We start from the raw sequence: 56239 nt of genomic DNA, 5'->3' as shown, positions 1-56239 counted from the left end.
CCGAGTCGAGCACGCCATCGCAGACATTGCAGTAATTTTTCACTGGCCCCCAGAGGTGATGTACGCCATGGGGGTCGCAGAGCTGATGGAATGGCGCGAGCGCGCCTACGAACGTAGCGGATCCGACGAATGAGCACACCCCGTAACCTCAGGCTGGAAGTCGTGCTGCAGGCCGTCGACCGCATGACGCGTCCATTCCGCGCCATCATGGGCAGCAGCTCTGACCTGGCCAAGGCCGTGAAGGCCACCCGCGACCAGCTCAAAGACCTGAACCGCGCACAGGCCAACATCGACAGCTTCCGCAAGCTGTCCAAGGATGCCGCGATCACCGAGAACCAGCTCGGCGCCACGCAGGCGCGCGTGAAGGCACTCGCGCAGGAGATCGCCGCGGCCGACAAGCCCACGGCCGCAATGTCCCGGGCCTTCCAGGCGGCAGTGCGGGAGGCGCAGGCGCTCAAGCAGCGCGGCGGCGAGCTGCAGCAGAACCTTGCCGCCGTGCGTGGTCGGCTCGATGCGGCCGGCATCAGCACGACAAGCCTCGGCCAGGCGCAGCGCGACCTCCGCAACCGCATCGACACCACCTCGCAGGCGCTGGCGCAGCAGCAGGCGCAGCTCCGGGCGGTGGGAGAGCGCCATCGGCTATTGGCTGCGGCACAGTCCCAATACCAGAAGGGCATGGCCACCCGCAATGCCATGCTTAATGCCGGTGCGTCGACTGCGGCGGCCGGCGGCATTGTGCTGACGCCCATCGCCAAGGCCGTCAAGGACTACGTCACGTTCGAAGACGCCATGCTCGGCATTGCCAGGCAGGTGGACGGTGCCCGGGATCCCAGCGGGAATCTGACGGACATCTACTACGACATGGCGCGGCAGATCCGCCAGCTTGGCAAGGAGCTGCCGATCCCCACGGCGCAGATTGCGGAGATGGTGACGGCCGGCGCGCGCATGGAGGTGCCCCGTAACGAGCTGATCGAGTACACCCGCACCGTGGCGATGATGGCCACCGCCTTCGATGCTGTGCCGGACGAGATCGCCGAGAGCATGGGCAAGGTCGCCAAGAACTTCCGGATCCCGACCAACGCCATCATGGGGCTGGCTGACACGATCAACTATCTGGACGATAACGCGATCAGCAAGGGCAATGACATCATCAATGTCCTGAACCGCATCTCTGGCGTCGTGTCGGGAGTGGCCATGCCGGCGAAGGATGCCGCCGCGCTCGCCTCCACGCTGCTGACGCTGGGCGAGCGTACCGAGACGGCCGGCACCGCCATCAACGCCATCGTCCAGAAGTTCGCCGCTGCCGAGAAGGGCACCAAGAAGTTCCACGCCGCCGTGTCGGAAATCGGGCTGACCACCACCGAGATCCAGAAGGGCATGGCGACGAACGCCACCGGCACGCTGTTCAAGGTGATCGAGGCCGTGCGCAAGCTGCCCGCAGACAAGCGCATCGGCGTCATGGTCGAGCTGGTGGGAATGGAGCACTCGGACACGCTGGCCAAACTGGTCGACAAGCCGGAAGAATTTGACCGCCAGCTGAAGCTGGCCAACGGCTCGAAGGCTGAAGGCTCGATGTCCCGCGAGTTCGCCGCAAGGCAGGACACCATCTCCGCGCGCTGGCAGCGCCTGCAGAACCATATCTTCAACACCAGCAGCGCGGGCGGCGAAGTCCTGCGGTCAACGCTTGTCAGCCTGATGGACACCGTGGGCCGCCTGGTGGACCGTTTCAATGCGTTTGCAGAGGCACACCCGCAGCTGGTGGGCTGGCTCATCAAAGGCGCTGCTGCGGTCGGCGTGCTGCTGACGGTGATGGGCGGCCTGACGCTGGCACTGGCTGCCGCATTTGGTCCCATGGTGATTGCGCGCTACGGCATGGCGATGCTGGGCATCCAGCTCGGTGGTGGCGTGGGCATCGTTGCACGGCTGGCCGGGGCTTTCAACTTCCTGATGTCGGTCTTCAGCTTCGTGGGTCGCGTGTTCCTGCTGAATCCCATCGGGCTGGCTGTGACGGCCATTGGTGTGGCGGCGTTCCTGCTCATCAAGTACTGGGATCCGATCCGCAACTTCTTCACCGGCCTGTGGGCGCAGGTGACTACAGCGTTTCAGGGCGGCCTGGGCAGCATCCTGTCGCTGATCGCCAACTGGTCGCCGATGGGTGCGTTCTACGCCATGATTGCGCCGGTGCTGCGCTGGTTCGGCTTCGACTTGCCGGAGAAATTCAGCGAGTTCGGCGCGAACTTGCTGCAGGGGCTGGTGAACGGCATCACGAGCCGCGTGGGCGCCGTGCGCGAGGCCATCGTGTCCGTGGGGGATAGCGTGGTGGGCTGGTTCAAGGAGAAGCTCGGGATCCACTCGCCAAGCCGGGTCTTTGCCGATCTGGGCGGCTACACCATGAGCGGGCTGGAACAGGGTCTCGCGCAGAATCAACGCGGCCCGCTCGATGTAGTGTCCAAGGTGGCAAGCTCCATGGCGGGGATCGGTGCCGGGATTGCCATTGGCACCGGATCGGCTGCAGCCGGCATCAGCATCGACAACCGTCCGCCCATCTCGGCCGCATCGCGTACGGGCGCTGCCGCAATGCCTGTGGCGTCCACGCCAGTCGTCATCAACATTCACCCGCCCGCCGGCGCAGACGAGCAATTGATCGCCCGCCTGGTGGCCGAGAAGATCGAGCGGCTGCAGGCGCAGAAGAGCGCGCGCTCCCGGTCGCGCCTCACCGACAAGGATTGACCCATGATGATGGCCCTCGGCCTGTTCGTCTTCGCACTGGAGACGGCGCCCTATCAGGAATTCCAGCAACAGATCGGCTGGCGCCACCCGTCGAACAACCGGGTGGGCCGCCGTCCCTCGCGTCAGTTCACCGGCCCCGACGACGAGACCATCACGCTGTCGGGCGTGCTGCTGCCCGAGATCAGCGGAGGCGACAACACCATCGAGGTGCTGCGCGTGATGGGCGACCTTGGCCTGTCATATGTGCTGATCGAGGGTTCGGGGCACTACTACGGCATGTTCGAAATCGACTCGCTGGCGGTGACGCGCACCCTTTTCTTCAAGGATGGCAAAGCACGCCGCATCGAGTTCTCGCTAAAGCTGACGCGCGTGGATAGCAAGCTCGAACAGATCATCGGCGAGGCCGTCATGAACCTTGCCAGCAGCGTCGCTTCCAGCATTCTCTGAACGCCATGGAACTGTCTACCGTATTGGAGTCCATCGTCAGCAAGGCCGCGGTGCCGGTGTATCGTCTGCGGCAAGGCCCGAAGGACATCACCAACCGCTTCGCGGGCCGGCTCATTTCCCTGACGCTCACCGACAATCGCGGGTTCGAAGCCGACCAGCTCGATATCGAACTGGACGACGCAGATGGGATGCTTGCGCTGCCTGACAAGGGCACCACGCTCTCGCTTGGGATCGGCTGGCAGGATACGGGCGTGGTCGACAAGGGTCAGTACAAGGTGGACGAGCTGGAGCACTCCGGGCCGCCCGACCGGCTAACCATCCGTGCGCGCAGCGTTGACCTGGCCGGCGGCATGTCCACGCGTAAGGAGCGCTCGTTTCGTGGCCAGACCATCGGCGCCATCGTCGGCGGCATCGCGGCCAAGAATGCGCTGACGCACGTGGTGTCGCCCTCGCTGCTTGGGCTGGTGATCGACCACATCGACCAGACAGGCGAATCCGATGCCAACTTCCTGACTCGCCTGGCCAAGGACCACGATGCTATCGCCACGGTGAAGGCCGGCAGGCTGCTGTTCATCAAGACGGGTGGCGCACAGAGCGCTACCGGGATCAAGCTGCCTACGGTTGAAGTCACGCGGGCGAGTGGCGACACCCACAGCTTTCTGATCGCCGACCGGGAGAATTACAACGGCGTGAAGGCGTACTACCAGGACGCACGCCGGGCTGTGAAGGGCGAAGTGGTGATCGATGCGTCCAATGCTGTGAAGGTGGTGACCAAGCCGGCGCCGACAAAGAAGCCCAAGAAGGGGCAGAAGAAGACCGTGGCCGATGTGATGGCCAACCCCAACCCGGATAACGTGAAGGTGCTGCGTCACACCTATGCGTCGAAGACAAATGCCGAGCGTGCTGCGCGCGCCGAATGGCAGCGCATCCAGCGTGGCGTTGCATCGTTCCGCATGACCCTCGCACGCGGCCGGCCGGAGTTGTTTCCCGAACTGCCCGCCGTGGTGCGTGGCTGGAAGCCGCAGATTGACAGCACCCACTGGATCATCGCCCGCGTCACGCACAACCTGTCGGACCACGGCTACACCACGACGCTCGAGTTTGAGATCAAGCCTCCGGAGCTTACGGACAACGGATAGCGGATCGCAGCATACTGCCGGTTTTGGGGCTGATTCAGGCACCAGAAGCCACTAGGTAGCTAGCCGAGTCGCTGCCCTTCCTCGTTGGCGAGCACCCTGGCGACCCGTTCGCGCAGCGGGGCGCTCCAATCTTGCCCGTAGCGCCGTTCAACCTCGTCACAGACGGCGACGGCATCGTCGCCGCGACCAAGCTGACCGAGCGTTATCCCTTTGTTGGCGAGCGCTCTGGCGACTTGTTCGCGCAGCGCGGCGCTTGCATCTTGGCCATAGCGCTGGTCGACCTCATCATAGACGACGATAGCATCGTCGCTGTGACCAAGCTGACCGAGCGTTATGCCCTTGTTGGCGAGCGCTCTGGCGACCTGTTCGCGCAGCGCGGAGTTTGCATCTTGGCCATAGCGCCGGTCGATCTCATCATAGATCGCAATTTCATCCTCGCTACGCCCTAGCTGTCCGAGCATGATCCCCTTATTCGTTAGCGCTTTGCCGACCTGTTCGCGCAGCGCGGTACTAGCATCCTGTCCGTAGCGCCGATCGACTTCGTCACAGACGGCTATAGCAGCCTCGTCGCGACCTAGTTGGCCGAGCGAGAATCCCTTGTAGACGAGCGCCGTGGCGACTTGTTCGCGCAACGCGGTACTAGCATCTTGACCATAGCGCTGGTCGACCTCATCACAGACGGCAATGGCATCCTCGCGGCGACCAAGCTGGCCGAGCGTGACCCCCTTGTAGACGAGCGCCTTTGCGACCTGTTCGCGCAGGTCTGCACTGGTATCCTGTCCGTAGCGTCTGTCGACCTCGTCATAGATCGCGATTTCATCCTCGCTGCGGCCAAGCTGGCCGAGCGTGATCCCCTTATTCGTGAGCGCCTTTCCAACCTCTTCACGCAGCGCGGTACTCCCATCCTGTCCGTAGCGTCGCTCGACCTCGTCATAGACCGCGATTTCATCGTCGCTGCGACCAAGCACGCCTAACCGGAACCCCTTGTTGACGAGCGCTCTGGCGACCTGTTCGCGCAGTCCGCCGGTCGCATCTTCACCAAAGCGCTGGTCTATCTGGTCATAGACGGCAATGGCATCCTCGCTGCGATCAAGGGCTCCGAGCGCGACTCCCTTGTTGACGAGCGCCTTGGCGACCTGTTCGCGCAACTCGGTACTTGCATCCTGTCCGTAGCGTCGATCGATCTCGTCATATACTGCGATTTCATCCTCGGTGCGATCAAGCTGGCCAAGAGCGACCCCCTTGTTAAGGAGTGCCCGAGCGACCCGCGCGCGCAGCGCTGCACTCGCGTCATGACCGTAGCGTTGGTCGACCTCGTCATAGGCCGCGATTTCATCTTCGCTGCGACCAAGCACGCCTAACCGGAAGCCCTTGTTGACGAGCGCCCTGGCAACCTGTTCGCGCTGCGCGGCGCTCGGATCCAGGCCATAGCGCCGGTCGATCTCGTCATAGACGGCAATGGCATCCTCACTACGACCAAGCTGGCCGAGCGAAACCCCCTTGTTAAGGAGCGCCCTTGAGACCCGTTTGCGCAGTGCCGCACTGGTATCATGACCGTAGCGCTGGTCGATCTCGTCATAGACGGCGATTTCATCTTCGCGGCGACCCAGTTCTCCGAGAGCATTTGCTCGAGCGAACATGAACAGGGCACGTTTTTCAGGAGCGAGCCCTACCGCATCTGCATGCACTAGAGCCTTGTCGAAACTTAGCAGCGCGGAATCCAAGCGGTTGGCGACGTATTCATTTAGACCTCTTGCGAAATGGTCGTCGGGCGTAAATTCCGTTTCGGGCTTTGCTTCAAGTGCCTGGCTGGTTTCTTGAACAACGTGAAGTGCTGCCGGGTCGGACAAAGCTTGCGAAGCTTGAGCTGCATCTTCTGATCTTGACAGGATTTCCTGGGCAGCCTGATCTAGAGCCTGACGGGTTTTCTCTGCATGAGCGGTTACTTCTGCTTTTCGCTGATCAATCTCTAAGGTTGCATCATGTGCGTGCTGTTGGAGCTGCGAGAGCTGCGAGCCCAGCGAGTTTGCTTCCGTTTGCAAGTCCCGAATTTGCTGTTGCAGTCGCTCGCCGTGTTCTTTAAGCCATTGCTGAGCAGCTTCTTGAGCTTCGCTTATGGCGCGATTTTTTGCGCCCATGTAAGCAGCGAAACCAGCAAGGAACGTAATGATCGTGATGCCAAGGCCGACCAATGTGGACAAATTTGAAATTTCCCCCATATAGTTGGCTTGCTGTGCTGTCGAAATGCCCAGATCGTTGATGCGCTTGTCCTGAGCGTCAAGCCGAGCTTCTGTCACCGCCTTGAGTGTGCCAACTTCCTTGTCTAGCGCATGAATTTGTTCACTCGCTTGTTGAATCTCGTCCTGATTTGTTGACGGAGCGGAAATAGCACTTTGAGAAAAAAGGACAAAACACAAGGATATGCAAAACAGAAAGTTGCGCATGATCGTTCTTCTTACACCGATTTTCATCCAGGCGGCTGGACTATTCTTTACGTTTAGCTGCAGATGATAAACGCGTTGCTGTGCGAGGGGCCTACTACTCTGGGAGGGCGGCCGCCACAGTGTGTGGTGGACTGCCTCATGACTGTTTCGGCGGAAAGCACGCCCCGCGTAGCTGGGGCGCTATCCTTGCCGGCTAGTGCCCAATCCACCCAGATTGCGCGCTGGAACCCAGTAGGGGTAGGCATGGGCTCGGAGATCGTAGATGCATTCATACACGTCATGGGTGCCCATACTTGATACGGCGCCTACCGAGAAATCCTTGCCTTCCCACCGACAGTGCAAGGCTGGCGCGTCGGATAGCGCGCTGGTGGCAACCGCCATGGCGATAGCGGCAACACCGGCCGCAGCGGGCACGAGCCAGCGGCGCGTACTTGTCAGCCATCGCTGGACGTCACCTTTTGCACCGCCGTAGTCCTCAAGAAGAATGCGATACACCGCGTCGGGCTTGATGCCTTCCGCTGTCGCCACAGCCTGCACCCTGCGGGCAAAGCAGACGCGCTCGTGCATCGACATCCGCTGCTCCGCTACGTGCGTATTCAGTGTCACGTTGTTGACTTGGTGAAACGTTTGCGGCGCGGTGAAGGTGGCGCTGCCACCGATGACCTGACCGACTTCCCCGTCGAACTTGAAACGCGTTTCCATGCCCTTTGTGAGACGGTCGCGCAGGATCGGTTATGTTGCGTGCCTCTACGCCACCGTCATTCTCTGGTTATTGCGATAGAGGGCGTTATTCAACGGCAGGGAAGCCCGGCTGTAAGTGCCACGTGAGGGGTATTGTGGCTAGCCTATAGCCGCTTATTCGGGCTTCGTTCCACGCTTTGACTTGGCGCTGACGTTGAACGTCACCGGTTTGTTTTGGTGGTAGTCGCCTTCGACGTTCTTCACTTGGCCCACCTTTGCATTGAAGACCATACGAGCACGCGTCGGCGTGGCTTCGGTTTCTGGAGAGCGCATGCCTCCGATCAGTCCCAAAACGCCTGCTCTACCTTGGTCGCTAAGCGCTCGATACCCTGCTATGACCACTTGCTCTTCGGCCGTAAGAGCCGCCGCGCTGCGCGCGCCAGTCACGATGTACGTGATATCGGCGCCAAGCTTTGCAATCGCCGCTAAGTAAGCCGCATCCGGCTGGCGCGCATCGCTTTCATAGTTGCTCTGCGCGTTCTTCTGGACCCCCCCGTGTACCGCGAAGTCCGTCTGGTTGTAGCCGAGCCGCTTGCGCTCGTCCTTAAGGCGCTGACCAATGGAATCCATTCGAGTGCTTTTTTGGTTGACATTCCCTCGTTCGAGGGAAATAATTGCACTTGTGCATCACTAACTCGCACAAGTATATCTGCCATGCCACGAGCCAAAGTCCCTGTTTCCCGCGTCCCTAACGGCGCCGATTCGAAGAACCGAGTCACGGTCTCGCTGATGCCAGAGGAACTGGAACGCCTGAGAAAACGCGCAAAGCAGCAAAACCGGACTGGTTCAGCCTTGTGCCGCCTCTACATCGTGGCCGGCATGGATGCAGAAGACGCCCGCTCTCCGAGCGCGTCGTGATCGTTCCCCTTTCAGTCGAGGACAGCATGTATCCCGATCCGAAACGAGTGCGCGACAACCGCGTGGTGCTCCGCTTCAACGACTACGAGTTCGACCTGATCACCGCTCTGGCCAACTACCAGGGCGAGCAGCCCGCCACCCTGCTGCGTCAGATCATCTTCCGCGAAGCCGAAGAGGTTCTGGCGCTGGGTTCGAATGTAGAGGCGCGTAGCGCCTGAACAAAGTTACTTTTGAGCTGCCAAGAAGATGCCGGACATCGAAATCCAACTGACCGAGCAAATAGAGGCAGTGCTGGAAGACGTGCGCCAGCAGCAAGGTTTGGCAACGATAGAACAGGCCGCTGAATGGCTGGCCAAGGCCCGGATCCGGCGCACCGCAGAGCGCATGACGGGCAAACGCCGTGCTTTTAACTTGGTTGTACCTCCGGGGAAATCGCTGTGAAACTGACCTGCCCACATTGCGAATCGCGCATGAAGATCCGCACCAGCCGCGTGGTGTCGCTGCTTTCGAAAGAAAGCTACTGGCAATGCCCCAACGTTGACTGCGCCTATACCTGCAAGGCCATCACGTCTGTCATCACGACCATCGCGCCGAGCATGAAGCCGAACCCCCAGGCATATCTGCCGGTCGCCCGCCAGCGTGCTGCCGTCACTGACGACAGGCAGCTGGACCTGCTGAAGACCTGATCTAGGGTCTCTCTCCCCTACCCCTACTGATTGACACCGACGCGCCCCGTTTGCGGGGCGTGCGGGATTCCTTTTGCCTGAAGATTCATGAACCCATCCCGTAGCGACAACACGGATGCAATCCTGCGCGAGGCGGCCAGCCGTTTGCTCCGTGACTACCACTTCAAAGAGAAGCGCGGCGGCGAGAAGCTGGAGAACGGTGTCTGCCCATCTTGCGGCAAGAAAACGCTGTGGGCCTATGGCGAGGCCCCGTGGGTGGTGCGCTGCAACCGCCTGAACCACTGCGGCGCCGAACTGCACATCAAGGATCTGTACCCGGATCTTTTTGAGAGCTGGTCAGATCGGTTCCAGCCTACACCGGAAGATCCGAAGGCGTCAGTGAATGCCTACATGCGGGACGCCCGAGGCTTCGACCTCGCCCTGGTGCGCGACTGGTACACGCAGGAGAGCTACTACAGCCACGAGCTCAAAATCGGCAGCGCCACCGTGCGCTTCCAGCTCGCACCCGGCGTCTATTGGGAACGCATCATCGACCAGGCGCACCGCTTCGGCGACCGCAAGGCCACCTTTCACGGCAGCTACGGTGGGATGTGGTGGCAGCCGCCCGGCAGCACGTTCACCGACGTCCAGGAGCTGTGGATTGTTGAAGGCATCTTCGACAACATCGCCCTCCTGCATCACGGCATCGCCGCTGCATCGGCCATGTCCTGCAACAACTATCCGGGCCTCGCGCTGCGCGGACTGGCTGAGCAATGCGCCGCCTACGGCAAGGAACGGCCAAAGCTGGTGTGGGCGCTCGATGGCGACAAGGCCGGCATCCGTTACGGCAAGCAATGGCTCAAGCGTAGCCGCGAGGAAGGCTGGGAAGCCTCCATTGCCGTACCGAAACAGGTCGGCGCCAAGAAGCGCGACTGGAACGACCTGCACCAGCTCGGCAAGCTGACTGACCACGACCTGGGCGAATACCGCTACCTCGGCGACCTGATCGCGGCGCCGACGCCGGCCGAGAAGGCACGCCTGATCTATGGACGCACCAGCATGAGCCAGTTCGCTTTCGACTTCGACAGCAAGCTGTACTGGTTCAAGGTAGATCTGGACGCGCTGACAAAGGAAATGGACGCGGTGCGGCATGCGCACCCCGACATGGACGAAGGCGATATCCGCGACGAAGCCATGCTCAAGGCGGGCACCATCACCAACATCGCGACCTGCCTGCCCAGCGTCCTGTACTACCAGGCGAACGCCGCGACCGACGAAGCCTGGTATTACTTCCGGGTCGCCTTCCCGCACGATTCCGAGCCGGCGAAGAACACCTTCACCAGTTCGCAGATCGCCTCGGCCGGCGAGTTCAAGAAGCGCCTGCTTGCGGTCGCGCCGGGTGCGTTCTACACCGGCTCCAACGGTCAGCTCGATGCGTATCTGAAGGAACAGATGCATCGCATCAAGAGCGTGCAGACCATTGATTACGTGGGCTACTCGAAGGAACACGGGTGCTACGTCTATGCCGATGTCGCGGTCAAAGATGGCAAGCTCTATTCGCTCAATGATGAAGACTTCTTCGATGTCGGCCGCCTGTCCATCAAGACCATCGGTGGATCGGCCGGCCTGTCCATCAACACGGACCAGAAGCGCCTGACCTACGACTGGGTAGAGCTGCTGTGGCGCGCGTTCGGCGCCAAGGCCATCGTGGCGCTCGCGTTCTGGCTGGGCAGCCTGTTCGCCGAACAGATCCGCGAAGGCGAAGGCATCAAGCAGAAGAGCTTTCCGTTTCTCGAAGTGGTGGGTGAACCGGGTGCGGGCAAATCCACGCTGATCGAGTTCCTGTGGAAGCTGTGCGGCCGTCGCGACTATGAAGGCTTCGATCCGTCCAAGTCGTCGCTCGCGGCGCGTGCGCGGAACTTCGCGCAGGTGTCGAACCTGCCGGTCGTGCTAATCGAGGGCGACCGTGGCGAAGACGGCGCCAAGGTGAAGGGCTTCGACTGGAACGAGCTGAAGACGGCCTATAACGGCCGCAGCACGCGGGCACGCGGCGTCAAGAATGCCGGCAACGAAACGTACGAGCCGCCCTTTCGTGGCAGCGTGGTCATCAGCCAGAACGCCGAAGTCAATGCGAGCGAGGCGGTGCTGCAGCGGATCGTCCACCTGTACTTCGACCGCTCTGGCCAGAGTCCTGACACCTTCGCCGCTGCACGGGCGCTGGAACAGACGGCCGTCGAAGACGTGTCGGGCTTCCTGCTGTCAGCGATCCTCAAAGAGAAGGACGTCCTGAGGTTGTTCGCGGAGCGCATGCCGCTCTACCAGGAGAAGTTGGCCGCCCATCCAGAGGTGAAGCACCAGCGCTTGGTAAAAAACCACGCGCAAATCATGGCGCTGGTTGACTGCCTGCCGGCCGTGATGCCGCTGCCTCTCGCGTATCGCGACGCCGCCCAGGCGCAGCTCGTGCGCATGGCAGTGGAGCGTCAGCAGGCCATCGGCGCCGATCACCCGCTCGTGCAGGAGTTTTGGGAGCTGTACGACCACATCGAGTCCGCCGAGGACGATCACGCGGTGCTCAACCACGCTCGCGGCGGTGGCGTCATCGCCATCAGCCTGCGCCATTTTGAACAGGTGGCCAATGACCGCCGCCTGAACCTTCCCCCGCTGACCGAACTGAAGCGCGTGCTCAAGACCTCGCGGGCACGCAAGTTCCTCGATCTTCGGGTGGTCAACAGCGCCATCAATGCGCGATTCAACACCGAGCATACCCATGCCCCAAAGCGCCCTGACACCGTCAAGTGCTGGGTGTTCGAGGACCGCTCGGGCAACACAGGAGCGTGAGCATGTCAAGTAAGCCCGTCGTCACCGATGCGCAGTTGCGGCACACACATCGTGCTTTGCGAATCTCCACTCCGTTTGACGACATGTCGGACATGTTGCGCGCCGCAGTGGCGGCAGCTGCCCGCGCCATGGCGGCGCGCGAGGAGGCACACCCGCATGGCCCTCACACTGACCTGAAGCGTCGAGCTGCCGGCGACTTCGAAGACTGACACAAGGAGCACATCATGCCCGCAAGCAAACACCGGAAGAATCGTCGCGTGCATCGTCCGCGCGAGAAATGCCTGCCTTCCTGCTTCCGCTTCAGTCGCAAGGCCGAAACGGATCTTCAGCTCTTGCCCCATAGCGAGCTGAGCAAGATCCTGGACGGCACGGCCACGGAATCCGCCTGGCACACCCTCGCCTTTCGCATCAACGTCGGTCAGGCCATTGCCACCCTGTACTACGTAGATAACGGGGAGCTGCGCGACGCGATGGACGCCGCTGTGATGGCCGTCGCGGAAGTGGGCAAGCGGTTCCGCGCGCGTGGCCGCATGGGCGTCACCGGCGACGAGTTCCGTGCCATTGGCCAAGGCCTGAATCTGACCGACGAGATGCAGAAAGCCTGCACGCGCCGCCAGCTGCTGGTCGCCACGCTGCAGGTGCATGACACCGCCACCGCCGGCGGCCCGGTCCAGACCGGCGATATCGCCTACATCGAGCAGAAAGCATGACCAACCACTCCCTTCCCGTTTCGTCCTACGCCGAACGCGTGGCGCAGATCATCTGTAACGGCCTCTACCCCGAGGCAGCCGCCAAGGGAACTACCCTTGCCGACTTCCCGGCAACCACACGCCAGAATCTGCTGACCATTGCCGAGGCCATTCTTGTCGAGGGGCCGCGCGTTGATCACCCTGCGCTGGAGTACGCCTGGTGGGTGTCCAGCTCGCCCGTGTTGGACGACCTAGCGCCAGCGCAGCTGATGGCCGGCCAGCCGCTAGATACGATGTCGGGTGCGCCCATAGAAGTCGGGGCGCACCAGGCCGCGCATCTCGAAAAGCCATGGCGCGCACGGTTGTCGATGCTGATCTATGCGCTGCAGTGGGCCGACCCCAGTAAGGGGATGGCATGACCCGGCGCCAGTACAACGGCCGCGTGACGGCACCGCATGTCCCCCTCGGCGATGCAGCGCTCGCTGCCGCCTTCTGGCGCGACAAGGAATGGAAGACGTGGGCCGTAGACATCACGGCCGGGCCGACAAAGACGCCGACTTACTGCGCGACCTGGTATGCCCGCGCACGTACTGCGGACGCCGCGATTGCCTGCGTGCGACGCAATCTGATCAGCCGCCCGCCCCGAGGCGCGCGATTCACTGCCCGCCTCGCCGGGCCGCGCGAACTGGGTTGCATCCCGACCTCGCAAACACCGACCACGGAGACCGCATGATGGAGGGACACGTACAACGGATCGCACTGGGCTGGACGACGGCATTGGCGGCGGCGTGTTCTCTGGTTGCCGCGTGGCTATCGGCGGCCGGCGCCTGGAATCGGGGCGGCTCGCTCGCCGAGCGTGCGCTGATCGCTGCGGTTGCCGTGCTACTGACGCTGGCGGTCCACCAGCTGCCTGCGGTGCTATCGACTGGCAAGCGGTTACCTGTCGCAAGCTGGGCGCTCTGGTGCGCGTGCCTGGTATCCGTGGTGTGGGGCCATCTCGCGTTCTTCGCGGCGGCCAATGGTCACGCTGGCGATGCGCGCGCACAGCGCCAATCCGAAGCCACTGCGACGTGGTTGACGGAGGTGCGGGCGACGGCGCGGCCCCTCGCGGTGGTCACTGCGGAACGCGCCACGGTGCGCGGCGGTATCGCGCGGCTGCAGGCCACGGCTCCCAACTGCCGCAATTGCCCACTCGCGGCGGCACGGCTCACCGCGCTGCAGCAGCGGGCCGAGGCGCTCGACGTGGAAGAACAAGAGGCGCGCCGGGCCATCCAACAGGACGAGCGCGCCCGTGCCACCGCACAGCGCCACGCATCGGACGTCGACCGGGCGCGACTCGATCCCGCCGCGCGTCTGCTCGCCGCAGCCATCGGGGCGCATGCCGATACCGTGCTGCTGGCCACGCAACTTGTCGCGGCGATCTGCCTGGAACTGGTGGGCTGTGCGCTGTGGCTGCGGGTCGCGTCACGGCGTACCGCCGGTACCGAGCGGGCGTTACCGTGTCCCGCTCCACAGGCGCCTGCCGTGACTGCGGCGCCAGAGAGCGGTAACGAAGCCAGTAGCGACACCAGTCACGCGGAAGACGACCAGGTCGCGGCGGCAGTGCGGCGCGGCGACCTCAAACCGACCGTCGCGGCGATTCGCCAGTTCGTTGGGTGCTCACAGTCCCGCGCCATGACCATTCGCCGCCGGTTACTGGCGGGCGGAATCGCGCCGGACGCGCCGAGAGGTGCCGCATGACTCGCCATTGGTTAGCGGATCAGCTCCCAGCTGTCTCTTGCGTCGCCTATGCAGAGCCCTTCGCCGCAGTCGTTGCAGAGGAACATCCAAGGGAGATCCGCGATGGTGTCTCCGTCTAGGTCCGCCAGCGCCTGTTCGGCTCGATGGTCGCGCCGAAGTGCCACATGGGGGGCAGAGATGGCGGGCTTCCCTGAGAGGGAAAGGCAGGCGGCGCAATGCATGGCAACTCCGAAAACGGACCGCCGGACAGGCGGTTTCGGTAGTGAGGCGGAAAAGGCAAAACCAGAAAGCAAGTTGAGGGCCATCAGTGAAGACGCTTAGCCTGGAACAGGCCGCGGCATGGCTGTTCACCACGCCGGACACGGTCTCGGAATGCATCAGGCGCCATGGCCTGCCGGCCGCCAAGGTCGGCAGAGCCTGGGTGTTGGTCGATGTCGATGTGATAGATTGGATTAGGAAAAAGTACGGGGAACAGGCGGTATGCACCTCTTCAAAAGAACAAAAAACGGTCCCTGGTGGGTCGACCTCGGTATCGACGGTACGCGAGTTAGACGCTCTACTGGCACCAAAGACCGCCGGCAGGCGGAGGAATTTGCCGCCAAGGTTGCGAGTGATTACTGGCGGCAAAAGAAGCTCGGCGAGCGCCCGGCGGTGAGCTGGGAGACGGCCGTGGTGCACTGGCTCAAGCAGAACCAGCACCTCCGGTCGCTGGAGACCGTGAAGCAGCGCCTGCGCTGGCTGACCGGCAAGCTCGCGGGCGTGTCGGTGCGCGACATTGACCGCGACCGGGTCAATGCCCTGATCGAGGGCAAGCTGGAGGAAGGCGTGGTCGGCGCGACCGTGAACCGGCACATGGCCGCTTTGTCGGTCATCCTCAACCATTGCCGGCAGGAAGGTTGGGTGGATGTCGTCCCGCCGATCCGCAAGCTGCCGGAAGGCGGCAGCCGCCTGACCTGGCTGACCCGGCCGCAGGCGCATCGCCTGCTCGATGAGCTGCCGGGCCATCTGCGTCAGATGGCGCGCTTCGCGTTGGCCACCGGGCTGCGGGAGTCAAACGTCCGTTTGCTGGAGTGGGCGCAGGTCGATACCGCGCGGGCGCTCGCCTGGATCCACGCCGATCAGGCGAAGGCCAAGCGGGTCATTTCGGTACCGTTGAACGGGGATGCGCTGGAGGTGCTGGCCGAGCAGCGCGGCGAGCATCGGGATTACGTGTTCACGTATCAGGGGGCGCCGGTGGGCCGGATCTACAACCACGCCTGGCAGAAGGCGTGCCGGCGCGCCGGGCTGGATGGGTTGCGGTTCCATGATCTGCGGCACACGTGGGCCAGCTGGCATGTGCAGGCCGGGACCCCTTTGCCGGTGCTCCAGCAGCTCGGCGGCTGGGCCAGCTACCAGATGGTGCTGCGGTACGCCCACCTCGGCCGGGACCATATCGCGGCCTATGCGGACAACCTTGGCACGTTACGGCACAAACACGGCACAGTGCCACAAAAGAAAACGGACGCCGAAGCGTCCGTTCCCTTGTCAAATCTGGTGGCCTGGGACGGAATCGAACCGCCGACACAAGGATTTTCAATCCTCTGCTCTACCGACTGAGCTACCGGGCCAAAGAAGCGAAACTATAACCGTGGGATTGGCCCTCGTCAAGCGATTTCTGCGCCACGGCTTACTGTTCGGTCGGTTCGGGCTTGTTGCGGCCCAGCTCCACACCCAGCTGCTTGAGCTTGCGATACAGGTGGGTGCGCTCCAGGCCGGTCTTTTCCGCCACGCGGGTCATGCTGCCGTGTTCACGTACCAGGTGATACTCAAAATACGCGCGTTCGAACAGGTCGCGCGCCTCGCGTAGCGGCATGTCGAACGAGAACTGCATTTCGCCCTCGGGCACGCCACGCGACGGGTTGCCGTTGGCGGCCACCTCGGCAGGTGCCTCGGCCGGCGCGACGGTCGCGGCGGCCGCCTCCGGCATGCCGGAAGCCGTCAGCGGTGCGGGGGCCGCAGGCGCGGTGCGTGGGCGCTCGATGCCGCGGGCCAGGCCGGCTTCCACGGCAGACAGCAGCTTCTGCAGCGCGATGGGCTTCTCAAGGAAATTCAGCGCGCCGATCTTGGTGGCTTCCACCGCGGTATCGATCGTGGCGTGCCCCGACATCATGATGACCGGCATCGTCAGATAGCCCTGCGCCGACCACTCCTTGAGCAGCGTTACGCCATCGGTATCCGGCATCCAGATATCGAGCAGCACCAGGTCAGGCGTGGCGTTCGCACGGAATTCACGCGCCTTCTGGGCGTTTTCCGCAAGCTCGACCACATGCCCTTCGTCACTGAGAATCTCCGAGAGCAGCTCCCGGATTCCCATTTCGTCATCGACTACGAGGATGGTTGCCATACTTCCCCTCTTAACCCCACCGCAGCGCAACCGGAGGCGCCGGCGCGCAAGATTTAAGCCAGTTTAACGAACAGGATCGAGATCTGCGCTCCGGCGATCTCGGTACCGTTCATGCGATTGCGCAACTCAATGCGCGCGCCATGTTCGTCAATGATCTTTTTCACCATCGCAAGCCCGAGACCCGTACCCTTGGCTTTGGTGGTCACATACGGTTCGAACGCACGACTCAGGATGCGTGGTGCGAATCCAGGACCATTGTCCGTAATGGACAACTTGACGGCTTGCCGGTCTTCGCCGGCGGAATCTTTGTATTCTACAGTCTCGGTGTGCAGAGTGATATGGGGCGCCGCCCTACCGGCCGCCACGTTGTCCGCAGCCGCATCCTGCGCATTCTGTAACAGGTTGTGGATCACCTGCCGCAACTGTGTCGGATCGCCCTTTATTTCAGGCAGATCCGGGCCCAGCGCAGCATGAATCACCGGGTGTTCATGCACAGCGGGATCGTCGATGCCGTACAGATGCAGGACTTCCGCGGCCAGGGCATTCAGCGACAGCGACTGCATCACCGCGGGCGGCGTGCGCGCATAGTCGCGGAAATCGTCCACCATGCGTTTCATCGCCGCCACCTGGTTAACGATCGTCGTGGCCCCGCGCTTTAGCACTTCGGCATCGGCCTGTTCGAGCTTGGGCGACAGCTTCATCTGCAGGCGCTCCGCCGACAGCTGGATCGGCGTCAGCGGATTCTTGATTTCGTGCGCCAGCCGGCGTGCCACCTCGCCCCATGCCACCGAACGCTGGGCCGAGATCACATCGGAGATATCGTCGAACACCACCACGTAACCGGGCTCGTCGCGGCTGCCGCCCGGCAGGTGTGCACCGCGCACCAGCAAGGTGAGCGGCTGTTCTTCGTCGCCCTGCGGCAGTTCGATCTGCTTTTGCCAGTGCTGCGAGCCGCCCAGCACCTCGCGCGTGGTCTGCTCGGAGAATGCCTGGCGCACGATGTCGGCAAAGTTGCCCATGCCCGGAATCTGTTCCACGGGCTGGCCCAGCACGCCCGAGAACGGCTGGCGGAAGATGCGTTCGGCACCGGGGTTGGCCGTGATCAGCGTGAAGCGGCGGTCGAACACCAGCACGCCGGCGGTCAGATTCTGCAGCACGCTTTCCAGGTAGGCCTTCGACTGTTCCAGCGCCACGCGGTTGTCTTCCACGGCGATGCGCGCTTCGGACAGCTGGCGCGTCATCTGGTTGAACTGCTGCGTCAGCTGGCCCAGTTCGTCGCGGCTCTTCAACTCGCGTTTGGGCGACAGGTCGCCCTCGGCCACTTCCTTCGTGCCCTGAAGCAGCATCAGCAGCGGCCGGGCCAGCTGCCCGCCCAGCAGCAGTGCCAGCATCACGGCGATGAACACGGCCAGGAACAGCGTCAGCGTCAGCGTGCCGATGTACATCTTGCGCAGGCCCGTGCGTCCGAGCGCCTTTTCCTGATACTCCTGGTAGGCGCGCTGGACTTCGTCGGCATTGCGCGCCAGCACCGCCGGCACAGGGTGCAGCACCTGCAGGTAGCGTTCCTCGCGGACCGTGTCGCCGACCAGGCCGAAGCCCGTGGCGGGGGCATCCTCGGGGCGGCGTTCGATGGAAAGCCCCGAGCCGGCCCAGCGGCTGCCCGGCGGCGCCAGCCGCGTGTGAGCCCGTGCCGCCGCGGCCGCGGCCGCCGCACTGGCGCTGATGCTGACCGAAGCCTGCGCCGCTTCATCGGGCGTGGTCGCGGCCGGCGCGGGCCCCAGCGGAATGATGACGCGGATCCGGTACAGGTGGCTGCTGTCGAGATTGACCGGCGCCTTGTCGCTGCCGGTGGGGTCCGAGCCGCCTTCCACGGCCGCGTATCCGCCCGCCATGCGCGCCTGTTCGGCCAGCACGCCCGATGGAATGTCGGGTACGAGCGTGGCGTAGCTGCTCGACGCCGTGGCCAGCACGCGGCCGCTGCCGGTGAAGATCGCGGCTTCCTGGATGCCGTACTGCTCGCGCAGCCGGTTCAGTTGCAGCGACGACGCCATGCTCGACGCGCCGGTGAGCTGGTCGGCCATCAGGCGCGCCTTGCCTTGCAGGTCGGCCAGCTGGCTGTCGATGGTGGAGCGGCCCAGGTTCAGCCCCGCCTCCAGCGCGTTTTCCACGCGCACGTCGAACCACGATTCGATGCTGCGCGATACGAACTGCAGCGACACCAGGTAGATCAGCACGCCCGGCAGCACGCCCACCACGCCGAAGAACACGGCCAGCTTGCTCATCAGCCGCGTACCGAACTTGCCGCGCCGGTAGCGTACCCACAGCGTGAACGCGAGCGCGCCAACCGTCAGAACCAGCAACGCCCCGACGACGAGGTTGATCTTGAACAGCAGCGTGAAGTAGCGGTCGAAGAATTCGGTATTTGCCGACGCGCCGGCCAGCAGGCCGACCAGCACCAGCGCCAGAAAGACGATGATGCCCACCACCACGCGGTATAGCACGCGGCGGAAGCGGCTATCCCACGGATTGCCGTTCATGGCTGGCTGGCCGGCTGGACCAGTTGGCTCGGCGACAGCACGTTCGACACGGTTTGCGCGAACGGGGCGCGCAGTTCGGCGGAGGCTGCCGACGCCGCGGACGGCGCGGACCCCGGCATGGCCGGTGGCGCGGGCGGTGCCACCGGCGGTGGCGGAGGCGGTGGCGGCGGTGCGTCCAGGTTGGTCGGCACCGTGTAGTTGAAGCGTTTCCACTCCGATGACAGGTTCCACTCGCGCGTGTTCACGGCGTTGATCTGGAACGGCTTGGGCAGTTGCGACAGATCCAGCCGCATGCGCGTCTCGGCGTGATACGTCTCGCCGGCCTTCACGTCGCGGCGTTCGAAGACGCGCCAGCCGCGCACCTGCTGGATGAACTGCAGCGCGCCCTTCAGGCGGTTGAACGGCAGTTGCAGCCCGCCGGTCGATACGCGGTATTGCCGCGTCAGCGGTTGATACGACAGGCGCACCGAACGCGACGTGTTGACCGGCTTTTCATCGAACCAGTACCAGCGCGCCCGCGACAGCTGGAAGTCGACCACGAAATAGAGCGAGATGCCCTTGTGCAGGGCGTCCTCGAGTGCGGGCGGGAGATCGAAGTCGAAAGAGGCGCCAAGCTCGAAGCCGCCGTCCTGATAGTCGATGCGTGCCTCGGTGGTTTCAATCAGCTGTGCGCCAGCATGGGGCATGTACACCAGCAGCGCCAGCAGCAGCAAAGCGGTGGCGTACCACGTGCGCAGGATGCCGGCCAGCGGTGCTGCCGGCCATTCGCGCACCGCGCGGCCGGGGGCACGTAGGACGAGCAGGCGCTGCAGGTTCGGCATTGGTGGAAATATCAGGCGCGTTTCTGGAAGCGGGCGTAGTAGAAGCCATCGTGATCCGATGGCAGGCTTGCCTTGCCGGCGGTCCCGCTGCCGGTCGTTTCAGGCGCCTTGATGCCGGGCAGCAGCTGCCCCGGCGCCTGCAATCGTATCGCATCTGGAAGCTGCGCACCAAACCAGAGCGCCTGCTCCTCGCCTTCCGTTGGGAAAATAGAACAGGTCACGTAGACCAGGATGCCGCCCGGTTTCAGCAGTGGCCACAGTTGCGAAACGATGCGGCGCTGCTCGGTCATCAGTTTGGCCACGTCGGACTCGCGCCGCAGCCAGCGGATATCGGGGTGCCGCCGCACGATGCCCGACGCCGAGCATGGCACATCGGCCAGGATGCGATCGAACGGCTGGCCATCCCACCAGTCCTTCGGGCGGCTCGCGTCGCCCACGATCACTTCGGCGCGTTGTCCCAGGCGGGCCAGGTTGTCGTGGATGCGCGCGGCGCGTTCCGCGTCGCTTTCCACCGCCGTCACGTGGATGTCGGCAAGCTCCAGCAGATGGCCGGTCTTGCCGCCAGGCGCCGCGCAGGCGTCCAGTACGCGCATGCCGTCGGACACTTCGCACAGCGGCGCGGCCAGTTGCGCACCGGCGTCCTGCACGGAGACGTCGCCCTGGGCAAAGCCGGGGATCTGCGATACCGGAAAGGCCCGCGCCAGGCGCACGGCCTGCTCGCCGACGGCGGTGCCGGCCAGGCCGGCATTGGCCAGCGCCTGGAGATACGCCTGCACCGAAATGCGCTGCGGATTGATGCGCAAGGTCATCGGCGGGCGTTCGTTGACGCTTTGGGCCAGGGCCATCCACTGGTCGGGGTAGGCCCGGCGCAGTTGCGCGAGCCACCACGAGGGCAGGTTCCAGCGGGCTTCCTCGTCCTGCATGATCTTCGGCATCAGCGCGCGGCGCTCGCGCAGGAAGCGGCGCAGGACGGCATTCACCAGCCCGCGCGCATGCGCGGTCTTGGGCTCCGAGGCCGCCGCGCTGACCGCCTGGTCCACCACGGTGAAGTCGGAATAGCCGCCACGCCCCACCTTGCTGCCATCGCCTTCCTCGCCTTCGATCAGTAGGGCCAGCGCCACGGCCAGCAGGGAATCGACCAGCGCCCCGGGCGGACGCGTCACCAGTTGCGTGACCAGCGCGCGCGTGGTGCCGAACAGGCGCACGGAGCGATACGCCAGATCCTGGATGGCGCCGCGCGTGGCGGCGTCGCGCACGCGGTCCAGCCGCAAGTGGGTGGCAACATCTTCGATGGCCTGCGGCAGGGCCGCGCCTTCGTGCACGCCGCGAACAGCCGCGGCAGCACCGAGCATCTGGAAGGCAAGGGAATCGTGAGGCAGGCGCATACGGAAAATCAGACAGGCAACGTAGGAAAAGGAGTGACGCAACGGGCGTCGGGCCGGGCGGATACAAGAATGCCCGCCGGTCCCGGGGGGAACACAGCGGGCAGTTTACCCGTTGTCGCGGACTGGCCGGTCAAACCGGCCAAATCCCGCCGCCGGCGCCGGCATCAGGCCGGATAGCTGCCGGTCTGCGCCATGTGCATCAGGCGAGAGATGCGCTCCTCGGTGGCCGGGTGCGTCGAGAACAGGTTGGCGATGCCGCCGCCGGACAGCGGGTTCATGATCATCATCTGCGCCGTGGCCGGATGTTCCTCGGCCGCCTGGAACGGGATGCCCTGTGCATAGCGATGGATCTTGTCCAGCGCACTGGCCAGCGCCTGCGGGTCGCCGCTGATCTCGGCACCGCCCCGGTCCGCTTCGAACTCGCGCGCCCGCGAGATCGCCATCTGGATCAGCGATGCGGCCAGCGGGGCCAGGATGGCCACGGCAATCGCGGCAATCGGGTTGGTACGGTTGCCGTTCTCGTCGCGGCCGCCGAAGAACATCGCCATGTTGGCCAGGGCCGAGATGGCACCGGCCATGGTGGCGGCGATGGTCGACGTCAGGATGTCGCGGTGCTTCACGTGCGCCAGTTCGTGCGCCATCACGCCGCGCAATTCGCGGTCGGACAGCACGCGCAGGATGCCGGTGGTGGCGGCCACGGCCGCGTGTTCGGGATTGCGGCCCGTGGCAAAGGCGTTGGGCGCGTCCTCGTTGATCAGGTACACGCGCGGCATGGGCAGTCCCGCGCGCTGGGACAGCTCCTGCACCATGTTGTAGAACTGCGGCGCGGTGCTGGCATCCACTTCCTGCGCGTTGTACATGCGCAGGACCATCTTGTCCGAGAACCAGTAGGAAAAGAAGTTCATGCCCAGCGCGATCAGCAGCGCGAACATCATGCCGCTCCGGCCGCCGATCATGCCGCCGATGACGATGAACAGCGCCGTGATGGCGGCCATCAGCATGAAGGTCTTGACCCAGTTGAACATGGTTTGGTCTCCAGAGAGATCGATTGGGGCGCGTACCCGCCCCTGCGGGACGCGATGTTCGTTAGATAGGGCCAGGACCGCAGGAATTCAATGCGGATGACAGGGTTTTACGATGCAAAGCGGCGCAGGCGCAACTTATGCCGCGCCGCGCACCAGGCAGCGCGTGCCCGGTGGCAGCGGCATGGCTTGCAGGAACTGCTGCGCCGGCTGGCGGCGGCCCCCGGCCTTCTGCAATTCGGTCACCTGCAGTGCGCTGCCGTCGCCACAGGCGATGATCACGCCGGCGGCATCCGCCGCCAGCACGGTGCCGGGCGCATGGGGCAGGCTCGTGGCGGCAGCCAGCGGCAGCGCCTGCCAGCACTTGATGACGGTGTCGCCCACCTGGATCGTGGCCCCCGGGAACGGATTGAAGGCGCGCACCTGGCTGGCCAGCGCGGCGGCCGGGCGGGTCAGGTCCAGCGGCGCTTCGTCCTTGGCGATCTTCTCGGCGTAGGTGATGCCGGCTTCGGGCTGGGGCGTGGCCGCCAGCGGCCGGCCGGCGGCCAGCTGGCGCAAGGCATCGACGATCATGCGGCCGCCCAGTGCGGCCAGCGTGTCGTGCAGGCTGCCGGTACTGTCCTCCGGACCGATCGCCACCGATTCGCGCGACAGCATCGCGCCGGTATCGAGCCCTTCGTCCATCTGCATCAGCGTGATGCCGGTTTCGGCGTCGCCGGCCTCGATGGCGCGGTGGATCGGTGCCGCGCCGCGCCAGCGCGGCAGCAGCGACGCATGGATGTTCAGACACCCATGGCGCGGCAGATCGAGAACCTCGGCCGGCAGGATCAGGCCATAGGCGGCCACCACCATGACATCGGGGGCGATCTGCGCCAGCGTGTCGACGGCGGCGCCGGCTTCCTCGGGATACTTGCCGTTGCGCCGCAACGAGCGCGGCTGCAGGACGGGGCCCAGCCCCGCTTCCAGCGCGAACTGCTTGACCGGGCTGGCCTGCAGCTGCATGCCGCGGCCTGCAGGCCGGTCGGGCTGGGTCAGGACGGCCACCACCGGAAAGCCGGCGGCGTGAATGGCCTCAAGGGCAACGCGCGCAAATTCGGGTGTGCCGGCAAACGCGACGCGCAGTGGCTGGGCTTGAGTCATGACGGAAATCCGCAGGTGGAAACGACACCGGCCGCATAGCGGCCGGTACGTGATGTGTCTTGGAAGATGTAACGATAGCAGACGCCACCCGCGTGGCACGCCCCTGTTACATCCTTACATGCGCGAGCGGACGCGCTTCTGGAGCTTGCTCTTGATGCGGTTCAGCTTGAGCGGCGACAGGTATTCCACGAATACCTTGCCGTTCAGGTGGTCGATCTCGTGCTGTATACATACGGCCAGCAGGTCGTCGGCATCGAGCTCGAACGTTTCGCCCTTTTCGTTGAGCGCGCGCACCTTGACGCGGTCGGGACGCTCCACGCGGTCATAGACTTCGGGCACCGACAGGCAGCCCTCTTCCCAGACCTTGCGGTTGTCGCTGGCCCAGACGATTTCCGGGTTGATGAACACCATCAGCGCGTCGCGCGTTTCGGAAACGTCGATCGTGATCACGCGCTCGTGCACGTCCACCTGCGTGGCGGCCAGGCCGATGCCGGGCGCGTCGTACATGGTTTCCGCCATGTCCTGGACCAGCTGGCGGATACGGTCGTCCACCACCGCCACGGGCTTGGCCACGGTATGAAGGCGAGGATCGGGGTAGGTGAGGATGTCGAGTTTGGCCATGATGCTCGGGCGCAACGCCGGGTGCTGTCCACTGCCCGACCGCCGTTGCGGCGTGCGGGGTTTCCATGCAGAATCGGGGCGCTAGTACAAAAATTCAAGGCGCGCCGCAGCAGGCACGCTCTACCTAGGGTCAATCCGGTCGTTCTCCCGACCGGTCAGGAAAATGCGCGATCTTACCAAAGAACAGGCGGCGTCGGGCCGCAGGCTGCACGCGTTCACCCTCGCCATGCTATGTGTCGCAGGCGTCACAGCCGGAGCCGGCATGGCGGTTCAGGCGGCCGATCTGAATGTCTCGGCGGCACAGCTCGCCCAGGCCGATGCGACCGCCCAGCAGGGTATCCCCGTTTCCGAACTGGCGCCCAACGCGCCAGGCCAGTACACCGTGCGCTCGGGCGACACACTGTGGGGCATCTCGGGCCAGTACCTGCGCCAGCCGTGGCGCTGGCCGGCGCTGTGGGGCATGAACCGCCAGCAGGTTCGCAATCCGCACCTGATCTACCCTGGACAGATTCTCTACCTGGTGCAGCGCGATGGCCGCGCGTACCTGTCGACCACGGCGCCCGGTGGCGCCCAGGGCGACACCCGCCTGTCGCCGCGCGTGCGCGGCGAGGGCGGCAACGGCGAGGCCATCCTGAGCATCCCTGCGTCCGACATCGAGCCGTTCCTGACGCGTCCGCTGGTCGTGGAAAAGGACGCGGTGGACTCGTCGGCCCGCATCGTTGCGCTGACCGATGCCCGCGTCTACATGGGGCGTGGCGATACCGGCTACGTGCGCGGCATCGCATCGGCCGACGCGGCGATCGGCAGCGACTGGCAGGCGTTCAAGCCGGCCTTGCCGGTGCGCGACCCCGTCAGCAATGCCGTGATCGGCTTCGAAGCCCAGTACCAGGGCAGCGTGCGCGTGATGCGCGGTCCGGAAGGCCCGGACGCGGTCACCACGGTCCAGGCCACCCAGTCGCCGCAGGAAATGGGCGCGGGTTCGCTGCTGCTGCCGCAGCCGGCGCGCGAACTGGTGCGCTACGTGCCCCATGCGCCGGAAGGCAACGTCGAGGCCCGCATCGCCGCCGTCTATGGCGGCGTGGAATACGGTGGCGCCAAGCAGGTGGTGGTGCTGAACCTGGGCGCCAACGGTGGCCTGGAGCCGGGTCACGTGCTGGCGCTGTCGCGCGTGGGCGGCGTGGCCAAGGATCCGACCGACGGCAACCGCAGCATCACGCTGCCCGATGACCGCTATGGGCTGGCCTACGTGTATCGCGTCTTCCCGGGCATCGCCTACGCGCTGGTGACCGATGCCAGCAATGTGATGAAGGTCGGCGACCGCGCCACCAGCCCGCAGTAACCGGCGGGCGCGTGCGCAAGCGCGCGCCGCCGCGTTGTTCGATGACCGATTCGACTCGCGATCCAGCCGAAGTGGCTGCCTGGGTGCGGCTGACGGCCACCCCCGGTGTTTCGGCGCAGGCCGGCCGCCGACTGCTGGCGGCTTTCGGGCTGCCCCAGGCCGTGCTGGCCCAGGACCCTGCAAGGCTCCGCGACGCCACGGAGCCCGCGGTGGCGCGCGTGCTCGCTGCGCCGCCCGACGCCGACGTATCCGCCCGGATCGATCGCACGCTGCAATGGCTCGACAGCCCTGGCCACCATCTGGTCACGATGGGCGACGCCGCCTATCCGGCGCGCCTGCTCGACCTGGCCGATCCGCCGCTGGTGCTCTACGTCAACGGCCAGGTCGCACGCCTGCAGGCGCCGTCACTGGGTATCGTCGGCGCGCGGCATGCCACGGCACAGGGCGTGCGCAATGCGCAGACGTTCGCTTCGGCGTTTTCCGATGCCGGGCTGACCGTGGTGTCAGGGCTCGCACTCGGCATCGATGCCGCAGCGCATGCCGCTGCACTGGATGGGCCCGGCGGCACGGTCGCCATCGTGGGCACCGGCGTGGACATCGTCTATCCCGCCCGGCACCACAAGCTGGCGCACCAGATCGTCGATACCGGTGGCGCCATCGTCAGCGAATTCCCACTGGGTACGCCGGGATTGCCGAACCATTTTCCGCGTCGCAACCGCATCATCGCGGCGCTGGCGCGGGGCGTGCTGGTGGTGGAAGCCGCCGAGCGGTCGGGTTCGCTGATCACCGCCCGGCTGGCGTCCGAAATCGGCCGTGAGGTGTTTGCGATCCCCGGTTCGATCCACGCCGAGCTTTCGCGGGGCTGCCACAAGCTGATCCGCCAGGGTGCCAAGCTGGTGGAGTCGGCGGCCGACGTGTTCGAGGAATTCGCCGACCTGGCGCCAGCCGGGGCCGGCCGCGCAACGAAGACGCCGGCGGGGACGACGGCCAGCCCGGTATCGGTATCGGTATCGGTATCGGCCACCCCGCAGCCGGCGGCGGCCGACGCGCTCGGGGCGGCGCTCGCCTATGATCCTGTCACGCTCGATGCATTGTGCGAAGGCACCGGCATGGCGGCGGAGGCGGTATCGGCCGCACTGCTGCAACTGGAACTGGCCGGCGCGGCCGAGCGCCTGCCAGGCAACCGTTTCCGGCGTCTGGCATGATCCGGTATCGCCTTTGCCTCACTTTTCGACTGGAATGGCCGTTTACTTCCCCGAGCAGGATGCCGCAGCCCTGCGCCAGGCGCTTCATGCCCGTCCGCAGGGACGGCTGGTGGCCTGCCTTTGCGCCGCATGGTGTGGCACGTGCAAGGACTATCTGCCGGGCTTTGCGGCGTTGGCGGCACGTTATCCGGACGACTGTTTCGTCTGGATCGATGTCGAAACCCACTCCGACTATCTGGGAGAGGACATCGACATCGAAAACTTTCCTACTGTATTGATTCAGCCCGTCGCTGGCGGCGCACCGCAGTTTTACGGAACCGTGCTGCCCCACCTCGATGTGCTGGATCGGATGCTGGCGCGTGCGGGTACCATGTCCGGCACGGCGCCAGACATCCCTGAAGTGCTGCCCTGGTTGCTTGGCAGCGGTGCCGATAACGGTTGAGCGTGGTCAGGGCGGGCGGCGGCGGTCGCTTGCACGCCCGTCGGAACCGCGCTTATTATTGGCGCCTCAAAGCCCAGGCCTGCTGTTTACATAGTTTGCCGTGAATTTCAAGAGGCGCGCACTGCACTTCAAGCGGTGGCGCCACAAGGACCCGTTGAATGTCTAAAGCCCTCATCATCGCGGAAAAGCCATCGGTCGCTGCCGATATTGCGCGCGCCCTCGGGGGCTTTACCAAGCACGACGAGTATTTCGAGAGCGACGACTACGTGCTGTCCTCGGCAGTTGGCCACCTGGTGGAAATCGCCGCGCCCGACGACTACGAGGTCAAGCGAGGCAAGTGGAGCTTCGCCAATCTGCCGGTGATCCCGCCGCATTTCGACCTGCGCCCGATCGCCAAGACCGAATCGCGCCTGAAAGTGCTCAACCGCCTCATCAAGCGCAAGGATGTGACCGCGCTGATCAACGCCTGTGACGCGGGGCGCGAAGGTGAACTGATTTTCCGGCTGATCGCCCAGCAGGCCAAGGCCAAGCAGCCCGTGCGCCGGCTGTGGCTGCAGTCGATGACGCCGCAGGCGATCCGCGACGGGTTTGCGGCGCTGCGCGAGGACGAGGAAATGCTGCCGCTGGCCGACGCGGCCCGCTGCCGTTCCGAGGCCGACTGGCTGGTCGGGATCAACGGCACGCGCGCGATGACGGCCTTCAACAGCAAGGGCGGCGGCTTCTTCCTGACCACGGTGGGCCGGGTGCAGACGCCGACGCTGTCGATCGTGGTGGAGCGCGAAGAGAAGATCAAACACTTCGTGCCGCGCGACTACTGGGAAGTGCGCGCCGAGTTCATCGCCGCCGCCGGCCTGTACGAGGGCCGCTGGTTCGACCCGAAGTTCAAGAAGAACGAGTTCGACGCCGAGGCACGCGAGTCGCGCCTGTGGAGCGAAGCCGAGGCCAAGAGCATCGTGGCGGCCTGCCGCGACAAGCCGGGCACGGTCACCGAGGAATCGAAGCCGTCCACGCAGCAGTCGCCGGCCCTGTTCGACCTGACCACGCTGCAGCGCGAAGCCAACTCGCGTTTTGGCTTTTCGGCCAAGAACACGCTGGGCCTGGCGCAGGCGCTGTATGAAAAGCACAAGGTGCTGACGTACCCGCGTACCGACGCCCGCGCGCTGCCCGAGGACTACCTGGACACGGTCAAGCAGACCATGGACATGCTGGCCGACAGTTCGCCCAACTACCTGCCGCACGCCAGGAAGATCCTGTCGCAAGGCTGGGTGAAGCCGAACAAGAAGATCTTCGACAACAGCAAGATCAGCGATCACTTCGCCATCATCCCGACGCTGCAGGCGCCGAAGAACCTGTCCGAGCCCGAACAGAAGCTGTACGACCTGGTCGTGCGCCGCTTCCTGGCCGTGTTCTTCCCGGCGGCCGAGTTCCAGGTGACCACGCGGATCACGGAGGTCGCGGGCCATCACTTCAAGACCGAAGGCAAGGTGCTGGTCAATCCGGGCTGGCTTGTGATCTACGGCCGCGAAGCGCAGGGCAAGGACGACAAGGACGCGAACCTGGTGCCGGTGCAGAAGGACGAGCGCGTCAAGACCGACAAGGTCGAGTCCGTCGGCCTGAGCACCCGCCCGCCGGCCCGCTACAACGAAGCGACGCTGCTGTCGGCGATGGAAGGTGCCGGCAAGCTGGTGGACGACGACGCGCTGCGCGAGGCCATGGCCGGCAAGGGCCTGGGCACGCCAGCCACGCGCGCGGCCATCATCGAAGGCCTGCTGACCGAAAAATACCTGGTGCGCGAAGGCCGGGAGCTGATTCCGACCGCCAAGGCGTTCCAGCTGATGACGCTGCTGCGCGGCCTGGGCGTGCAGGAACTGACGCAGGCCGAGCTGACCGGCGAGTGGGAACACAAGCTGTCGCAGATCGAGCGCGGCCGTCTGAAGCGTGATGAATTCATGCGCGAGATCGCGCAGATGACGCAGCAGATCGTCAAGCGCGCCAAGGAATACGACAGCGACACGATCCCTGGCGACTACGCCACACTGAACACGCCGTGCCCGCAGTGCGGGGGCCAGGTCAAGGAAAACTACCGTCGCTTTGCCTGTACGGCGTGCGACTTCTCGATCAGCAAGATCCCGGGCGGACGCCAGTTCGAGATCGGCGAAGTCGAGGAACTGCTGCAGAAGAAGGAAATCGGTCCGCTGCAGGGCTTCCGCAGCAAGATGGGCCGTCCGTTCGCCGCCATCCTGAAGCTGGCCCAGGACGACGAAGGCCACTGGAAGATGGAGTTCGACTTCGGGCAGAACGACGAGGAAGACGACGAACCGGTGGACTTCAGCGGGCAGACGCCGGTGGGCCACTGCCCCAAATGCAACGGCCGGGTCTACGAGCACGGCATGAAATACGTCTGCGAGAACGCCGTGGGCAGCGAGAAGACCTGCGACTTCACGACCGGCAAGATCATCCTGCAGCAGGAAATCTCGCGCGAGCAGATCGGCAAGCTGCTGACCGCGGGCAAGACGGACCTGCTGACGGGCTTCAAGTCGTCGCGCACGGGCCGCAACTTCAAGGCATTCCTGGTCAAGCAGCCGGACGGCAAGATCGGCTTCGAGTTCGAGGCACGCGAGCCCAAGGCAGGCGCCAAGCCGGCGGCGAAGTCCGCGGCGGCGAAGTCGGCAGCCAAGGGCGACGAAGCCGAGGCCGCGCCGGCCAAGGCCGCCGCAAAAACGGCTGCAAAAACGGCTGCCAAGAAAGCGCCTGCCAGGAAGGTTGCCGCCAAGGCCGCACCGGCCAAGAAGGTAGCCACGAAGACGGCTGCCAAGACGCCGGCGGCCAGGAAGGCGAAGCAGACGGCGGAAGCCGAGGAGTAAGCACTCGCCAGGCTAGCGGGGTGGCAAACGAAAAAGCGAGGCAGGCGCCTCGCTTTTTTATTGGCTGGCCAGCTTGACGAGATTCTCGCCGGCCCGCTGTTTGCCCTCGTCGAGCAGGAAGTCGATGAAGGCGCGCACCTTGGTGGGCAGGAACTTGCGGCTCGGGTAGACCACGCTCACGTCGCGGCGCGGCAACTGGTACTGCGGCAGGATGTGCATCAGGCGTCCCGCCTCGATATTGGGCCGGGCCAGGTACGACGACAGCATCGCGATGCCCATATTGGCCAGCGCCGCCTGGTGTGCCAGTTCGGCGTTGCTGCAGAGCAGGCCCGGGCGAATCGGCACGGTCACCTCCCCTTCCGGCCCGGACAGCGTCCACTCATGCTCGGCCGTGGGAATGCGCATGGCGATGGCGCGATGATTGGACAGGTCGTGGGCGGTGCGCAGCGGCGGATGCTCGCGCAGATAGCCCGGCGAGGCGCACAGGATGATTTCGGCCGAGATCAGCGGCCGGGCCACCAAATGGGAACCGAGACCCAGGTCGGACAGCACCACGCCGACGTCGCGCCCTTCCTCGACGATATCGATCACACGGTCGGACAACTGCACGTCGAAGACCACGTCCGGGTAACGCTGGTGGAACCGCTCCAGGGTTTGCGGCAGCAAGTGCAGGCCGAACATGACCGGCGCCACCAGCCGCAGCGTGCCGGACAACGACTGGCTACGGGCGGTGACGATCGACTCCGCCTCTTCGACGTCTTCAAGAATCTGGGCGCAACGCTGCAGGTAGGTTTCGCCGGCGTCCGTCAGCGACAGGCTGCGCGTGGTGCGGTTCAGCAGTCGCGTGCCGAGATGGCTTTCCAGGTCGGCCACATAGCGTGTGACCACGGCGTTGGACATTTCCAGTTGCTGCGCCGCACGGGCGAAGCTGCCAAGTTCGACTACCTTGGCGAAGACGCGCATCGATTGCAGCCGATCCATGACATAGTCTCCCGCTTCCGCCGTGAACTTTTACACGGTACGGGTAGTTTATTGTTGAAACCACAATCAATCATTGTGGACGCGGCTATTTATTCATATCAGGGGAATGCCTAATATCACGCTAACCGATGCCGCGACGCAGCAATAGCCAGAACGGCGGCATCCTCGAATAAAGTGAAGGATTCGCCATGAACCGCCAAATCGCCCTGATCGCTGCAGCCGTTGTTGCCCTGTCCGCCGCACCCGCCTTCGCCAAGGCAGGCAAGTTCGACCCTTACACCGATGGCGCCAAGGCCACCCGCTTCGACCCGTACACCGACGGCGCGAAGGCCGGCAAGTTCGACACGTTCACGGACGGTGCCAAGGCTGGCAAGTTCGATTCGTTCACCGACGGCGCCAAGTCGTTCGACGTCTACTCGGACGGCGCCAAGATCTGATCCGCCAGGCATTCCGAAAAAAACCCGTACCGATTGGTACGGGTTTTTTGTTTTCTGACGGCGGGTGTCACACGACCCGCGTGGTTGGCCGATACGCACGCATCTTGGTGTCGGCCGTCAGCAACGTCATGCCGTCGTAAAAACGGGCCCCGCAGGGCCCGTTTTGGATTAATCGTGGTGGTGATGACGATGCTTGCTGCGCTTGTAGTAGCGGCGGTCATCGTCGTACGAGTTGCTGCGCGACACATTGCCGCCCAGTGCGGCGCCTGCTGCACCGCCCAGACCGGCGCCTACCAGGCCGCCGGTACGGCCGCCCATGGCGTTGCCGGCTGCGGTGCCTGCGCCGCCGCCCAGTGCGCCGCCGATGATGGCGCCGGTGCGTTCGCGGCGATTCGAGGTGAGTGCGCCGCCGGCGCCACCGCCGACTGCGCCGCCGATGATCGACCCGGTGCTACCGCCCAGGGCACCACCGACAGCGGCACCTGCCACGCCACCCAGGCCACCGCCGAGCGCGTTGTTCAGATCACCTCCTGCAAACGCCGGCAGCGTAGCCGCCGAGAGGGCAAGAGCCAGAGTCAGATTGCGGAGAGGATGGCGAGACATCGTGTTTTCCTTATGTGGTGTGTATCTGGAAACGGAGTGTAGAGAAGCAGCCCTACCCTTGCTGTAACTAGTTGTGAGGTGCTGTAACCCGCTGCAGAAACGGTATCGAACCGTTAAAAAACGATGTTCCGGCGCAACAGCGCGCCATGATACGTCACAAGCCAGCGCCGCGGACGGGCATGAAAAAGCGGCCCCGCAGGGCCGCTTTCTCCTGTTACCCGGGTGGCCGGGCCAGCGCCGCCGTCAGCAGCACTTGCCCTGCCCGCCCCCGTACCGGGCTTCCTGGCGTTCGCGGAAGAATTCCTCGTACGTCATGGGCGCGCGGTCCGGATGGGTGCTTTCCATATGGGCCACGTAGGTCTGGTAGTCGGGCAGGCCCACCATCAGCCGCAGCGACTGGCCCAGGTAACGTCCCATGTTTCCGATCTGATCCAGCATGAGTGGCTCCTTTGGGTCAGTGCGAGGCGGCCGATGCCTGGGCTGGCAGCGGTTCGAACGGCGTTTCGCGGTCGGTGCGCTTGCCCTGGTTGCGGGCCGACATGGCGGTCTTGAAGCCGTAGAAGACGATCGACAGCACCACGAACATGAACAGCGCGCACAGGCCGGCGTCCAGGTAGTCGTTGAAGACGATGCGGTGCATCTGCTCCATCGACTTGGCCGGCGCCAGCACCTTGCCTTCGGCAATCGCGGCGCTGAACTTCGACGCGTGCGTCAGGAAGCTCACCTTCGGGTCGGCGTCGAACAGCTTCTGCCAGCCGGCGGTCAGCGTGCAGACCAGCAGCCAGCAGGTGGGCAGCAGCGTCACCCAGGCGTACTGGCCGCGCTTCATCTTGACCAGCACGCAGGTGCCCAGCACCAGCGCCACAGCGGCCAGCATCTGGTTCGAGATACCGAACAGCGGCCACAGCGTGTTGATGCCGCCCAGCGGATCTACCACGCCCTGGTACAGGAAGTAGCCCCAGGCCGCCACGGTCAGCGCGGTGGCGATCAGGTTGGCTGGCAGTGATTCGGTGCGCTTCAGGGACGGCACGAAGCTGCCCAGCAGATCCTGCAGCATGAAGCGGCCGGCACGGGTACCGGCGTCAACCGCGGTCAGGATGAACAGCGCCTCGAACAGGATGGCGAAGTGGTACCAGAACGCCATCATGGCCTGGCCGCCCACCACCTGGTGCAGGATGTGCGCGATACCCACGGCTAGCGTCGGCGCGCCACCGGCACGCGAGATGATCGTATTTTCGCCAACATCCTTGGCGGTCTGGATCAGCACGTCCGGCGTGATCACGAAGCCCCAGGTCGACACGGCCTGGGCCACGGCCTCCGGCGTGGTGCCGATCACGGCCGCCGGGCTGTTCATCGCGAAGTACACGCCCGGTTCGATCACCGACGCGGCCACCAGGGCCATGATGGCGACGAACGACTCGGCCAGCATCGCGCCATAGCCGATGAAGCGCGCGTGCGTTTCGTTTTCCAGCAGCTTGGGCGTGGTGCCCGACGAGATCAGCGCGTGGAAACCCGACACCGCGCCGCAGGCGATGGTGATGAAAAGGAACGGGAACAGGTTGCCCGACCACACCGGGCCGCCGCCCTGCGCGAATTGCGTGAACGCGGGCATCTTCAGTTCCGGTGCCACGATCAGGATGCCGATGGCCAGCGCGATGATGGTGCCGATCTTCAGGAAGGTCGACAGGTAGTCGCGCGGTGCCAGCAGCAGCCACACGGGCAGCACGGCGGCGATGAAGCCGTAGATGATCAGCATCCACGTCAGCGCCTTGCCGTCGTACGTGAACAGCGGCGCCAGCGCGGCGCTTTCGTGCACATACTGGCCGCCGATGATCGCCAGCATCAGCAGCACGAAGCCGATCACCGACACCTCGCCGATGCGGCCCGGACGGATATAGCGCGTGTAGATGCCCATGAAGATGGCGATGGGGATGGTCACCGCCACGGTGAAGGTGCCCCACGGCGAGCCGGCCAGCGCCTTGACCACGATCAGCGCCAGCACCGCCAGGATGATGATCATGATCATGAAGCAGCCGAACAGCGCGATCAGGCCCGGCACGGTGCCCATTTCGGACTTCACCAGGTCGCCCAGCGAACGGCCGTCGCGGCGCGTGGAGATGAACAGGATCATGAAATCCTGCACCGCGCCGGCAAACACCACGCCGGCCAGGATCCACAGCATGCCGGGCATGTAGCCCATCTGCGCGGCCAGCACGGGGCCCACCAGCGGCCCGGCGCCGGCGATGGCGGCAAAGTGGTGGCCGAACAGCACCGCCTTGTTGGTCGGCACGTAGTCCAGGCCGTCGTTGTGGCGCCACGCGGGCGTCATGCGTTTGGGGTCGAGCTGCATCACCTTGTCGGCGATGAAGCGGCTGTAGTAGCGGTAGGCGATCAGGTAAATGCAGAGCGCGGCAACCACGATCCACAGTGCGCTGACGGCTTCACCGCGCGACAGCGCGACAGTGGCGAAGGCAAACGCGCCGAGTACGGCGACGGCCAGCCACAACAGGTGTTGTCCGATGCGATTCATGTTGAAGGGTCTCCTCAGACCGGCTGAAAGAACCTGCGGCGACAGGGAGCCCGGGCAGCGGGGGCGGTGCCGGATGGCGCCAACGACGATCGCGCGGAAAGGGAGTCTCCTGGATGTCTGCGGCGTCCGGTCTGTTTCTCGTCTGGACCCGGATCTTGTCGTGCAGGCAGGCAGTGCCCCCCAGGGGCGGGATCGCCTGGGCCAGGAAGCACCTACTGCGTCGGATTTGCGCCGCGGGCGGGCCCGGGCGCGTGTCCGGCGTGTAGTATTGACACCCGCCCATGTCGACACAAGCGCGAAACTACGCAACACCCTTGCGTAGTAGTACTTAGACCGACGAAATCAAGCGGCCTTCCCGGCATCGGTGTTTACCCCCGGTTCAGATGAAACTCCGCCAAAAGATACTTTTGCTCGCCGTGGCGCCCCTGGCTGTCGCGATGCTGGGCATTGCGCTGGCCGTGCGCTTCCAGGCCACCGCGCTGGCCCGCCACGAGCGCGCGCTGGTGGAAGCCGCCTACCTGCAGAGCAAGGAAACCGAGCTGCGCCACTATGTGGATCTAGCCCAGAGCGCCATCGCGCCGATGGTGCAGTCGGGCCGCACCGACGATGCCACGCGCCAGGCCGCCATGGCAGCCCTGGCCAGGCTCGACTACGGCCCCGACGGTTATTTCTTCGTCTATGACCTGCAGGGTCGGAATCTGATGCATCCGCGCCAGCCGGAACTGGTGGGCCAGGACCTGTGGCTCATGCGTGATCCGCAAGGCGCGTTGACGATCCAGAAACTGGTGACGGCGGCCAAGGCGGGCGGCGGCTCGGTGCGCTACATGTGGCAGAAGCCGTCGTCGAAACAGACCGTGCCCAAGCTGGGCTACGTGGTGGCCGTGCCCGGCTGGAGCTGGATGCTGGGCACCGGGATCTATCTGGACGATGTGGAGCAGACGCTGCGCCAGCTCGATGCACGCGCCGAGACCGATATCCGCGAGACCATGGCCTGGATCGGCGTGATTGCCGCCATCAGCATCCTGCTGGTGGCCGCCAGCGGGCTTGCGCTCAATATCAGCGAACACCGCGAGGCCGACGCCAAGCTGCGCCAGCTGGCCCAGCGCGTGGTGCAGTCGCAGGAGGAAGAACGCGCGCGGTTGTCGCGCGAACTGCACGACGGCATCGGCCAGTTGCTGGTGTCGGTCAAGCTGGTGCTGGAAGCCGCCGCCAACCGGATTCGGCTGGCGCCGTCCGAAGGCGCCTCGGTGGCACCCATCCTGGGCATGGCACTGAACCGGCTCGATTCCGCTTTCAATGAAGTACGACGTGTATCGCGCAACCTGCGGCCGGCCCTGCTGGACGACCTGGGCCTGTACGCGGCCCTGCAGCACCTGGCGCGCGAGATGCAGGCCGGCAGCACGCTGCGGGTGGAGGTCACGCAGACCGGACAGCCCCGCGAACTGGCCGATGAGCAGGCGACGGCGCTGTTCCGCATTGCGCAGGAGGCGCTGACCAATGTCGAACGGCACGCGCATGCCTCGCGCGTGGACGTAGAACTCGAATTTTCTCCATCGGCCACCCGCCTGACCGTGCGCGACAACGGCACCGGCTTCGACGTGGCCCGCATGCAGCACGACCCGCAGCGCGGCATCGGCTTGCGCAACCTGCGCGAACGCATGGCGGCGCTGGGCGGCCAGTTCGACATCGTGTCGATGCCGTCGGGCACGCGGCTCGTGGCGATGCTGCCGGTGGTCACGCTCCCTTCCGATATTCCGCTGTCCTGACCCCTATGACCGTTGCACACGACGACGAGCCCGTCATTCCGCCACCGACCGCCCAGGCCAGGGTCCTGCTGATCGACGACCACGCGCTGGTGCGCGACGGCATGCGCATGCACCTGACGCTACAGCCCGGCCTGGAGGTGGTAGGCGAAGCCGACGATGGCGAGGCCGCGCTGGCGTGGCTGGCCGGCGCCGGGCCGGCAAACCTGCCCGAGCTGGTGATCACCGACATCGGCATGCGCGGCATGGGCGGCATCGCGCTAGCCGGGGCGCTGCACGATGCCTATCCCGAAGTGGCTGTGCTGATCGTGTCGATGCACGACAACCTGGAATACGTGCGTCAGGCGATCCGGGCGGGCGCGCGCGGCTACGTGCTCAAGGACGCGCCGGCCGACGAACTGATGGCCGCCATCCAGGCCGTGCTGGCCGGGCGCGTGTTCTACAGTGCGCGCATCGCCCGCGGCATGGCCGAACATGCGATCAGCCCGCTAGACGCCCTGACGCCGCGCGAACGCGACATCCTCCACGGCATTGGCCGCGGCCAGTCCAACAAGGACATCGCGGCACGCCTGGGCGTATCGGTGCGCACCGTGGAAACCCATCGCCTGAACCTGAAACGCAAGCTCGGCATCGAAGGCCGCGCCGAGCTCGTGAAGTACGCCGTCCAGCAACTGGGGATCGAGAACGATCCGGCGTAGTTCGGGGTAGCCCTGCGCCGCCACGCCCAGGCACGTGCACGGCATCACTTGAAGAATCGTCCTATCTACAAGCGAACGCTTGCTGCGTAACGTCGCGGGATGTTGACGTGCGTTGCGCTGTTGCGGTGCCTTGCCTCGCACGTCGTGATCTGTTATAAAATCACAATTGATCTGATAAATGATCGCGACACCGAACTATAAGCGGCCCTTCCGGGACTTCGTCAAAAAGGCGCGCATTGCGTTGCAGAAGGCAATCGAAGACGAGGTGGAACTCGTTTGCGAAGACCCGGCCGCCGGCGAATCCAAAGCGGGCGACCTGGCAGGTATCCGGGTACACAAATTCCGGTTTCAGCGGCAGGAATACCTGATGGCCTATCGCTCGCCCACACCCGAGTTGGCCGCTGACGGCATAGACATAGACTTCGTCATGATCGACTTCTATCAGATGGGGCCGCACGAAAATTTCTATGACGCGCTGAAGAGGTATCTCAGGGCAGAGAGGAACGCATGAAGACCATGACAGCACAAACCTTGTTCAACGACCTGCGCCAGTTGCCCGAAGTCGAACGCGAAGCCTTCTTCGTGATGATTGGCCAACAGGCCTTTCGTGACGAGAATTTCAGCCACGACGAAGTGTTCGGCGACCTGGCCAACGCCGAATTTACGGCCAGCGAGGCTGCGGAGTATCTTGAAGTCTCGATGGCCACGTTTCGGCGCCTTGTCCGCGATGGGAAGCTGACGCCCCATGCCGAGGTTGGGCGTAGCCAGCTGTTTGCCGTGGCGGCGCTGGCGGCGTTCAAGCGCCAGCGCAAGGCCATCAAGGGCTGACCGCGCAGCGCCCCGGCAAACAAAAAAGCCGACCGGCAAGGCCGGTCGGCTTCGAGGCAGCGGGTGCGGCCGGGGATCAGCCCAGACGCTTGGCCAGTGCGGCCTTGGTTTCCACCAGGGCCGGCGGCAGGTTGTGCTTGAGCTGGGTGAACAGTTCGTCGTGCAGGGCCAGTTCCTTCTGCCAGGCGTCCTGGTCGATGGAAGTAACCAGGTCGAACTGCTCGGCCGTGAACGGCAGGCCGTCCCAGTTCAGGTCGGCGTAGCGCGGCGACGTGCCGAACACGTGGTCCACCCCCTGGCCGCGGCCTTCCACGCGGTCGATCATCCACGACAGCACGCGCATGTTTTCACCGAAGCCCGGCCACACGAAGTTGCCGTCGGCGTCCTTGCGGAACCAGTTCACGCAGTAGAACTTCGGCAGCCTGGCGCCTGCGGCTTCGAGCTTCTTGCCCAGCGCGAGCCAGTGGCCGAAGTAGTCGCTCATGTTGTAGCCGCAGAACGGCAGCATTGCGAACGGATCGCGGCGCACCACGCCTTGCTGGCCGGCGGCGGCGGCGGTGGTTTCCGAACCCATCGTGGCGGCCATGTACACGCCTTCGGTCCAGTTGCGGGCTTCGGTCACCAGCGGCACCGTGGTGCTGCGGCGGCCGCCAAAGATGAATGCATCGATGGCCACGCCAGCCGGGTTGTCCCAGTTTTCGTCGATCGACGGGCATTGCGAGGCCGGCGCCGTGAAGCGCGCGTTCGGGTGGGCAGCCTTGGCGCCGGTTTCCTTGGCGATGGCGGGCGTCCAGTCCTTGCCTTGCCAGTCGATCAGGTGTGCCGGGGCCTCCTTGGTCATGCCTTCCCACCACACGTCGCCGTCGTCGGTCAGCGCCACGTTGGTGAAGATGACGTTTTCCTTAAGGGTCGCCATCGCGTTGAAGTTGGTCTTCTCGCTGGTGCCCGGGGCTACGCCGAAGTAGCCGGCTTCGGGGTTGATCGCGTACAGGCGGCCGTCCTGGCCCGGCTTGATCCAGGCGATGTCGTCGCCGATCGTGGTGATCTTCCAGCCGTCGAAGCCCTTGGGCGGGATCAGCATGGCGAAGTTGGTCTTGCCGCAGGCCGACGGGAACGCGGCGGCCACGTGGTACTTCTTGCCTTCGGGCGAGGTCACGCCCAGGATCAGCATGTGCTCGGCCAGCCAGCCTTCGTCACGGCCCATCGTCGACGCGATGCGCAGGGCGAAGCACTTCTTGCCCAGCAGCGCATTGCCGCCGTAACCCGAGCCGAACGACCAGATCTCGCGCGATTCCGGGAAATGGACGATGTACTTCGTCGGATTGCAAGGCCAGGCCACGTCCTTCTCGCCGGCCGCCAGCGGCTTGCCCACGGTGTGGACGCACGGCACGAACTCGCCATCGGTGCCCAGCACGTCGTACACGGCGCGGCCCATGCGGGTCATGATGCGCATGTTCACGGCCACGTACGGCGAATCGGACAGTTCCACGCCGATGTGGGCGATCGGCGAACCCAGCGGGCCCATCGAGAACGGCACCACGTACATGGTGCGGCCGCGCATGCAGCCGTCGAACAGGCCGGCCAGCGTGGTGCGCATTTCGGCCGGGGCGGTCCAGTTGTTGGTCGGGCCCGCGTCTTCCTTCTTCTCGGAGCAGATGAAGGTGCGGTCTTCCACACGGGCGACGTCCGACGGATCGGACAGGGCCAGGAACGAATTCTTGCGCTTGGCCGGGTTCAGGCGGCGCATGGTGCCCGCGGCCACCATCTGCTCGCACAGGCGGTCGTATTCTTCCTGCGAGCCGTCGCACCAATAGATCTGGTCGGGTTTGGTGAGAGAGGCGATTTCTGCAACCCAGGCGACCAGTTTCTGGTTCTTTACCCAGGTCGGCACGTTCAGTGCCGGGGTGCCTTGCATGGTGGGATGGTTCATCTGACTGCTCCAAAGCAAAAGGGAAACCTTGTCATGCCCGATCAGGGTCGTTGCCGGGTCTGGCGGGGAAAGGCGGACGCCGGCGCGGCGTGCCACGTTGGGCATGGCGCACTCGTTCTGTGACCGTCACATCCCGTTACAACTCGGCGACGACCGATTCCGCGCAAATGGTCGCGGGGGCCCCTGCGGCTGCGCTACAGTTGCGCTTCGCCCGCTTTTGGCGGGCGGCAGGGTCCGGTCGGGCATTGTCCGGCGGCGAACAGGGGGCGGGAGCTGGGCTCGACCGCACTGTTGCGCCGCGGAGGCGGGCAAGAATACCACTGTACGGACGCCCTGTTTTTTGCTGCGCAGCATTGTCTCCCCTGCTGGAATGCCTGGAACGACCCGCGCAACCTGGCCGCGCGGGGCTTGCCCGCCGGGACTGTCATCTGTCAATGTTGCGTCAGGGATGTCAACAATACTGTCGGTCGCGCGCTGATTCTGTGGCCGCGCGCACCAAGCCCCCGAGGTCAACGAGTCACCCATGAAGATTGCCGTTCTCGACGATTACCAGGACGCTGTACGCAAGCTGCCGTGCTTTTCCCTGCTGGAAGGGCACGACGTCAAGGTCTTCAACAACACCGTCAAGGGCGTGGGCCAGCTGGCCGCGCGGCTGTCGGACGTGGAGGCGCTGGTCCTGATCCGCGAGCGCACGCGGGTGACGCGCCAATTGCTGGAAAAGTTGCCCAAGCTCAAGATCATCAGCCAGACCGGTCGTGCCGGCAGCCATGTGGATCTGGAGGCCTGTACCGACCGTGGCGTGGTGGTGCTGCAGGGTGTCGGGTCGCCGGTGGCGCCGGCGGAACTGACCTGGGCGCTGATCATGGCCGCCCAGCGGCGCATTCCGCAGTACGTGGCCAGCCTCAAGCACGGGGCGTGGCAGCAGTCGGGGCTGAAGTCGACCACCATGCCGCCCAACTTCGGCCTGGGCCAGGTCTTGCGCGGTCAGACGCTGGGCATCTGGGGATACGGCAAGATCGGCCGCCTGCTGGCCGGCTATGGGCGCGCCTTCGGCATGAACGTGCTGGTCTGGGGCCGCGAGGCGTCGCAACAGGGCGCCCGCGAGGACGGCCTGAATGTGGCCGAATCGGTCGAACAGCTCTTTACCGACAGCGATGTGCTGTCGCTGCACCTGCGCCTGGCCGACGAGACGCGCGGCATCGTCAAGCTGGCCGACCTGCAGCGCATGAAGCCGACGGCTCTCTTCGTCAACACAAGCCGCGCCGAGCTGATCGAGGAAAACGCGCTGGTGGCGGCGCTGAACCGGGGGCGCCCGGGCATGGCGGCCATCGATGTCTTCGAGTCGGAGCCGATCCTGCAGGGCCACGCGCTGCTGCGCATGGAAAACTGCATCTGCACGCCGCACCTGGGGTATGTGGAGCGCGACAGCTACGAGCTGTACTTCCGCACCGCCTTCCAGAACATCCTCGACGTGCTGGAAGGCAAGCACGACAGCATCGTCAATCCCAAGGCGCTCACGCCCGCGCTGAACCGCTGAACCGCTGAACCCCGGCGGACCGGCCGGGCGCCGTTTCTGCGGCGCAGGCCACCCCGGACAGACGCCGCCGCGTGCCCCCCGCGTGCCCGCCGCGTGCGTCTGTTTGCCCACATTCCACCCCTTCCAGCGAGCGGACGAGCCGGTACACTCGGATCAAAACGTCAGCGCGTGGCACCTGCGTCCCGGTGCATGCGCGCAGGCCCCGCACACGCAAGGAGGGCGTCCCGTGGCCGAATCCGATCCGCGTCCCAATCCCGCAGGCGCCGGTGGCACGGCCGTTGGCCGTCTGCTGGCGATCAATGTCGGCGTGGCCCTGCCCCTGGTGGTGGCCGGGGCCGGCACCGAGGCCGTCGTCATGTCGGCCATCCGCAAGCATCCGCTCAGTACCCTGCATCATCCGATCGCCGTGGGCGTGCACCGCCTGGGGCTGGCGGGCGACGAACAGGTGGACCGCACCATCCATGGCGGACCGGGCCGGGCCGTGTATGCCTATCCGATCGAACACTACACATGGTGGAACACGCGCCGCCGCGAGGCCGGCGTGGAAGAAGCCGAGCGGCCGCTGGCCTTTGGCGCGCTGGGTGAAAACCTGACGACCCAGGGCCTGCTGGAGACCGCGCTGTGGGTGGGTGACCGAGTGCGCGTCGGGGAGGTCGATTTTGTGGTGGAATCGCCACGCCGTCCCTGTTACAAGCTCAACGCCGCGATGGGCTATGCGCAGGCCGTGCGGGACATGACGCACAGCGGCTTTTCCGGCGTCTACCTGAGCGTGGCCCGGCCGGGCGTGATCCGCGCCGGCGACACCCTGCTGCTGTTGCCCGGCCCCCGGCAGATCCCGCTGGCCTGCCTGAACCCGCGCCCCGGCGCGTGATTCGCCGCCGGGCGGGACGCAGCGCGGGCAAGACCGCGTTAGTCCCAAGTGGAGTCGTCGCGCTTTTCTGATAATGTTTTGCTTCAGATACAAGCAATTCGACCGACTCTTTCCCGCTGGTCCGGACATCCTCCCCCGAGATGCTGTAATGGCTTGTAATACATCGTACTTTGCCTAGAAAGGGCAATGCGGTACTAGTAGCGATTTGCGCGGGCATGACCGGATCCAAGAATCCGCGGCCATTTGGGGAGCGCGCCATGCGGCATTTGAGGGTCCTCACATGAAATCAGACGGGATCGACCAGCCGAAGGGCTTCGTCGATGGTAACTGGAGCGCGTCCACTTCGACGGGACGCGGCCGCGCTTTGCCCTGGGTGGCCATCGCAGGGCTGGTGGTTCTGGCACTGGCAGGCTGGTTTGGCTGGAAGGCGTGGCTGGCGCCGAAACCGGCGGCCAAGGGGCCGGCCGTCACCACGGTGAGCACCGCCGTGGTCCGTCAGTCGGACGTGCCCGTGGAGGTCACCGCCAACGGCACCGTGACCGCGATGCAGACCGTGGACGTGCGTCCGCAGGTTTCCAGCACCGTGCGTACCGTCCATATCAAGGAAGGCCAGTCCGTGAAGCCGGGCGACCTGCTGTTCACGCTGGACACGCGCATGGACGAGGCCAACCTGGCCCGCGCACGCGCCCAGCTGATGCGCGACCAGGCCGACCTGGCCGATGCACGCCGCACGCTGACCCGCAGCCAGGAGCTGCTGCAGCGCAATTTCATTTCGCGCAGCGCGGTGGATACCGCCCAGGCCAAGGTGGACGGCTTCGAGGCCACGATCCGGGCCGACCAGGCGGCCATCGAGGCCGGGCGGGTCGCCGTCAGCTACGGGCAGATCCGCGCCACCATCGGCGGCCGGACCGGGGTGATCAACGTGTTTCCGGGCTCGCTCGTGACGCCGGCCAACACCACCACCACGCCCGCGATGGTGACGATTGCCCAGATCGCGCCGATCACGGTCATGTTCACGCTGCCCGAGCGCCAGCTGGCCTCGCTGCGCGAGGCGCTGCAGGCGGGCCCGGTGACGGTATCCGCGCAACCCAATGACGGCAATCCGGCCCCGGTGAGCGGCAAGATCACGTTCGTCGACAACACGGTGGACCCGCAGTACGGCAGCATCCGCGTCAAGGCGATGTTCCCCAACGACGAGCACCGGCTCTGGCCCGGCACCTACGCCAACGTGAACGCCACGGTGCAGGTGCTGAAGAATGCGCTGAGCGTGCCGCCGCAGGCCGTGGTGACGGGGCCGGAAGGCCGCTTTGTCTATATCGTGCAGCCCGACAGCAAGGTGGCCCGCGTGCCGGTCAAGGTGGTGGTGACCACCGCCGCCGCCGCCGTGGTGGAAGGCGTGCAGCCGGGTGCCCGCGTGGTGACCGAAGGCGCCCAGAACCTGCGTCCGGGCACGCTGGTGCGCGAGGCCGCCGCGCGTGGCGCTTCGGCCCCGGCCGCCGCAGCGCCGGCATCGGCCAATCGCGGACATTAAGACCATGTCGCTGTCTGAGCTCTGTATCCGCCGGCCCGTGATGACGGTGCTGCTGTGCCTGGCCGTCATCGTCACGGGCATCGTGCTGTACCCGACCATTCCGATCGCGGCCCTGCCCAGCTTCAATTCGCCCGTGATCCAGGTCACGGCCACGCTGCCCGGCGCCAGCCCCGAGACCATGGCCGCGTCGGTGGCCACGCAGCTGGAGAAGCAGTTCGCCACGATTCCGGGCGTGACGGTGATCAGCTCGTCGAACACGCTTGGCAATTCGAGCATCACGATTGAATTCAACAGCGACCGCAATATCGACGACGCGGCCGTGGACGTGCAGGCCGCGCTGTTCCGCGCGCAGCGGTCGCTGCCGATCGAGATGACGGTGCCGCCGTCGTACCGCAAGGTGAACCCGGCCGATGCGCCGGTGATCCTGCTGGCGATCAACTCGCCGTCGATGAGCCTGGGCGAACTGAACGCGTTTGGCGACAACCTGATCTCGCCCACGCTGGCCACGCTGCCCGGCGTGGCGCAGGTGCAGATCTTCGGCCAGAAGCGTTTTTCGGTGCGCGTGCGCGCCCACCCCGACGCGCTGGCGGCCCGTGGCATGACGCTCGACGAGCTGGCCACCGCCCTCAATCGCGCCAACGCGAACACGCCGGTGGGTACGCTGGACGGCGCGCGCCAGACGCTGACCATCCAGGCCAACCGCCAGATGACCAGCGCCGACGCCTTCCGCAACATCATCGTGGCCAGCCAGCCCAGCGGCGCCGTGGTGCGGCTGTCTGACGTGGCCGACGTGGAAGACAGCGTCGAGACGATCAAGACCGGCAGCTGGCTCAACAACGAGCGGTCGATCGTGCTGGCCGTGCTGCGCCAGCCTGACGCCAATACGGTGGCCGTGGTCGATGCCATCAAGGGCGCGCTGCCGCGCCTGGTGCAGCAGATGCCGGGGTCGGTCAACGTGAGCGTGGTGAACGACCGCTCGAACTCGATCCGCGAGTCGATCCACGACGTGCAGTTCACGCTGGCGCTGACCGTGGCGCTGGTGGTGATGGTGATCTTCCTGTTCCTGCGCCGGGCGGCGGCCACGCTGATTCCCACGGTGTCGCTGCCGATTTCGCTGATCGGCACCGTGGCGCTGATGAAGGCGTTTGGCTACAGCCTGGACAACGTGTCGCTGCTGGCCATCACGCTGGCCGTGGGCCTGGTGGTGGACGATGCCATCGTGATGCTCGAGAACATCGTGCGCCACATCGAGGAAGGCGTGCCGCCGCTGAAGGCGGCGCTGGTGGGGTCACGCGAGATGGGCTTCACCATCCTGTCGATCTCGATCTCGCTGGTGGCGGTGTTCATCCCGATCTTCTTCATGCCCGGCGTGATCGGCCTGCTGTTCCACGAATTCGCCGCGGTGGTGTCGCTTTCGATCCTGGTGTCGGCGCTGGTGTCCCTGACGCTGATTCCAATGCTGTGCGCGCGCTTCCTGTCGGCCGAAAACGTACCGGTGGACGAATCGCAACATGCCTATGGGGATCACGCGCCCGGCGCGCCCGTGCATCACGTGCAGCAGAAGCAGACCATCGGCCTGCGCGCCACGCAGTGGTTCGAAGACCTGTTCGAGTGGACGCTGCACAAGTATGCGCGTGGCCTGGACTGGTGCCTGGCGCACCGCCGCGTGGTGCTGGCGGCAGCGGGTTTGACGTTCGTGCTGACCGCCGTGCTGTTCGTGAAGATTCCCAAGGGTTTCTTCCCGGAGGAAGACATTGGCCAGATCCAGGTCAACGCCGAAGGCCCGCAGGATATCTCGTTCGACGCCATGTCAGACCGCCTGCGCGATGCGGCCGAGCGCATCCGCGCCAACCCTGCGGTGAAGAGCGTGGTGGCGTCGATTGGCGGCGGCCCGTCGCCGGCCATCAACACGGGCCGCATGTTCGTGGAGCTGAAGCCGCTGGGCGAGCGACCGAAGATGCCACAGGTGGTGGAATCGCTGCGCAAGGATGTGTCGGGCGTGCCGGGCCTGCAGGTGTACTTCTCGCCGGTGCAGAACCTGCGCCTGGGCGGCCGCCAGAGCAAGAGCCGCTACCAGTACACGCTGCAGAGCGTGAAGTCGGGCCAGTTGCAGGAGTACAGCGACAAGCTGATGGCGAAGATGCGCGCCGAGCCGGTATTCCGCGACGTGACCAGCGATTCGCAGCAGTCGGGCCTGGAGGCCCAGTTGACCATCGACCGCGACAAGGCCAACGCGATGGGCGTGCAGATGCAGGACGTCCGGGCGGCGCTGTACACGGCCTTTGGCGAACGCCAGGTGTCGACGATCTATACGCCAATCGACAACTACTACGTGATCCTCACCGCCGCCGATGTCGATCGTGTGGACGAGACCGCTTTCTCCAAGCTCTACGTGCGCAGCAAGACCGGGCAGATGGTGCCGGTGTCGGCGTTTGCCACGACCGAGCGCCGGGTGGGCCCGATTGCGGTGAACCACCAGGGCCAGCTGCCGTCGGTGACCGTGTCGTTCAACCTGGCGCCGGGCGCGGCGCTGGGCGATGCCTCGAAGCTGATCGACCGCTTCAGCCGCGAAATCGAGATGCCGTCGTCGATCTTCACCAGCTGGGGCGGCGACGCCGCCGTGTTCCAGTCGTCGCAGGCCACGCAGGTGGTGCTGCTGGTGGCGGCCATCGCGGTCATCTACACGCTGCTGGGCGTGCTCTACGAGAGCTACATCCATCCGCTGACCATCCTGGCCGGGCTGCCGTCGGCGGCCATCGGCGCGTTGCTGACGCTGTTCCTCTTTAACGTCGAACTGTCGCTGATTGCAACAATCGGCGTGCTGATGCTGATCGGCATCGTCAAGAAAAACGCAATCATGATGATCGACTTCGCGCTGGCGGCCCAGCGCGAACAAGGGATGGCGCCGAGCAGGGCCATCCGCCAGGCCTGCCTGCTGCGCTTCCGCCCGATCATGATGACCACGTTCGCCGCCGTGATGGGTGCCCTCCCGCTGGCCCTGGGCCTGGGTGCCGGCGCCGAACTGCGCCAGCCGCTGGGCCTGGCCGTGGTGGGCGGCCTGCTGTTCTCGCAGGTCATCACGCTGTTCATCACGCCGGTGATCTACCTGGCGCTGGACCGCTACTCGGGCACCGGCCCGCTGCAGATCGACTCCGAAGGCAATCCGCTGGAAGAGAAGCAGCCCGAGGCGGTTGCACACTGACTGACACCACGCGTGCGCCCCCGTCCCGCGCGGGACGGGGCGCCATTCCGGTCCCCCATCCCCGCCTTCCCTCCGACTGATTCCCGAGAACAGGTGCGCAATTCACCTGTCACAGCCATCGTGCCGATGCTATCTTGGCTGGCCCGGGGCCTTGCCTTGGCAACTGCAACACCCGGCGGTGGGCCGGGCGGCGCAGAGTCGCATACTGATCTACTCAAAGAATTTAACTTAGATATTTATGCGTTCGGTTATTCATCGTATGGATATCCGTCGTCGCGCTAGACCATGACCCCTACCCTGCTTGAAACCTTGATGTACGACGTTGGCCAGCTGTTCCTGTATCCGACGCTGGCGCTGATCGGGTTGCTGTTCCTCTACGCGTTCTGGGCGCTTGGCGATTTTGCGATGCAGGCCTGGCTGCGCGGCCGCCATCCCGTCAGCTCGGGCCGCGGCTATCCGCTGGTCGCCTGGGCGCGCCGGCACAAGGTGAGCCACCCCGACGCGCTGGACGTCACGGCGCACAAGCTGCTGGAACGTCCGCGCATTGCCACGCGCGTGGCACCGATGCTGGGCCTGGTGGCCACGATGATCCCGATGGGGCCGGCGCTCAAGAGCCTGTCCGGCGGGAATCTGGCCAATGTGGGCGAGAACCTGACCATCGCGTTCTCGGCCGTGATCCTGGCGCTGATCGCGGCCAGCATCACGTTCTGGGTGGTCAATGTGCGCCGGCGCTGGCTGGCCGAGGAACTGGTCTGGCTGGGCCAGTCGCAGCCGCAATGGGAGTCCGAGGCATGAAGTTCCTGGAGGAGAGCGAGGCCGACGATCCGATCCTGTCGGTCGTCAACCTGATTGACGTGTTTCTGGTGGTGATTGCCGCCCTGCTGGTGACCATCGCCCAGAACCCGCTCAATCCGTTCACGCACCAGGACGTGACGATCATCTCCAACCCGGGCAAGCCGAACATGGAAATCGTGTCGCGCCAGGGCGAGAAGATCGTGCGCTACCAGGCCAGCGGCCAGGTGGGGTCTGGCGACGGCATCAAGGCCGGCGTGGCCTATCGCATGAAGGATGGATCGATGGTCTACGTACCCGAGACGCCGGTGGCAGCGAACGGCGGCACCCAGACACAAACGCAACCGGAGCCCGCCCGGCCATGATGCGCACACCCGTTGCCCTGCTTGCGATGGCGGTGGCCGTGGCGCTTGCCACCGGCTGCGCATCGACCGCCATGCCGCCGCCCCCTGCCACGCCGGCCGCGATCGGCCTGATGTTCCCCGACAAGTCATACGTGCTGCTGGGCGAAGTTCACGACAGCGCCCCGGCCCAGCAGCAGCGCCTGCAGGCGCTGACGCGTGCGGTGGAAGCGGGCTGGCGTCCGGCCATCGCGATGGAGCAGTTCGACCGCGAACGTCAGTCCGATATCGAGCGGGCCCGGCGCGAACGGCCGCACGATGCCGACTACCTGATCGAACAGGCGGCCGGCAGCCAGAGCGGATGGGACTGGGCGCTGTACAAGCCCGTGGTGGCGCTGGCGCTGCAGTACGACTTGCCGCTGCGCGCGGCCAACCTGTCGCGGGCCGACGCGGCAAGGATCGTGCGCGGTGGCTATGGCGATGTCTTCGCCAGCGACCAGCAGGCGGCGCTGGGGCTCGATGGCGCGTTGCCTGCCGACATCGTGACGGCACAGACCGCCGTGCTCGACGCCGGCCACTGCGGCCATTTTCCGCAGGCCATGTTGCCGGGCATGCTGAACGCGCAGGCGGCGCGCGACGCCGTGATGGCGCAGACGCTGCGGCCCTACGCCGGCCGGGGCGCGGTGCTGATCGCCGGCAACGGCCACGTGCGGCGCGACATCGGCGTGCCGCGCTGGCTGCCCGAGGACGGTTCGCGTGTGCTCAGCGTCGGGTATATCGAGCCGGATTCGCCCGACAAGGGCTTCGACGTCGTGGTGCGCGTACCGGCGAAGGAGCGCGACGACCCGTGCAAGGGGGCGGTGATGGGCAAGCCGATGAAACAGTGAGCCACCTGCCTGCATTGCTCCCCTCTCCCGCGAGCGGGAGAGGGGCAGGGGGAGAGGGCGAGCCGTTCCAAATGCGACGGGTCAGCAAGCAGAACCTCGATGCCCTCTCCCCCGACCCCTCTCCCATTCCATGGGAGAGGGGAGCCGGACAGCAGCAGCTAAGTATCCGCCAGCGCAAAACTCAGTTCCGCGCGCAATCCCCGGCCCTGCGTGGCATCGCGCAGCGTCACCTTGCCGCCAAATCTGGCCGCCATCTCGCGCGTGATCGCCAGCCCGAGACCCGAGCCGGGCTCGGTGTTTTCCACGCGCCTGTAAAAGCGCGCAAATACCTTCTCGCGTTCGCTCTCCGGAATGCCGGGGCCATCGTCCTCGACCACCAGCAGCGCGCGGCCTTCGCGTTGTGCGGCCGATAGCGTGATGCGGCTGCCGCGCCCCGAGTACTGGATCGCGTTGTGTACCAGGTTGGCCAGTGCCTCGCGCAGCAGGGCGGCGTCCGCACGGACCGGCAGCGTCAGGCCGGCAGGCCGCTCCCATCCAAAATCCTGCTGCTTGCCGCGCGCCAGCGGCAGGTAGTCCAGCGCCACCTGTTCCGCCACCGTGACGGCGTCGATGATGCCCGCTTCGTCATCCTGCGTGGTGCCTTCGCGCCCCGGCTGCCGCACGCGCGCCAGGGCCAGCAGCTGGTTGGTCAGGCGCGCCGCCTGTTCCAGCTGCGTGACGATGCCGCCGACGGCCTCGGCGGCGGCTTCGCGGGCCGGCTCGTCCTGCCGCAACTGCAGCTGCCGCTGTGCGAATTCCGCCTGGGTCTTGAGGATGGCCAGCGGCGTGCGCAGCTGGTGCGCGGCGTCGGCAATGAACTGCGCCTGCGATTGCGCCATGGTCTCCGAGCGCGATACGTGCAGGTTGACCGCATCGACCAGCGGCCGCACCTCCACGGGTACCACGTCGAAGGCCAGTGGCGCGAGATCGTCGGGCGAACGGGCGCGGACGTCGTCGCGTACCCGTTGCAGCGGCTTGAGCACGTAGGTGATGCCGCCGACCAGGATCACGGCCGACAGCACGATCAGCGCGATATCGCGCAGCAGCGCGCTGCGCCAGACGTTGCCGATCAGGGCGGCGCGCGGCTCCGCGGTTTCGGCCACCTGGATGATGACGCGCATGTTGGCGTCGGGCCGGTAGATGGGCCGCGCCATCGTGGCGACGCGCACCGGATCGCCGTGGTAGATGGCGTCGTTGAAGCGCGGCACGTTGTTGGCCAGCGGGCCCTTGGGCAGCGGCAGGTCGTCGTAGCCGGTCACGGTCTCGATGCCGCCGCCGCGTTCCATCGACACGCGATAGAACACATGGGTCTGCGCGGCCGTCTCGAACATCTCCATCGCCGCGTCAGGCAGCGTGAGCTGCACGCTTTCGCCAGCCATGCCGATGGCGTTGTCGATGGTGCGGATCGAGCCGTACAGCGAGCGGTCGTAGGCCGTGTTGGCGGCATCGCGCAGGGTGCCGTAGGTGAACCAGGTGTCGACAGCCATCATCAGCGCCAGCGCCGGCACCAGCAGGATCAGCAGCTGGCGACGCAGGCTGCCGCGCAGCCACAGCCGCACCGGCAGGCGGGCGCGCTGGCGCAGGTGGCGGCGCCACATGTCAGGCTCCGGCCCTGGGCGGTTCCGTGGCTTCGGGTTCCAGCAGGTAGCCGAACCCGCGCAGCGTGACGATGGTGACCCCGTGGCCGGTCAGCTTCTTGCGCAGGCGGTAGACCAGCACTTCGATGGCGTCGGGGCTCACGTCGGCATCGAGCGAGAATACCTTGTCCAGCAGTTGCGCCTTGGTCAGCGGCTGGCCGCTGCGGGCCAGCAGGGCGCCGAGCAGCGTCGATTCGCGCGGGGTCAGCGACAGCGGTGCGCCGCCCAGCGTAAAGCTGCGGGTCTCGCCGTCGAACACCAGCGTGCCGCATTGCAGGCGCGGATGCGCGCGGCCGCGGCTGCGGCGGATCAGGGCGAGGATGCGGGCTTCGAGTTCGGCGATGGCGAACGGCTTGGGCAGGTAGTCGTCGGCACCCAGGTTCAGGCCGCGCACGCGTTCATCGAGCGTGTCCTGGGCGGTCAGGATCAGCACCGGGGTGCGGTCGTCGCGGCCGCGCATGGACTTGAGCACGGCCAGGCCGTCCTTGCCGGGCAGGCGCAGGTCCAGCACCACGGCGTCGTACTCCTCGGCCATCAGGCGCGCTTCGGCCTGCAGGCCATCGGCGACGTGCTCGATCACGAAGCCGCCCTGCTCCAGCGCACGTGCCACCCAGCGGGCCAGTTCCACTTCGTCTTCCACCAGCAGGATGCGCATGCCGGACCTCCTCTGCCCGCTCTTGTCGTGTCTCGCGGGCCGCCCCTGCGTGCCGCGGGCGCCTATAATACCCCCGCCCTGCCCGCAGGTGTCTGCTGGCTGCCTCGCCCACGTCCGCACACCATCGTCCTGTCTTCTCCGCCGCCCGTGCCGCCCCCACCCCCGGAACCGTCCTGCTTCACGCGTCGCCAGTTGCTGCTGGCAGGTGGCGCCATGGCCATGGGGTTCCCGGCGCTGGCCCAGCCAGGGCCGCGTGTGCCGGATGGATATCCGGGCGACTACGCCGACGTCATCGCCCGCGCCCAGCGCGAGGGGGGCGTCACGGTGTACGCATCCACCGACCTCGAAGTGGTGCAGCCGCTGATCCAGGGGTTCGAGGCGCGTTATCCCGGCGTGCGCGTGCGCTACCAGGACCTCAACACGCTGGAACTGCATGAGCGGTTCCTGGCCGAGAGCGCGGGCATGGGCCCGGCGCCGCCCAGCCGCGACGCCGCCTACGCCGACGTGCTGTGGAGCACGGCCATGGACCTGCAGATCAAGCTCGTCAACGATGGCCATGCGCAACGCTACGAGTCGCCCGAGCGCCCCGGACTGCCCAGCTGGGCGGTGTGGCGCGACGAAGCCTGGGGCACGACGTTCGAGCCGGCCGTCATCGTCTACAACCGCAAGCATTTCGCGTCGGCGCATGTGCCGGGCAGCCGCAGCGGCCTGGCGCGCCTGCTGCAGGAGCATGCGCCCCAGTGGCGCGGCAAGGTGGTGACGTACGACGTGGAGCGTTCGGGGGTGGGCTACCTGCTGGCGCAGCAGGACGCCCGCATGGGCAACGAATTCTGGTACCTGGCGCAGGCGCTGGGGCGTGCCCAGGTGCAGATGTCGGCATCGACGGCCGACATGGTCGAGCGCATCGCCAGCGGAGAACTGGTGCTTGGCTACAACCTGCTGGGGTCGTACGCGCTGTCGCTGATGGAGCGCGGCGCCGGTATCGGCGTGATTGCGCCGCGCGACTACACGCTGGTGATGTCGCGCGTGGCATTTATCGCGCGCCGGGCGCCGCGGCCCAATGCCGCCCGGCTATGGCTCGATTACCTGCTGTCGCGCGCAGGGCAGGCGTTGCTGGGGCAGTCCACGTCGCAGCTCTATACCATCCGCACCGATACCGACAGTGCGCATACGGCCAACGCCCTGGCAGAGCGGCTGGGCTACGCGCTCAAGCCGATCAGCGTGGGGCCGGGCCTGCTCGCTGCGCAGGACGCCCTGCGCAAGAAGGCCTTTCTCGCGCGTTGGCGCGAGGCCCTCAAGGGTTGAGTCGGGCGGGGTCGGTGGTTGGGGTGGCCGGGCTGAAGCTGCCGGCACCGGATGCCTATTCGGCGACGACCTGCGGCTGGCGCTCGCACAGCGCGGCCATTTCCTGGTCCAGCGGCGCCATCGGGCGCGGCACGTAGCCCACGCGCAAGGCCGGGGACAGGCGCAGCGTATCGATGAAGGTGTCCGCCAGGCGCTCGGCCTCGCGGTTCAGGTCGAAATCGGTCGGGGAGAACAGCCAGTGGGCCAGCACGCCGCCGATCGCGGCGTGGAATGCCATCACGGCCAGGTCCAGATCCAGGTCTGCCGGCAACTGGGCGCGTTCCATGGCCAGGCGCAGATGCTCGCGCATCTTGACCGTGCCGTCCTGGTGCGACGCGCGCTGGCGTTCGAAGATGGCGCCGTTGTCCTCCACCATCTCGCACTTGTGGAAAATGATCTCGAAGACGCGGCGCCACTGGGGATTGGTGACGGTCTGACGGAACACGAAGGCGCAGATGTCGCGGATGCCGCCGAGCGGATCTTCCTGCAGCGCCAGGCGCTCGGGCGCGCACAACGCTTCCACGGGCAGGTTCACGCGGTCCGCCATGGCGGCGAACACGTCGCTCTTGTTCTTGAAGTGCCAGTAGATCGCGCCGCGCGTGACACCGGCCGCCTCGGCGATGTCCGCCAGCGACGGGCGCGCCACGCCACGGGCGTGGAACACGGCCTCCGCCGCGTCCAGAATCCGGTTGCGCGTCTCGAGTGCTTCTTCCTTGGTACGTCTGACCATTTCCTCTTTTCCCGGGGCCAGTGGATGGCCGTCCGGGTCTCCTGATGCCAACGCGCAAATGCGCCGAAGGGCTTCTCTTTCCAAATTGCTCTACCGCACCGGCGGCCGCATCGTACCTTGAATGGAACAATCGTGCTTACAGGGGCGGAACATTCCAATGCACACAACAGGTGCCATGTGTTGCTAACTGCGCTAATTTCGTAACCGGGACTTACATACATGCGCGAATGTATCTATACTACTCGCCTGTCCGGATTTCGGCCAAGCCGTTTTTTTGGCCGGTTGCGGTGATCATCCACCCGCAACCTCTGGCGTCCGTTTGACTCAAGCATCACTTTTTTAGCCGCCGCGCCCCGCCCCCGGGGCGCGCCTGCTTCCAGCCCAGCGTTGGGGCGGCGCGGCAGATCTCAAATTTTCATCATGGGGTTATCGATGAGGAAGTCCCAACGTATCCGTAGCGCAGCCGTTGCTGCCGCCGTCACTGCCGCTGCCCTGGCGCTGTCTGCCTGTGGCCAGAAGGCGGCTCAGGGCGGCGCGATGCCGCCGCCGGAAGTGGGTGTGGTCACCGTCACGCCGTCCGCGGTTGCCGTTGTCAATGAACTGCCGGGCCGGCTCGAAGGTGTGCGCACTGCCGAAGTGCGTGCGCGTGTCGAAGGCATCGTCCTGTCCCGCAATTACACCGAGGGCGGCGAGGTCAAGGCCGGCCAGGTGCTGTTCCGCATCGATCCGGCCCCGTACCAGGCGCAGCTGGCCTCGGCCAAGGCGCAACTGGAGCGCGCCGAAGCCAATGCGGTCTCCGCGCGCCAGAAGGCCGAACGCTACAAGCCGCTGGTGGCCGTGAACGCGGTCAGCAAGCAGGAATATGACGAAGCCGTGGCCGCCGCAGGCCAGGCCAATGCCGACATCGCCGCCGCCAAGGCCGCCGTGACCACGGCCCAGATCAACCTTGGCTACACGACCGTGACGTCGCCGATCTCGGGCCGCGTGGGCCGGGCACTGGTGACCGAAGGGGCGCTGGTCGGCAAGGGAGAGGCCACCAAGCTGACCACCGTCGAGCAGGTTGACCCGATCTGGGTGACTTTTACCCAGCCGGCTTCGGAAGTGGCGCGCCTGCGTGCCGCCATCGAATCGGGCAAGGTCAAGGGTGTGAACGGCGGGGCCAAGGTGCATCTGTACCCGGAAGCCGGCGACAAGGAATACGCCGCGACGGGCAAGCTGCTGTTCTCGGACATGACCGTCGACCCGACCACCGGCGCCATCACGCTGCGGGCCGAATTCCCGAATCCGAAGCGTGAACTGCTGTCGGGCACGTTCGTGCGCGTGAAGATCGAGCAGGGTGTCGACGAGAACGCGCTGACCGTGCCGCAGCGCGCGCTGATCCGCAGCGCCCAGGGCGCCAGCGTGCTGGTGGTGGGCGCCGACGGCAACGTGGCCGCGCTGCCGGTCAAGGCGCCGCAGGCCATCGGCGACCGCTGGGTCGTGACCGAAGGCCTGAAGGGCGGCGAAAAGGTGATCGTGGAAGGCCTGCAGAAGGTGCGCCCGGGCGCGCCGGCCAAGGCCGTGCCGTTCCAGGCCCCGAAGACGGCCGATGCCCCGGCATCGGCGCCGGCCGCCACCGCGCAGGGCGACAAGCCCGCCGCGGACGGCAAGGACGCCAAGGACGCCAAGGCCGACGACAAGTCGGCCGCCAAGCAGGGCTGATCGGGCCCTCGACCAAAGCCATAAAAGGGAGCCAGTTTCATGGCGAAGTTTTTTATCGACCGGCCGGTGTTCGCGTGGGTGCTCGCGCTGATCATCGCGCTGGGCGGTCTGTTGTCGATCGTGCAGTTGCCGATTGCGCAGTACCCCAATATCGCCCCGCCGATCATCACGGTGACCACCACCTACCCCGGTGCGTCGGCCAAGACGATCGAGGACTCGGTGATCACGCCGATCGAGCAGGAGCTCAACGGCGCACCCAACCTGCTCTATTACGAATCGCAAAGCGAATCGTCAGGGCTGGCCACGATCAACATCTCGTTCGCGCCGGGCTCGAACGCCGACCTGAACTCCGTGGAAGTGCAGAACCGCCTGAAGCGCGTGGAAGCGCGTCTGCCGGCGGAGGTGCGCCAACAGGGCGTGCGGGTCGACAAGGCCGGCAACAACTACATGATGTTCATCACGGTCTCGTCGAAGTCGGGTAAATCCGACGCGATCGAGCTCGGCAACTTCGTGTCGGCCCAGGTGGTGGATTCGATCCGCCGCGTGCCCGGCGTGGGTGCGGCCGACCTGTTCGGCACCGAGTACGCGATGCGGATCTGGCTGGACCCGGCCAAGCTGACGGGCTACAACCTGACGCCGCTGGACGTGACCGCCGCCGTGTCGGAGCAGAACATCCAGGTGGCCGTGGGCGAACTCGGCGGCACGCCGTCGCCGCGCGGCACCGAGTTGAACGCCACGGTCAACACCGAAAGCCGGCTGACCACGCCCGATCAGTTCGCCAACATCCTGCTGCGCGTGAATCCGGACGGCTCGTCGGTACGCATCAAGGACGTGGGCCGCGTGGAACTGGGCGGCGCCGACTATTCGACGCTGGCCCGCATCAACGGCAAGCCGGCGTCGGCCATCGCCATCAAGCTGTCGCCCACGGGCAACGCGCTGGCCACGGCCACCGCCGTGCGCGCGAAGATGGACGAGCTGCAGCGGTTCTTCCCGCCCGACTACGAATTCAGCGTTCCCTACGACACGTCCGCGTTCGTGAAGATCTCGATCGAGGAAGTGGTCAAGACGCTGCTGGAAGCCGTGGTGCTGGTGTTCCTGGTGATGTACCTGTTCCTGCAGAACTTCCGGGCCACGCTGATTCCGACGCTGGTG

At 65.6% G+C, this 56239-nt stretch carries 51 protein-coding genes, 1 tRNA gene and 1 pseudogene (2 of these 53 running past the window's edge); 34 read left to right on the top strand and 19 right to left on the bottom strand.

From position 1 onward, the window contains the following. The 5 genes in view from AC3FJ6_RS09805 to AC3FJ6_RS09785 are tightly spaced (at most 23 nt apart) and all read left to right on the top strand, a layout consistent with a single transcriptional unit that may run on beyond the window. Positions 1–35, top strand: partial view of a phage tail assembly protein gene (locus AC3FJ6_RS09805; RefSeq protein ID WP_488771677.1) — the 3' end only. 295 nt of this gene lie to the left of the window's left edge; 35 of the gene's 330 nt are visible here — the last part of the coding sequence; the start codon falls outside the window, past its left edge; its stop codon occupies positions 33–35. A gap of 23 nt (positions 36–58) precedes the next feature. Next, on the top strand, positions 59–133 hold the full coding sequence (locus tag AC3FJ6_RS09800) for a GpE family phage tail protein (RefSeq protein ID WP_092600750.1): 75 nt from the start codon (positions 59–61) through the stop codon (positions 131–133). Then, positions 130–2730 (top strand): phage tail tape measure protein, encoded by a 2601-nt coding sequence (locus AC3FJ6_RS09795; protein WP_488771676.1) that lies wholly within the window; start codon positions 130–132, stop codon positions 2728–2730. Before AC3FJ6_RS09800 ends, AC3FJ6_RS09795 begins: the two co-directional genes overlap by 4 nt. A gap of 3 nt (positions 2731–2733) precedes the next feature. Next, complete coding sequence (locus tag AC3FJ6_RS09790) at positions 2734–3177, top strand: phage tail protein (protein WP_488771675.1); 444 nt, start codon at positions 2734–2736, stop codon at positions 3175–3177. Beyond that, positions 3174–4316, top strand: a complete 1143-nt coding sequence (locus AC3FJ6_RS09785; RefSeq protein WP_488771863.1) for a phage late control D family protein — start codon at positions 3174–3176, stop codon at positions 4314–4316. Before AC3FJ6_RS09790 ends, AC3FJ6_RS09785 begins: the two co-directional genes overlap by 4 nt. 59 nt (positions 4317–4375) lie before the next feature. Here the strand turns inward: AC3FJ6_RS09785 and AC3FJ6_RS09780 are convergent, their stop codons facing one another. From AC3FJ6_RS09780 to AC3FJ6_RS09770, 3 genes are all read right to left on the bottom strand, one after another. After that, on the bottom strand, positions 4376–6787 hold the full coding sequence (locus AC3FJ6_RS09780; protein ID WP_488771674.1) for a tetratricopeptide repeat protein: 2412 nt from the start codon (positions 6785–6787) through the stop codon (positions 4376–4378). A 153-nt stretch (positions 6788–6940) separates the two neighbouring features. Then, positions 6941–7462 carry a hypothetical protein gene (locus AC3FJ6_RS09775; RefSeq protein ID WP_488771673.1) on the bottom strand — a complete coding sequence of 174 codons (522 nt, stop codon included), beginning with the start codon at positions 7460–7462 and terminating at the stop codon, positions 6941–6943. A gap of 153 nt (positions 7463–7615) precedes the next feature. Next, the gene (locus AC3FJ6_RS09770) at positions 7616–8071 is read right to left on the bottom strand and encodes a helix-turn-helix domain-containing protein (RefSeq protein WP_488771672.1); all 456 of its coding nucleotides are present in this window, start codon (positions 8069–8071) and stop codon (positions 7616–7618) included. Positions 8072–8385: 314 nt separating this feature from the next. Between AC3FJ6_RS09770 and AC3FJ6_RS09765 the strand changes: the two genes are divergently transcribed. From AC3FJ6_RS09765 to AC3FJ6_RS09720, 10 genes and pseudogenes are all read left to right on the top strand, one after another. Further along, positions 8386–8577, top strand: a complete 192-nt coding sequence (locus AC3FJ6_RS09765; RefSeq protein WP_092600606.1) for a hypothetical protein — start codon at positions 8386–8388, stop codon at positions 8575–8577. Between the two features lie 28 nt (positions 8578–8605). Beyond that, the gene (locus AC3FJ6_RS09760; protein ID WP_092600604.1) at positions 8606–8800 is read left to right on the top strand and encodes a hypothetical protein; all 195 of its coding nucleotides are present in this window, start codon (positions 8606–8608) and stop codon (positions 8798–8800) included. Then, a complete protein-coding gene (locus tag AC3FJ6_RS09755) occupies positions 8797–9045 on the top strand; it encodes an Ogr/Delta-like zinc finger protein (protein WP_488771671.1) in 249 nt (82 codons plus the stop codon). The genes AC3FJ6_RS09760 and AC3FJ6_RS09755 overlap by 4 nt, the downstream gene beginning before the upstream one ends. 87 nt (positions 9046–9132) lie before the next feature. Continuing rightward, positions 9133–11862 carry a toprim domain-containing protein gene (locus AC3FJ6_RS09750; RefSeq protein ID WP_488771670.1) on the top strand — a complete coding sequence of 910 codons (2730 nt, stop codon included), beginning with the start codon at positions 9133–9135 and terminating at the stop codon, positions 11860–11862. A gap of 2 nt (positions 11863–11864) precedes the next feature. Beyond that, positions 11865–12071: a hypothetical protein gene (locus AC3FJ6_RS09745; RefSeq protein ID WP_488771669.1), complete on the top strand. Its 207-nt coding sequence runs from the start codon at positions 11865–11867 to the stop codon at positions 12069–12071. A 15-nt stretch (positions 12072–12086) separates the two neighbouring features. After that, positions 12087–12572 carry a hypothetical protein gene (locus tag AC3FJ6_RS09740; protein WP_488771668.1) on the top strand — a complete coding sequence of 162 codons (486 nt, stop codon included), beginning with the start codon at positions 12087–12089 and terminating at the stop codon, positions 12570–12572. Further along, entirely contained in the window at positions 12569–12970 is a 402-nt protein-coding gene (locus AC3FJ6_RS09735; protein ID WP_488771667.1) for a hypothetical protein, read from the top strand. Before AC3FJ6_RS09740 ends, AC3FJ6_RS09735 begins: the two co-directional genes overlap by 4 nt. Further along, entirely contained in the window at positions 12967–13284 is a 318-nt protein-coding gene (locus AC3FJ6_RS09730) for a hypothetical protein (RefSeq protein ID WP_488771666.1), read from the top strand. The genes AC3FJ6_RS09735 and AC3FJ6_RS09730 overlap by 4 nt, the downstream gene beginning before the upstream one ends. Beyond that, positions 13281–14291 (top strand): hypothetical protein, encoded by a 1011-nt coding sequence (locus tag AC3FJ6_RS09725; protein ID WP_488771665.1) that lies wholly within the window; start codon positions 13281–13283, stop codon positions 14289–14291. Before AC3FJ6_RS09730 ends, AC3FJ6_RS09725 begins: the two co-directional genes overlap by 4 nt. Positions 14292–14771: 480 nt before the next feature. After that, a pseudogene (locus AC3FJ6_RS09720) lies at positions 14772–15698 on the top strand (tyrosine-type recombinase/integrase); the annotation flags it as partial. A 124-nt stretch (positions 15699–15822) separates the two neighbouring features. Here AC3FJ6_RS09720 and AC3FJ6_RS09715 read toward each other — a convergent pair. From AC3FJ6_RS09715 to def, 8 genes are all read right to left on the bottom strand, one after another. Continuing rightward, positions 15823–15898 (bottom strand) — tRNA-Phe (locus tag AC3FJ6_RS09715). A gap of 59 nt (positions 15899–15957) precedes the next feature. Continuing rightward, on the bottom strand, positions 15958–16674 hold the full coding sequence (locus tag AC3FJ6_RS09710) for a response regulator (RefSeq protein ID WP_488771664.1): 717 nt from the start codon (positions 16672–16674) through the stop codon (positions 15958–15960). A gap of 53 nt (positions 16675–16727) precedes the next feature. Then, a complete protein-coding gene (locus AC3FJ6_RS09705) occupies positions 16728–19211 on the bottom strand; it encodes a sensor histidine kinase (protein WP_488771663.1) in 2484 nt (827 codons plus the stop codon). Next, complete coding sequence (locus tag AC3FJ6_RS09700) at positions 19208–20032, bottom strand: DUF4390 domain-containing protein (protein WP_153946282.1); 825 nt, start codon at positions 20030–20032, stop codon at positions 19208–19210. Before AC3FJ6_RS09700 ends, AC3FJ6_RS09705 begins: the two co-directional genes overlap by 4 nt. An 11-nt stretch (positions 20033–20043) precedes the next feature. Then, the gene (gene rsmB, locus AC3FJ6_RS09695) at positions 20044–21417 is read right to left on the bottom strand and encodes a 16S rRNA (cytosine(967)-C(5))-methyltransferase RsmB (protein ID WP_400393615.1); all 1374 of its coding nucleotides are present in this window, start codon (positions 21415–21417) and stop codon (positions 20044–20046) included. A 164-nt stretch (positions 21418–21581) separates the two neighbouring features. After that, complete coding sequence (gene htpX, locus AC3FJ6_RS09690; protein WP_153946280.1) at positions 21582–22442, bottom strand: zinc metalloprotease HtpX; 861 nt, start codon at positions 22440–22442, stop codon at positions 21582–21584. 135 nt (positions 22443–22577) lie between these two features. Next, positions 22578–23579, bottom strand: coding sequence for a methionyl-tRNA formyltransferase (fmt, locus tag AC3FJ6_RS09685; RefSeq protein WP_488771662.1), 1002 nt, complete (start codon positions 23577–23579; stop codon positions 22578–22580). Between the two features lie 114 nt (positions 23580–23693). Further along, on the bottom strand, positions 23694–24200 hold the full coding sequence (def, locus tag AC3FJ6_RS09680) for a peptide deformylase (RefSeq protein WP_092600577.1): 507 nt from the start codon (positions 24198–24200) through the stop codon (positions 23694–23696). A 163-nt stretch (positions 24201–24363) separates the two neighbouring features. On the opposite strand from def, the gene AC3FJ6_RS09675 reads away from it, so the two are divergent. The 4 genes from AC3FJ6_RS09675 (at position 24364) to AC3FJ6_RS09660 (ending at position 30050) form a co-directional block, all read left to right on the top strand. Then, positions 24364–25539, top strand: coding sequence for a LysM peptidoglycan-binding domain-containing protein (locus AC3FJ6_RS09675; RefSeq protein WP_400393619.1), 1176 nt, complete (start codon positions 24364–24366; stop codon positions 25537–25539). Positions 25540–25580: 41 nt separating this feature from the next. Further along, entirely contained in the window at positions 25581–26744 is a 1164-nt protein-coding gene (gene dprA, locus AC3FJ6_RS09670) for a DNA-processing protein DprA (RefSeq protein WP_488771661.1), read from the top strand. A gap of 34 nt (positions 26745–26778) precedes the next feature. Next, on the top strand, positions 26779–27186 hold the full coding sequence (locus AC3FJ6_RS09665; RefSeq protein ID WP_488771660.1) for a thioredoxin family protein: 408 nt from the start codon (positions 26779–26781) through the stop codon (positions 27184–27186). Between the two features lie 158 nt (positions 27187–27344). Then, positions 27345–30050 carry a DNA topoisomerase III gene (locus AC3FJ6_RS09660; RefSeq protein ID WP_488771659.1) on the top strand — a complete coding sequence of 902 codons (2706 nt, stop codon included), beginning with the start codon at positions 27345–27347 and terminating at the stop codon, positions 30048–30050. 57 nt (positions 30051–30107) lie between these two features. Here the strand turns inward: AC3FJ6_RS09660 and AC3FJ6_RS09655 are convergent, their stop codons facing one another. Next, positions 30108–31031 (bottom strand): LysR family transcriptional regulator, encoded by a 924-nt coding sequence (locus AC3FJ6_RS09655; protein WP_092600569.1) that lies wholly within the window; start codon positions 31029–31031, stop codon positions 30108–30110. A gap of 188 nt (positions 31032–31219) precedes the next feature. On the opposite strand from AC3FJ6_RS09655, the gene AC3FJ6_RS09650 reads away from it, so the two are divergent. After that, entirely contained in the window at positions 31220–31468 is a 249-nt protein-coding gene (locus AC3FJ6_RS09650; RefSeq protein WP_153946273.1) for a hypothetical protein, read from the top strand. Between the two features lie 168 nt (positions 31469–31636). On the opposite strand, the gene AC3FJ6_RS09645 is transcribed toward AC3FJ6_RS09650, so the two are convergent. The 3 genes from AC3FJ6_RS09645 to AC3FJ6_RS09635 form a co-directional block, all read right to left on the bottom strand. Beyond that, complete coding sequence (locus tag AC3FJ6_RS09645) at positions 31637–32071, bottom strand: hypothetical protein (RefSeq protein WP_153946272.1); 435 nt, start codon at positions 32069–32071, stop codon at positions 31637–31639. Positions 32072–32314: 243 nt separating this feature from the next. Beyond that, a complete protein-coding gene (locus tag AC3FJ6_RS09640; RefSeq protein ID WP_066734504.1) occupies positions 32315–32509 on the bottom strand; it encodes a YbdD/YjiX family protein in 195 nt (64 codons plus the stop codon). A gap of 16 nt (positions 32510–32525) precedes the next feature. After that, on the bottom strand, positions 32526–34601 hold the full coding sequence (locus AC3FJ6_RS09635) for a carbon starvation CstA family protein (RefSeq protein ID WP_400393281.1): 2076 nt from the start codon (positions 34599–34601) through the stop codon (positions 32526–32528). Between the two features lie 383 nt (positions 34602–34984). Here AC3FJ6_RS09635 and AC3FJ6_RS09630 point away from each other — a divergent pair, with 383 nt between their 5' ends. From AC3FJ6_RS09630 to AC3FJ6_RS09615, 4 genes are all read left to right on the top strand, one after another. Next, positions 34985–36367, top strand: coding sequence for a cache domain-containing protein (locus AC3FJ6_RS09630; protein ID WP_488771658.1), 1383 nt, complete (start codon positions 34985–34987; stop codon positions 36365–36367). 5 nt (positions 36368–36372) lie between these two features. Beyond that, positions 36373–37062, top strand: coding sequence for a response regulator (locus AC3FJ6_RS09625; RefSeq protein ID WP_153946269.1), 690 nt, complete (start codon positions 36373–36375; stop codon positions 37060–37062). A 178-nt stretch (positions 37063–37240) separates the two neighbouring features. Beyond that, positions 37241–37573 carry a type II toxin-antitoxin system RelE/ParE family toxin gene (locus AC3FJ6_RS09620; protein ID WP_488771657.1) on the top strand — a complete coding sequence of 111 codons (333 nt, stop codon included), beginning with the start codon at positions 37241–37243 and terminating at the stop codon, positions 37571–37573. A gap of 5 nt (positions 37574–37578) precedes the next feature. Next, positions 37579–37890 (top strand): helix-turn-helix domain-containing protein, encoded by a 312-nt coding sequence (locus tag AC3FJ6_RS09615; RefSeq protein ID WP_488771656.1) that lies wholly within the window; start codon positions 37579–37581, stop codon positions 37888–37890. A gap of 76 nt (positions 37891–37966) precedes the next feature. Here the strand turns inward: AC3FJ6_RS09615 and AC3FJ6_RS09610 are convergent, their stop codons facing one another. Further along, a complete protein-coding gene (locus AC3FJ6_RS09610) occupies positions 37967–39820 on the bottom strand; it encodes a phosphoenolpyruvate carboxykinase (GTP) (RefSeq protein WP_488771655.1) in 1854 nt (617 codons plus the stop codon). Between the two features lie 523 nt (positions 39821–40343). Between AC3FJ6_RS09610 and AC3FJ6_RS09605 the strand changes: the two genes are divergently transcribed. From AC3FJ6_RS09605 to AC3FJ6_RS09575, 7 genes are all read left to right on the top strand, one after another. Beyond that, positions 40344–41357, top strand: coding sequence for a D-2-hydroxyacid dehydrogenase family protein (locus AC3FJ6_RS09605; RefSeq protein WP_153946266.1), 1014 nt, complete (start codon positions 40344–40346; stop codon positions 41355–41357). A 226-nt stretch (positions 41358–41583) separates the two neighbouring features. Continuing rightward, positions 41584–42228, top strand: a complete 645-nt coding sequence (locus AC3FJ6_RS09600; protein WP_488771654.1) for an MOSC domain-containing protein — start codon at positions 41584–41586, stop codon at positions 42226–42228. Between the two features lie 280 nt (positions 42229–42508). Then, positions 42509–43759, top strand: a complete 1251-nt coding sequence (locus AC3FJ6_RS09595; protein WP_488771653.1) for an efflux RND transporter periplasmic adaptor subunit — start codon at positions 42509–42511, stop codon at positions 43757–43759. Between the two features lie 4 nt (positions 43760–43763). After that, positions 43764–46961: an efflux RND transporter permease subunit gene (locus AC3FJ6_RS09590; protein WP_488771652.1), complete on the top strand. Its 3198-nt coding sequence runs from the start codon at positions 43764–43766 to the stop codon at positions 46959–46961. A 285-nt stretch (positions 46962–47246) separates the two neighbouring features. Then, entirely contained in the window at positions 47247–47756 is a 510-nt protein-coding gene (locus tag AC3FJ6_RS09585; protein ID WP_400397596.1) for a MotA/TolQ/ExbB proton channel family protein, read from the top strand. Continuing rightward, complete coding sequence (locus AC3FJ6_RS09580; RefSeq protein ID WP_488771651.1) at positions 47753–48118, top strand: DUF2149 domain-containing protein; 366 nt, start codon at positions 47753–47755, stop codon at positions 48116–48118. The genes AC3FJ6_RS09585 and AC3FJ6_RS09580 overlap by 4 nt, the downstream gene beginning before the upstream one ends. Continuing rightward, positions 48115–48981: a ChaN family lipoprotein gene (locus AC3FJ6_RS09575; protein WP_488771650.1), complete on the top strand. Its 867-nt coding sequence runs from the start codon at positions 48115–48117 to the stop codon at positions 48979–48981. Before AC3FJ6_RS09580 ends, AC3FJ6_RS09575 begins: the two co-directional genes overlap by 4 nt. Positions 48982–49139: 158 nt before the next feature. Here the strand turns inward: AC3FJ6_RS09575 and AC3FJ6_RS09570 are convergent, their stop codons facing one another. Then, positions 49140–50618 carry a sensor histidine kinase gene (locus tag AC3FJ6_RS09570; RefSeq protein WP_488771649.1) on the bottom strand — a complete coding sequence of 493 codons (1479 nt, stop codon included), beginning with the start codon at positions 50616–50618 and terminating at the stop codon, positions 49140–49142. Between the two features lies 1 nt (position 50619). Continuing rightward, positions 50620–51312, bottom strand: a complete 693-nt coding sequence (locus tag AC3FJ6_RS09565) for a response regulator (RefSeq protein ID WP_092600542.1) — start codon at positions 51310–51312, stop codon at positions 50620–50622. A 213-nt stretch (positions 51313–51525) separates the two neighbouring features. Here AC3FJ6_RS09565 and AC3FJ6_RS09560 point away from each other — a divergent pair, with 213 nt between their 5' ends. Beyond that, positions 51526–52617 (top strand): ABC transporter substrate-binding protein, encoded by a 1092-nt coding sequence (locus AC3FJ6_RS09560; protein WP_488771862.1) that lies wholly within the window; start codon positions 51526–51528, stop codon positions 52615–52617. Between the two features lie 55 nt (positions 52618–52672). Here AC3FJ6_RS09560 and AC3FJ6_RS09555 read toward each other — a convergent pair whose 3' ends face one another. Next, entirely contained in the window at positions 52673–53386 is a 714-nt protein-coding gene (locus tag AC3FJ6_RS09555) for a TetR family transcriptional regulator (protein WP_488771648.1), read from the bottom strand. A gap of 432 nt (positions 53387–53818) precedes the next feature. On the opposite strand from AC3FJ6_RS09555, the gene AC3FJ6_RS09550 reads away from it, so the two are divergent. After that, on the top strand, positions 53819–55087 hold the full coding sequence (locus AC3FJ6_RS09550) for an efflux RND transporter periplasmic adaptor subunit (protein WP_488771647.1): 1269 nt from the start codon (positions 53819–53821) through the stop codon (positions 55085–55087). Between the two features lie 39 nt (positions 55088–55126). Beyond that, positions 55127–56239: the beginning of an efflux RND transporter permease subunit gene (locus AC3FJ6_RS09545; RefSeq protein ID WP_488771646.1), read on the top strand. Its footprint extends 2043 nt past the window's final position; 1113 of the gene's 3156 nt are visible here — the first part of the coding sequence; the start codon lies at positions 55127–55129; the stop codon falls past the right edge of the window.

Source organism: Cupriavidus sp. 94F1 (assembly GCF_057798875.1).
Note: the sequence above shows the minus strand (reverse complement) of the source record. Positions and strands in the feature narration are given on the sequence as shown.

Excerpts from the sequence above, each read along its gene's own strand:
- fmt (WP_488771662.1), bottom strand. The coding sequence starts at position 23,579 with ATGACTCAAGCCCAGCCACTGCGCGTCGCGTTTGCCGGCACACCCGAA.
- AC3FJ6_RS09580 (WP_488771651.1), top strand. The coding sequence starts at position 47,753 with ATGAAGTTCCTGGAGGAGAGCGAGGCCGACGATCCGATCCTGTCGGTC.
- dprA (WP_488771661.1), top strand. The coding sequence starts at position 25,581 with ATGACCGATTCGACTCGCGATCCAGCCGAAGTGGCTGCCTGGGTGCGG.
- AC3FJ6_RS09750 (WP_488771670.1), top strand. The coding sequence starts at position 9,133 with ATGAACCCATCCCGTAGCGACAACACGGATGCAATCCTGCGCGAGGCG.
- AC3FJ6_RS09735 (WP_488771667.1), top strand. The coding sequence starts at position 12,569 with ATGACCAACCACTCCCTTCCCGTTTCGTCCTACGCCGAACGCGTGGCG.
- AC3FJ6_RS09550 (WP_488771647.1), top strand. The coding sequence starts at position 53,819 with ATGAGGAAGTCCCAACGTATCCGTAGCGCAGCCGTTGCTGCCGCCGTC.
- AC3FJ6_RS09615 (WP_488771656.1), top strand. The coding sequence starts at position 37,579 with ATGACAGCACAAACCTTGTTCAACGACCTGCGCCAGTTGCCCGAAGTC.
- rsmB (WP_400393615.1), bottom strand. The coding sequence starts at position 21,417 with ATGCGCCTGCCTCACGATTCCCTTGCCTTCCAGATGCTCGGTGCTGCC.
- AC3FJ6_RS09675 (WP_400393619.1), top strand. The coding sequence starts at position 24,364 with ATGCGCGATCTTACCAAAGAACAGGCGGCGTCGGGCCGCAGGCTGCAC.
- AC3FJ6_RS09635 (WP_400393281.1), bottom strand. The coding sequence starts at position 34,601 with ATGAATCGCATCGGACAACACCTGTTGTGGCTGGCCGTCGCCGTACTC.
- AC3FJ6_RS09725 (WP_488771665.1), top strand. The coding sequence starts at position 13,281 with ATGATGGAGGGACACGTACAACGGATCGCACTGGGCTGGACGACGGCA.
- AC3FJ6_RS09760 (WP_092600604.1), top strand. The coding sequence starts at position 8,606 with ATGCCGGACATCGAAATCCAACTGACCGAGCAAATAGAGGCAGTGCTG.
- AC3FJ6_RS09560 (WP_488771862.1), top strand. The coding sequence starts at position 51,526 with ATGGCCATGGGGTTCCCGGCGCTGGCCCAGCCAGGGCCGCGTGTGCCG.
- AC3FJ6_RS09705 (WP_488771663.1), bottom strand. The coding sequence starts at position 19,211 with ATGAACGGCAATCCGTGGGATAGCCGCTTCCGCCGCGTGCTATACCGC.
- AC3FJ6_RS09640 (WP_066734504.1), bottom strand. The coding sequence starts at position 32,509 with ATGCTGGATCAGATCGGAAACATGGGACGTTACCTGGGCCAGTCGCTG.
- AC3FJ6_RS09710 (WP_488771664.1), bottom strand. The coding sequence starts at position 16,674 with ATGGCAACCATCCTCGTAGTCGATGACGAAATGGGAATCCGGGAGCTG.
- def (WP_092600577.1), bottom strand. The coding sequence starts at position 24,200 with ATGGCCAAACTCGACATCCTCACCTACCCCGATCCTCGCCTTCATACC.
- AC3FJ6_RS09745 (WP_488771669.1), top strand. The coding sequence starts at position 11,865 with ATGTCAAGTAAGCCCGTCGTCACCGATGCGCAGTTGCGGCACACACAT.
- AC3FJ6_RS09795 (WP_488771676.1), top strand. The coding sequence starts at position 130 with ATGAGCACACCCCGTAACCTCAGGCTGGAAGTCGTGCTGCAGGCCGTC.
- AC3FJ6_RS09655 (WP_092600569.1), bottom strand. The coding sequence starts at position 31,031 with ATGGATCGGCTGCAATCGATGCGCGTCTTCGCCAAGGTAGTCGAACTT.
- AC3FJ6_RS09595 (WP_488771653.1), top strand. The coding sequence starts at position 42,509 with ATGAAATCAGACGGGATCGACCAGCCGAAGGGCTTCGTCGATGGTAAC.
- AC3FJ6_RS09575 (WP_488771650.1), top strand. The coding sequence starts at position 48,115 with ATGATGCGCACACCCGTTGCCCTGCTTGCGATGGCGGTGGCCGTGGCG.
- AC3FJ6_RS09770 (WP_488771672.1), bottom strand. The coding sequence starts at position 8,071 with ATGGATTCCATTGGTCAGCGCCTTAAGGACGAGCGCAAGCGGCTCGGC.
- AC3FJ6_RS09650 (WP_153946273.1), top strand. The coding sequence starts at position 31,220 with ATGAACCGCCAAATCGCCCTGATCGCTGCAGCCGTTGTTGCCCTGTCC.
- AC3FJ6_RS09645 (WP_153946272.1), bottom strand. The coding sequence starts at position 32,071 with ATGTCTCGCCATCCTCTCCGCAATCTGACTCTGGCTCTTGCCCTCTCG.
- AC3FJ6_RS09565 (WP_092600542.1), bottom strand. The coding sequence starts at position 51,312 with ATGCGCATCCTGCTGGTGGAAGACGAAGTGGAACTGGCCCGCTGGGTG.
- AC3FJ6_RS09765 (WP_092600606.1), top strand. The coding sequence starts at position 8,386 with ATGTATCCCGATCCGAAACGAGTGCGCGACAACCGCGTGGTGCTCCGC.
- AC3FJ6_RS09605 (WP_153946266.1), top strand. The coding sequence starts at position 40,344 with ATGAAGATTGCCGTTCTCGACGATTACCAGGACGCTGTACGCAAGCTG.
- AC3FJ6_RS09740 (WP_488771668.1), top strand. The coding sequence starts at position 12,087 with ATGCCCGCAAGCAAACACCGGAAGAATCGTCGCGTGCATCGTCCGCGC.
- AC3FJ6_RS09610 (WP_488771655.1), bottom strand. The coding sequence starts at position 39,820 with ATGAACCATCCCACCATGCAAGGCACCCCGGCACTGAACGTGCCGACC.
- AC3FJ6_RS09620 (WP_488771657.1), top strand. The coding sequence starts at position 37,241 with ATGATCGCGACACCGAACTATAAGCGGCCCTTCCGGGACTTCGTCAAA.
- htpX (WP_153946280.1), bottom strand. The coding sequence starts at position 22,442 with ATGTTCAACTGGGTCAAGACCTTCATGCTGATGGCCGCCATCACGGCG.
- AC3FJ6_RS09780 (WP_488771674.1), bottom strand. The coding sequence starts at position 6,787 with ATGAAAATCGGTGTAAGAAGAACGATCATGCGCAACTTTCTGTTTTGC.
- AC3FJ6_RS09590 (WP_488771652.1), top strand. The coding sequence starts at position 43,764 with ATGTCGCTGTCTGAGCTCTGTATCCGCCGGCCCGTGATGACGGTGCTG.
- AC3FJ6_RS09665 (WP_488771660.1), top strand. The coding sequence starts at position 26,779 with ATGGCCGTTTACTTCCCCGAGCAGGATGCCGCAGCCCTGCGCCAGGCG.
- AC3FJ6_RS09570 (WP_488771649.1), bottom strand. The coding sequence starts at position 50,618 with ATGTGGCGCCGCCACCTGCGCCAGCGCGCCCGCCTGCCGGTGCGGCTG.
- AC3FJ6_RS09660 (WP_488771659.1), top strand. The coding sequence starts at position 27,345 with ATGTCTAAAGCCCTCATCATCGCGGAAAAGCCATCGGTCGCTGCCGAT.
- AC3FJ6_RS09625 (WP_153946269.1), top strand. The coding sequence starts at position 36,373 with ATGACCGTTGCACACGACGACGAGCCCGTCATTCCGCCACCGACCGCC.
- AC3FJ6_RS09585 (WP_400397596.1), top strand. The coding sequence starts at position 47,247 with ATGACCCCTACCCTGCTTGAAACCTTGATGTACGACGTTGGCCAGCTG.
- AC3FJ6_RS09730 (WP_488771666.1), top strand. The coding sequence starts at position 12,967 with ATGACCCGGCGCCAGTACAACGGCCGCGTGACGGCACCGCATGTCCCC.
- AC3FJ6_RS09775 (WP_488771673.1), bottom strand. The coding sequence starts at position 7,462 with ATGGAAACGCGTTTCAAGTTCGACGGGGAAGTCGGTCAGGTCATCGGT.
- AC3FJ6_RS09700 (WP_153946282.1), bottom strand. The coding sequence starts at position 20,032 with ATGCCGAACCTGCAGCGCCTGCTCGTCCTACGTGCCCCCGGCCGCGCG.
- AC3FJ6_RS09630 (WP_488771658.1), top strand. The coding sequence starts at position 34,985 with ATGAAACTCCGCCAAAAGATACTTTTGCTCGCCGTGGCGCCCCTGGCT.
- AC3FJ6_RS09790 (WP_488771675.1), top strand. The coding sequence starts at position 2,734 with ATGATGATGGCCCTCGGCCTGTTCGTCTTCGCACTGGAGACGGCGCCC.
- AC3FJ6_RS09555 (WP_488771648.1), bottom strand. The coding sequence starts at position 53,386 with ATGGTCAGACGTACCAAGGAAGAAGCACTCGAGACGCGCAACCGGATT.